Origin of the sequence: Roseofilum acuticapitatum BLCC-M154 (assembly GCF_030068475.1) — a bacterium.
GTDB classification, from domain to species: domain Bacteria; phylum Cyanobacteriota; class Cyanobacteriia; order Cyanobacteriales; family Desertifilaceae; genus Roseofilum; species Roseofilum acuticapitatum.
This window is the reverse complement of sequence record NZ_JAQOSP010000104.1, coordinates 1-57377: the sequence shown is the minus strand read 5'-3', so window position 1 is coordinate 57377 and position 57377 is coordinate 1. Positions and strand designations below refer to the sequence as shown.

The 57377-nt window shown below is 46.2% G+C and carries 57 protein-coding genes and 1 tRNA gene (1 of these 58 running past the window's edge); 19 read left to right on the top strand and 39 right to left on the bottom strand.

Translation table 11 applies throughout. The annotated features are described in order from the left end of the window. The 3 genes from pheT to PMG71_RS16110 all read right to left on the bottom strand — a co-directional run. Nucleotides 1–705, bottom strand: partial view of a phenylalanine--tRNA ligase subunit beta gene (gene pheT, locus PMG71_RS16120; RefSeq protein ID WP_283754728.1) — the 5' portion only. Its footprint begins 1887 nt before the window's first position; the window shows 705 of its 2592 coding nt (coding positions 1–705); it begins with the start codon at nt 703–705; its stop codon lies off the left edge, out of view. 326 nt (nt 706–1031) lie between these two features. Then, the gene (locus PMG71_RS16115) at nt 1032–1478 is read right to left on the bottom strand and encodes a type II toxin-antitoxin system VapC family toxin (RefSeq protein WP_283754727.1); all 447 of its coding nucleotides are present in this window, start codon (nt 1476–1478) and stop codon (nt 1032–1034) included. 5 nt (nt 1479–1483) lie between these two features. Continuing rightward, nucleotides 1484–1744 (bottom strand): hypothetical protein, encoded by a 261-nt coding sequence (locus PMG71_RS16110; RefSeq protein ID WP_283754726.1) that lies wholly within the window; start codon nt 1742–1744, stop codon nt 1484–1486. Between the two features lie 280 nt (nt 1745–2024). Between PMG71_RS16110 and PMG71_RS16105 the strand changes: the two genes are divergently transcribed. The 3 genes from PMG71_RS16105 (at nt 2025) to PMG71_RS16095 (ending at nt 5668) form a co-directional block, all read left to right on the top strand. Next, nucleotides 2025–3068 (top strand): CobW family GTP-binding protein, encoded by a 1044-nt coding sequence (locus PMG71_RS16105; RefSeq protein ID WP_283754725.1) that lies wholly within the window; start codon nt 2025–2027, stop codon nt 3066–3068. Between the two features lie 100 nt (nt 3069–3168). After that, the gene (folE, locus tag PMG71_RS16100) at nt 3169–3801 is read left to right on the top strand and encodes a GTP cyclohydrolase I FolE (RefSeq protein ID WP_347179308.1); all 633 of its coding nucleotides are present in this window, start codon (nt 3169–3171) and stop codon (nt 3799–3801) included. Nucleotides 3802–4078: 277 nt separating this feature from the next. Then, a complete protein-coding gene (locus PMG71_RS16095; protein WP_283754723.1) occupies nt 4079–5668 on the top strand; it encodes a serine/threonine-protein kinase in 1590 nt (529 codons plus the stop codon). Nucleotides 5669–5801: 133 nt separating this feature from the next. Here the strand turns inward: PMG71_RS16095 and psaD are convergent, their stop codons facing one another. From psaD to PMG71_RS16080, 3 genes are all read right to left on the bottom strand, one after another. After that, nucleotides 5802–6227, bottom strand: a complete 426-nt coding sequence (gene psaD / locus PMG71_RS16090) for a photosystem I reaction center subunit II PsaD (RefSeq protein ID WP_283754722.1) — start codon at nt 6225–6227, stop codon at nt 5802–5804. 118 nt (nt 6228–6345) lie between these two features. Further along, nucleotides 6346–8403, bottom strand: coding sequence for a DICT sensory domain-containing protein (locus tag PMG71_RS16085; protein WP_283754721.1), 2058 nt, complete (start codon nt 8401–8403; stop codon nt 6346–6348). 69 nt (nt 8404–8472) lie between these two features. Next, nucleotides 8473–8775 carry a hypothetical protein gene (locus tag PMG71_RS16080; protein WP_283754720.1) on the bottom strand — a complete coding sequence of 101 codons (303 nt, stop codon included), beginning with the start codon at nt 8773–8775 and terminating at the stop codon, nt 8473–8475. A gap of 124 nt (nt 8776–8899) precedes the next feature. Here PMG71_RS16080 and PMG71_RS16075 point away from each other — a divergent pair, with 124 nt between their 5' ends. Both PMG71_RS16075 and PMG71_RS16070 read left to right on the top strand, forming a co-directional pair. Beyond that, a complete protein-coding gene (locus tag PMG71_RS16075) occupies nt 8900–9874 on the top strand; it encodes a cysteine synthase A (protein WP_283754719.1) in 975 nt (324 codons plus the stop codon). A 117-nt stretch (nt 9875–9991) separates the two neighbouring features. Beyond that, the gene (locus PMG71_RS16070; protein WP_283754718.1) at nt 9992–10291 is read left to right on the top strand and encodes a (2Fe-2S) ferredoxin domain-containing protein; all 300 of its coding nucleotides are present in this window, start codon (nt 9992–9994) and stop codon (nt 10289–10291) included. A gap of 9 nt (nt 10292–10300) precedes the next feature. On the opposite strand, the gene PMG71_RS16065 is transcribed toward PMG71_RS16070, so the two are convergent. Both PMG71_RS16065 and PMG71_RS16060 read right to left on the bottom strand, forming a co-directional pair. Further along, the gene (locus PMG71_RS16065; RefSeq protein ID WP_283754717.1) at nt 10301–11146 is read right to left on the bottom strand and encodes an acyl-CoA desaturase; all 846 of its coding nucleotides are present in this window, start codon (nt 11144–11146) and stop codon (nt 10301–10303) included. A 74-nt stretch (nt 11147–11220) separates the two neighbouring features. Continuing rightward, a complete protein-coding gene (locus tag PMG71_RS16060) occupies nt 11221–12324 on the bottom strand; it encodes a cyclic nucleotide-binding domain-containing protein (RefSeq protein ID WP_283754716.1) in 1104 nt (367 codons plus the stop codon). 222 nt (nt 12325–12546) lie between these two features. On the opposite strand from PMG71_RS16060, the gene PMG71_RS16055 reads away from it, so the two are divergent. Beyond that, nucleotides 12547–13059 carry a sterol desaturase family protein gene (locus tag PMG71_RS16055; protein ID WP_283754715.1) on the top strand — a complete coding sequence of 171 codons (513 nt, stop codon included), beginning with the start codon at nt 12547–12549 and terminating at the stop codon, nt 13057–13059. A 124-nt stretch (nt 13060–13183) separates the two neighbouring features. On the opposite strand, the gene PMG71_RS16050 is transcribed toward PMG71_RS16055, so the two are convergent. From PMG71_RS16050 to lpxD, 8 genes are all read right to left on the bottom strand, one after another. Continuing rightward, nucleotides 13184–14041: an acyl-CoA desaturase gene (locus PMG71_RS16050; protein ID WP_283754714.1), complete on the bottom strand. Its 858-nt coding sequence runs from the start codon at nt 14039–14041 to the stop codon at nt 13184–13186. Nucleotides 14042–14124: 83 nt separating this feature from the next. After that, the gene (locus PMG71_RS16045; RefSeq protein WP_283754713.1) at nt 14125–15174 is read right to left on the bottom strand and encodes a fatty acid desaturase; all 1050 of its coding nucleotides are present in this window, start codon (nt 15172–15174) and stop codon (nt 14125–14127) included. Between the two features lie 96 nt (nt 15175–15270). Then, nucleotides 15271–16320, bottom strand: a complete 1050-nt coding sequence (locus PMG71_RS16040) for a fatty acid desaturase (RefSeq protein WP_283754712.1) — start codon at nt 16318–16320, stop codon at nt 15271–15273. 164 nt (nt 16321–16484) lie between these two features. Then, a complete protein-coding gene (gene hpsU / locus PMG71_RS16035; RefSeq protein ID WP_283754711.1) occupies nt 16485–17099 on the bottom strand; it encodes a hormogonium polysaccharide biosynthesis acetyltransferase HpsU in 615 nt (204 codons plus the stop codon). Further along, on the bottom strand, nt 17074–18027 hold the full coding sequence (locus PMG71_RS16030) for a glycosyltransferase family 2 protein (RefSeq protein ID WP_283754710.1): 954 nt from the start codon (nt 18025–18027) through the stop codon (nt 17074–17076). Before PMG71_RS16030 ends, hpsU begins: the two co-directional genes overlap by 26 nt. Nucleotides 18028–18165: 138 nt before the next feature. Further along, a complete protein-coding gene (locus PMG71_RS16025; protein ID WP_283754709.1) occupies nt 18166–19092 on the bottom strand; it encodes a glycosyltransferase family 2 protein in 927 nt (308 codons plus the stop codon). A gap of 91 nt (nt 19093–19183) precedes the next feature. After that, nucleotides 19184–19657: a hypothetical protein gene (locus PMG71_RS16020; protein WP_283754708.1), complete on the bottom strand. Its 474-nt coding sequence runs from the start codon at nt 19655–19657 to the stop codon at nt 19184–19186. A gap of 15 nt (nt 19658–19672) precedes the next feature. Then, nucleotides 19673–20713 carry a UDP-3-O-(3-hydroxymyristoyl)glucosamine N-acyltransferase gene (lpxD, locus tag PMG71_RS16015; RefSeq protein ID WP_283754707.1) on the bottom strand — a complete coding sequence of 347 codons (1041 nt, stop codon included), beginning with the start codon at nt 20711–20713 and terminating at the stop codon, nt 19673–19675. A 343-nt stretch (nt 20714–21056) separates the two neighbouring features. Between lpxD and hisG the strand changes: the two genes are divergently transcribed. Further along, nucleotides 21057–21701, top strand: a complete 645-nt coding sequence (hisG, locus tag PMG71_RS16010; protein WP_283754706.1) for an ATP phosphoribosyltransferase — start codon at nt 21057–21059, stop codon at nt 21699–21701. Between the two features lie 164 nt (nt 21702–21865). On the opposite strand, the gene PMG71_RS16005 is transcribed toward hisG, so the two are convergent. Together PMG71_RS16005 and PMG71_RS16000 are read right to left on the bottom strand one after the other, a co-directional pair. Beyond that, nucleotides 21866–23851, bottom strand: coding sequence for a methyl-accepting chemotaxis protein (locus PMG71_RS16005; protein ID WP_283754705.1), 1986 nt, complete (start codon nt 23849–23851; stop codon nt 21866–21868). A 127-nt stretch (nt 23852–23978) separates the two neighbouring features. Next, complete coding sequence (locus PMG71_RS16000) at nt 23979–25679, bottom strand: ATP-binding protein (protein WP_283754704.1); 1701 nt, start codon at nt 25677–25679, stop codon at nt 23979–23981. Between the two features lie 293 nt (nt 25680–25972). On the opposite strand from PMG71_RS16000, the gene PMG71_RS15995 reads away from it, so the two are divergent. Together PMG71_RS15995 and PMG71_RS15990 are read left to right on the top strand one after the other, a co-directional pair. Beyond that, nucleotides 25973–27028 (top strand): sensor histidine kinase, encoded by a 1056-nt coding sequence (locus PMG71_RS15995; RefSeq protein WP_283754703.1) that lies wholly within the window; start codon nt 25973–25975, stop codon nt 27026–27028. A 48-nt stretch (nt 27029–27076) separates the two neighbouring features. Then, on the top strand, nt 27077–28753 hold the full coding sequence (locus PMG71_RS15990) for an ABC1 kinase family protein (RefSeq protein WP_283754702.1): 1677 nt from the start codon (nt 27077–27079) through the stop codon (nt 28751–28753). Between the two features lie 70 nt (nt 28754–28823). Here PMG71_RS15990 and PMG71_RS15985 read toward each other — a convergent pair. From PMG71_RS15985 to PMG71_RS15960, 6 genes are all read right to left on the bottom strand, one after another. Beyond that, nucleotides 28824–28896: transfer RNA gene (locus PMG71_RS15985), tRNA-Glu, on the bottom strand. 159 nt (nt 28897–29055) lie between these two features. After that, on the bottom strand, nt 29056–30102 hold the full coding sequence (locus PMG71_RS15980; RefSeq protein ID WP_283754701.1) for a glucokinase: 1047 nt from the start codon (nt 30100–30102) through the stop codon (nt 29056–29058). A gap of 1 nt (nt 30103) precedes the next feature. After that, nucleotides 30104–30751 carry a histidine phosphatase family protein gene (locus PMG71_RS15975; protein ID WP_283754700.1) on the bottom strand — a complete coding sequence of 216 codons (648 nt, stop codon included), beginning with the start codon at nt 30749–30751 and terminating at the stop codon, nt 30104–30106. A gap of 98 nt (nt 30752–30849) precedes the next feature. Then, nucleotides 30850–31191, bottom strand: coding sequence for a ribulose bisphosphate carboxylase small subunit (locus PMG71_RS15970; protein ID WP_283754699.1), 342 nt, complete (start codon nt 31189–31191; stop codon nt 30850–30852). A 54-nt stretch (nt 31192–31245) separates the two neighbouring features. Continuing rightward, nucleotides 31246–31632, bottom strand: coding sequence for a RuBisCO chaperone RbcX (rcbX, locus tag PMG71_RS15965; protein ID WP_283754698.1), 387 nt, complete (start codon nt 31630–31632; stop codon nt 31246–31248). 125 nt (nt 31633–31757) lie between these two features. Beyond that, the gene (locus PMG71_RS15960) at nt 31758–33188 is read right to left on the bottom strand and encodes a form I ribulose bisphosphate carboxylase large subunit (RefSeq protein ID WP_283754697.1); all 1431 of its coding nucleotides are present in this window, start codon (nt 33186–33188) and stop codon (nt 31758–31760) included. A 482-nt stretch (nt 33189–33670) separates the two neighbouring features. Between PMG71_RS15960 and gcvT the strand changes: the two genes are divergently transcribed. After that, entirely contained in the window at nt 33671–34768 is a 1098-nt protein-coding gene (gene gcvT, locus PMG71_RS15955; protein ID WP_283754696.1) for a glycine cleavage system aminomethyltransferase GcvT, read from the top strand. 85 nt (nt 34769–34853) lie between these two features. On the opposite strand, the gene PMG71_RS15950 is transcribed toward gcvT, so the two are convergent. Further along, nucleotides 34854–36026, bottom strand: coding sequence for an RNA-guided endonuclease InsQ/TnpB family protein (locus PMG71_RS15950; RefSeq protein WP_283754695.1), 1173 nt, complete (start codon nt 36024–36026; stop codon nt 34854–34856). Nucleotides 36027–36134: 108 nt separating this feature from the next. Here PMG71_RS15950 and PMG71_RS15945 point away from each other — a divergent pair, with 108 nt between their 5' ends. Further along, entirely contained in the window at nt 36135–37553 is a 1419-nt protein-coding gene (locus PMG71_RS15945) for a GTP-binding protein (RefSeq protein ID WP_283754694.1), read from the top strand. 112 nt (nt 37554–37665) lie between these two features. Here the strand turns inward: PMG71_RS15945 and PMG71_RS15940 are convergent, their stop codons facing one another. The 4 genes from PMG71_RS15940 to PMG71_RS15925 form a co-directional block, all read right to left on the bottom strand. Further along, a complete protein-coding gene (locus tag PMG71_RS15940; RefSeq protein WP_283754693.1) occupies nt 37666–38160 on the bottom strand; it encodes a DUF4079 domain-containing protein in 495 nt (164 codons plus the stop codon). A gap of 57 nt (nt 38161–38217) precedes the next feature. After that, nucleotides 38218–38691 carry a hypothetical protein gene (locus PMG71_RS15935; protein WP_283754692.1) on the bottom strand — a complete coding sequence of 158 codons (474 nt, stop codon included), beginning with the start codon at nt 38689–38691 and terminating at the stop codon, nt 38218–38220. A gap of 55 nt (nt 38692–38746) precedes the next feature. Continuing rightward, nucleotides 38747–39727: a protein-methionine-sulfoxide reductase catalytic subunit MsrP gene (gene msrP, locus PMG71_RS15930; RefSeq protein ID WP_283754691.1), complete on the bottom strand. Its 981-nt coding sequence runs from the start codon at nt 39725–39727 to the stop codon at nt 38747–38749. Nucleotides 39728–39805: 78 nt separating this feature from the next. Next, a complete protein-coding gene (locus tag PMG71_RS15925) occupies nt 39806–40045 on the bottom strand; it encodes a hypothetical protein (RefSeq protein ID WP_283754690.1) in 240 nt (79 codons plus the stop codon). A gap of 155 nt (nt 40046–40200) precedes the next feature. On the opposite strand from PMG71_RS15925, the gene PMG71_RS15920 reads away from it, so the two are divergent. After that, complete coding sequence (locus PMG71_RS15920; RefSeq protein ID WP_283754689.1) at nt 40201–40770, top strand: pentapeptide repeat-containing protein; 570 nt, start codon at nt 40201–40203, stop codon at nt 40768–40770. 59 nt (nt 40771–40829) lie between these two features. Here PMG71_RS15920 and sbcD read toward each other — a convergent pair whose 3' ends face one another. The 5 genes from sbcD to PMG71_RS15895 all read right to left on the bottom strand — a co-directional run bounded on the left by sbcD (nt 40830) and on the right by PMG71_RS15895 (nt 45869). Next, nucleotides 40830–42059 (bottom strand): exonuclease subunit SbcD, encoded by a 1230-nt coding sequence (gene sbcD / locus PMG71_RS15915; RefSeq protein ID WP_347179306.1) that lies wholly within the window; start codon nt 42057–42059, stop codon nt 40830–40832. Nucleotides 42060–42180: 121 nt separating this feature from the next. Further along, complete coding sequence (locus PMG71_RS15910) at nt 42181–42429, bottom strand: hypothetical protein (RefSeq protein WP_283754687.1); 249 nt, start codon at nt 42427–42429, stop codon at nt 42181–42183. Nucleotides 42430–42507: 78 nt separating this feature from the next. Beyond that, entirely contained in the window at nt 42508–44328 is a 1821-nt protein-coding gene (locus PMG71_RS15905) for an FAD-dependent oxidoreductase (protein WP_283754686.1), read from the bottom strand. 117 nt (nt 44329–44445) lie between these two features. Then, on the bottom strand, nt 44446–45441 hold the full coding sequence (locus PMG71_RS15900; RefSeq protein ID WP_283754685.1) for an Rpn family recombination-promoting nuclease/putative transposase: 996 nt from the start codon (nt 45439–45441) through the stop codon (nt 44446–44448). Beyond that, entirely contained in the window at nt 45438–45869 is a 432-nt protein-coding gene (locus tag PMG71_RS15895) for a hypothetical protein (RefSeq protein WP_283754684.1), read from the bottom strand. The genes PMG71_RS15900 and PMG71_RS15895 overlap by 4 nt, the downstream gene beginning before the upstream one ends. Before the next feature lie 161 nt (nt 45870–46030). On the opposite strand from PMG71_RS15895, the gene PMG71_RS15890 reads away from it, so the two are divergent. The 6 genes from PMG71_RS15890 to PMG71_RS15865 all read left to right on the top strand — a co-directional run bounded on the left by PMG71_RS15890 (nt 46031) and on the right by PMG71_RS15865 (nt 52971). After that, nucleotides 46031–46378: a slr0373 family blue light stress response protein gene (locus PMG71_RS15890; protein ID WP_283754683.1), complete on the top strand. Its 348-nt coding sequence runs from the start codon at nt 46031–46033 to the stop codon at nt 46376–46378. A 144-nt stretch (nt 46379–46522) separates the two neighbouring features. Beyond that, on the top strand, nt 46523–48025 hold the full coding sequence (gene ycf46 / locus PMG71_RS15885) for a stress-responsive protein Ycf46 (RefSeq protein ID WP_347179305.1): 1503 nt from the start codon (nt 46523–46525) through the stop codon (nt 48023–48025). Between the two features lie 158 nt (nt 48026–48183). After that, entirely contained in the window at nt 48184–48537 is a 354-nt protein-coding gene (locus tag PMG71_RS15880) for a DUF1257 domain-containing protein (protein WP_271944967.1), read from the top strand. Between the two features lie 73 nt (nt 48538–48610). Beyond that, on the top strand, nt 48611–49465 hold the full coding sequence (locus PMG71_RS15875; protein WP_283754681.1) for a 3'(2'),5'-bisphosphate nucleotidase CysQ family protein: 855 nt from the start codon (nt 48611–48613) through the stop codon (nt 49463–49465). A 78-nt stretch (nt 49466–49543) separates the two neighbouring features. After that, the gene (locus PMG71_RS15870) at nt 49544–51034 is read left to right on the top strand and encodes an FAD-linked oxidase C-terminal domain-containing protein (protein WP_347179304.1); all 1491 of its coding nucleotides are present in this window, start codon (nt 49544–49546) and stop codon (nt 51032–51034) included. A 59-nt stretch (nt 51035–51093) separates the two neighbouring features. After that, a complete protein-coding gene (locus tag PMG71_RS15865) occupies nt 51094–52971 on the top strand; it encodes a sensor histidine kinase (protein WP_283754679.1) in 1878 nt (625 codons plus the stop codon). A gap of 438 nt (nt 52972–53409) precedes the next feature. Here the strand turns inward: PMG71_RS15865 and PMG71_RS15860 are convergent, their stop codons facing one another. From PMG71_RS15860 to lpdA, 5 genes are all read right to left on the bottom strand, one after another. Further along, the gene (locus tag PMG71_RS15860; RefSeq protein ID WP_283754678.1) at nt 53410–53640 is read right to left on the bottom strand and encodes a DUF7219 family protein; all 231 of its coding nucleotides are present in this window, start codon (nt 53638–53640) and stop codon (nt 53410–53412) included. 32 nt (nt 53641–53672) lie between these two features. Next, complete coding sequence (locus PMG71_RS15855) at nt 53673–53870, bottom strand: hypothetical protein (protein WP_283754677.1); 198 nt, start codon at nt 53868–53870, stop codon at nt 53673–53675. Nucleotides 53871–53997: 127 nt separating this feature from the next. Next, nucleotides 53998–54237 (bottom strand): DUF5340 domain-containing protein, encoded by a 240-nt coding sequence (locus PMG71_RS15850; RefSeq protein WP_283754676.1) that lies wholly within the window; start codon nt 54235–54237, stop codon nt 53998–54000. A gap of 62 nt (nt 54238–54299) precedes the next feature. Then, the gene (gene trpC, locus PMG71_RS15845) at nt 54300–55199 is read right to left on the bottom strand and encodes an indole-3-glycerol phosphate synthase TrpC (RefSeq protein ID WP_347179303.1); all 900 of its coding nucleotides are present in this window, start codon (nt 55197–55199) and stop codon (nt 54300–54302) included. A 188-nt stretch (nt 55200–55387) separates the two neighbouring features. Continuing rightward, nucleotides 55388–56812 (bottom strand): dihydrolipoyl dehydrogenase, encoded by a 1425-nt coding sequence (gene lpdA / locus PMG71_RS15840; protein WP_283754674.1) that lies wholly within the window; start codon nt 56810–56812, stop codon nt 55388–55390. 145 nt (nt 56813–56957) lie between these two features. On the opposite strand from lpdA, the gene PMG71_RS15835 reads away from it, so the two are divergent. Then, entirely contained in the window at nt 56958–57197 is a 240-nt protein-coding gene (locus PMG71_RS15835) for a hypothetical protein (RefSeq protein ID WP_283754673.1), read from the top strand. Nucleotides 57198–57377: the final 180 nt, after the last annotated feature.

The window sequence follows — 57377 nt, the reverse complement described above, 5'->3', positions numbered from 1 at the left end:
TCCTTCAATCACCGTACCGATATAAACTGGACAAGGATAAGGGCTATCATTCTTCGTCTTCCCGCGCTGTTCTTCGAGCTTCACCACCACCTTCCCATTCTGCCCAGGGGGATTAAACGGCTCCAGATTCGGCAATTTCAGCGCCGCTCCCGTGAGCGCCGCCACTTCCCTAGCAATACCCACCAAACTCAGAGCATCAGCGCGGTTCGCCGTCGAAGTCAGATCCAGAACCACATCATCTAAACCCAGCAAGGGACGCACATCAGCACCCAGAGTTAAGTCCTCTTGGCTAAAAATATGAATCCCTTCCGACTCTTTTTCCAGTCCCAATTCCGACAGAGAGCAAATCATGCCATGAGATTTCACTCCCCGCAGTTTCGCCGGTTTAATCTTCAAGTCAATTTGGCTCAGATAAGTCCCCACCACCGCCACCGGGACGCGAATACCCTGGCGAGCATTAGCCGCTCCACAGACAATATTCAGGGGTTCATCCGCGCCGACATTAACTTGACAGACTTGAAGCTTATTAGCGTTGGGGTGGGGTGCAGCTTCCACAATTTCGCCAACCACCACTCCCTCAGCCCAAGTGCGGCGGTCTTCAATGTCTTCCACTTCAAAGCCTGCCATGGTCAAAGTATGAGCGAGTTCATCAGCAGACAGGGTAATATCGACAAGTTCTTGCAGCCAGTTCAGTGAGATACGCATGGATGGGGGTTTGTTCTCTAAAAGTCTCTCTCAATCCTTTGTTTATTGTGCGCTCCTACGGGGCCCTTTGCCAAGATGGGCGCGTCAGGACAGGGGAATGGGTTCATCCTCAACTCAATAAAACCACCTAGAGCAGCAAATCATCGTAGGGTGGGCAGGATATGCTTGTAGAATTTGAATGATGTGGTTTATCCCCTACCCACCTTCAAAATCTGTAGGGGCGAACGGCCGTTCGCCCCTACATGCTATAGAGCAAAAGGAGTAAGTTGGGCTAGAAAAGAGGCCTTGCTCCAGCAAGGATCTGCTTGATATCGTTATCAGATAATTTAAATCCATGATTCCCAAAAGAAGGGTTCAACTTGATTAATTCTTTTAAAGTCACTATCAGCAGAAACTAAGATTAACCCGTGTTGGATGGCTGTGGAAACAATCCATAGGTCATGGTCAGTAAATCCTAAGTTAATTATACTGGTACGGCGACGCTTGTTTTTATCCTTTGGAGCAAAGCGATTAAAAATTGCGGATTTTATTCTGCTATAGATAACGGCTGTTTCTTTATCTATAAAATACAAGTCTATATAAGTTAAAAATGCTTCAATTGCTCGTTTGTTTTCTAAAGGCTTTTGGGATTTATCTGTCATGTATAGCAGTTCTGCATAAGTAATAATGCTAATTCCAACAGTATCACTTCCATGAGTATTTAATTGATTAATTACTTGACGATCGCCATTAATGATATAGCTACAGTGGTTAGTATCTAGAAGATAAGACATGGGAATTAAAACTGAGCGGGCGATCGGTTTTTATGGACAATGTTCAAGCATTCTTCGAGGTCATCACCTTGCCAGGTTGCCGCAAATATTACTAAATCTGCGGCAGTTTTACCTCTTTTAATCGGGGGCGATTTTTGTAAAGAAGATGGTTCGATGTTTTCTAAGGCTTGAATAGATTCAATAAAGTTACTTACTAAGGCCAGTCGTTCTGGGGAAAGTTGATTAAGCTGAGTTTCGATTTTTTGTCGTAAGTTTACTGAATTCATGATTTTTTATTTTTTGATTGTTTAACTTGATTTTAGTATAAAATCAGGAAACTTAGCAAATTCTTGGACATAGATAACCTCTGCCAAATTACTGAGTTGGTCATACCCTAGATTTCGTTCGGTGTTAGTGCTTTAGCGCTAAAGCGCCAACACCGAACCGCAGCTAATGCAATATTTTAGGCGAAACAATCCACGATTCCCCAAAGAAGGTTTGATCCTTGACTTGATTTTTGTGGTATCATCCTATTTGTGAGAATGATTATCATTTTATTTTCAATCTATGACCCTTACATCCAGCGACATCACTCCATCCTCACTTGAGATTCCCAAGCGAGGGATGCCAGTGACCATCATCACCGGTTTCTTGGGCAGTGGCAAAACTACCCTAGTCAATCAGATTCTCAGCAATCGTCAGGATTTGAAAGTAGCGGTATTGGTGAATGAATTTGGCGACATTGATATCGATAGTCAACTGCTGGTGTCTATCGATGAAGAGATGGTGCAACTGAGTAATGGCTGCATTTGCTGCACCATTAATGATGACTTGGTAGACGCAGTGTACAACGTCTTAGAAAACAGCGATCGCATTGACTATCTGGTGATTGAAACCACAGGCATCGCCGATCCCCTGCCCATCATGCTCACCTTTCTGGGTACTGAGTTACGAGATCTAACCCATCTTGACTCTGTAATTACCCTAGTGGATGCGTCTGAATTTACCCCAGAACATTTTGATAGCCAAGCAGCCCTGAAACAAATTGCCTATGGGGACATTATTCTGCTCAATAAAACCGACTTAGTTGCTGTTGAAAAAGTCGAGGAATTGGAAGGTCACATTCAGGCGATCAAAGAAAAGCCTCGCATGATGCGCTGCCAAAATGGGAAAGTGCCTCTGCCGGTCATTTTGGATGTGGGATATAACAACCAAGAATCCTACGCCGATCTCGTCCAAGAAGAGATTGAAAAAACCCAGCTCGATCGCCACGATCCCCATCATCACGATCACGAACATCATCACCATCACTCCGATCATTTGGATAACGATGGGTTTGTGTCCGTATCCTATCGCAGCGATCGCCCCTTCTCCCTACAGAAGTTTGAAGAATTTCTCGATACCTTACCCGCTAACATATTTCGGGCTAAGGGTTTGCTCTGGTTTACCCAAAGTCCTCACAAACACATCTTTCAGCTCTGTGGCAAACGCTTCACTCTAAGCGCTGAAGACTGGGACACTGCCACCCCTAGTAACCAACTCGTAGTCATTGGGCGGCACATTAACAGCGAAGAAATTCGTCACCAACTCGCCCTGTGTGAAGGATTCTAGTTCCTGATTCCTTAATTTTCTCCATCTAGGAGGGCGCAACCTCCACACCTCTCAACTCTGAACTGTCGTTATATTTCCCTAAAATGCCATGACTGCCCAAATGCCTCCTCATCACCTATCTGTCGATCAAACCATTTCTGCCCAACCTCAGCCACAGGTTTCCCAACCCGAGATGGAACAAGCCGTGCGAACCTTGTTATTGGGATTGGGAGAAGACCCCGATCGCGAAGGCTTGCGGGATACTCCTAAACGAGTCGTTAAAGCCCTCCAATTTCTCACCTCTGGTTATCACCAATCCCTGGATGAATTGCTCAATGGCGCTGTATTTCACGAAGATACCGATGAAATGGTGTTGGTCAGAGATATCGATCTCTTTAGTTCCTGCGAACATCATATTTTACCGATCCTAGGACGTGCCCACATCGCCTATATCCCCAACGGTAAAGTCATTGGTCTTTCCAAAATAGCCCGTATTTGTGAAATGTATGCCCGTCGTCTACAAGTTCAGGAACGGCTCACCCAACAAATTGCTCATGCTCTACAGGGTTTGCTCAAACCCCAAGGCGTAGCTGTCGTTATAGAATCCACCCATATGTGCATGGTGATGCGGGGGGTACAAAAGCCAGGTTCTTGGACAGTAACCAGTTCCATGCAGGGAGTTTTTGCCGAAGATGCCAAAACCCGCCAAGAGTTTATGAGCTTGATTCGCCACAGTCCCTCGTTTCACTCTTAAGGATAACTGAGGCTATTCTCAAGGTTAACGGTTAACTGTCAAGTTCCTAAAAGACAAGGTATGATGATAAGTAGGGATGCATAACTCGAAAGTCATACCTAGATTGTGATTCATGATTGGATCGCTCTGCCACTCCCTTGGTATAATTACTCTCAACTTCCAGAAAAAGGTAGCAATTAGAGCGACAATGACGATCCAATACATGCTTAACTGAGTCATAATCAATCTAGGATCGTCCTATCCTGGCAGTCAAACTTAAGAAGCGAGTAAGGCCTCAATGAGCTACTGCGTTAACCCAGTTTGTCCAAATCCAGAAAATTCTCCCAATGCTCAAGTTTGTGCTGCTTGTGGCTCGAAACTCTTGCTTCGAGAGCGTTATCATGTTTCTAAATTGTTGGGACAAGGTGGATTTGGGGCAACTTTTTTGGCTCAAAATATATCTCTTCCGGGAAATCCCTATTGTGTGATTAAACAATTGCGCCCGGCTTCTACCTCTCCTCAAACGCTGCAAATGGCTAGAGAGCTGTTTCGGCGAGAAGCGAAGACCTTGGGCAAGATTGGCAATCATCCCCAATTACCCGGTTTACTCGATTATTTTGAGACGGAACAAGAATTTTATTTAGTTCAGGAGTACATTAGCGGAGGGACCTTAAGCCGGGAGGTGAAGCGGGGAGGGCCATTTACGGAGGCAGGAATTAAGCAATTTCTTAGCGAGCTGTTGCCTGTAATCGAGTATATCCACTCCAATCAGGTGATTCATCGAGATATTAAACCGGCTAATTTGATTCGCCGCAATCAGGATAAGAAGTTGGTGTTGATTGATTTTGGGGCCGTTAAGGATCAGGTGAATCCCACGGCAGTAGATAATAGTTCAGATCAAACAGCTTTAACAGCTTTTGCCATTGGGACTCCAGGATATGCGCCCCCCGAACAGATGGCTCTGAGGCCGGTTTATGCCAGTGATATTTATGCAGTAGGGGTGACTTGTATTTATTTGCTCACGGGTAAGTCTCCGAAGGATTTGGGCTATGATCCAGCGACGGGAGAAATTCTTTGGGAACGACAGGTACAAATCAGCGAGCATTTAACCCGTGTGTTGAAGAAAATGTTGGAGGGGTCGGTTAAGCACCGTTACCAGTCGGCCCAGGATATTTTGAAGGCTTTGGAGTTGGAGCCTTATTTGGATAGTTTGGCCCAGGGGATGCTAACGGGGCCGGTGAAGCCGACAACGGAGAGTTATTCTAAGGGAACGGGAGGCCGAAATACGGGTAATTCTAGCTCTGGGGGTCATCTGTCTCGTTTCGGGGTGTCGATTCGCTCGCGCCAATCCAGGCTTCGAGGGGCTGGAAATACCGGGTTTTCTGATACTTCGCTTTCCACTCAAGCCAATTCGGACTCTTCGCCAGGGACGAGCGCAGGGGGGACTAAGCCCAAGATTCCCACTCGTTTGAAGGAACAAGAATTAATTACCTATTATGCTAAGGGCCGCCGAGATTTTGTGGATCATGATTTGAGTGCCCTTAATCTTCAGGAAATGATGTTTCCAGAGGCGAATTTCCGAGAATGTAAGTTTGTGAAGACCAATTTCACTCGTGCGAATTTGTTTCGCTCAGATTTTACGAAGGCGCGTTTGAAACAGACGATTTTGCGGGATGCCAATTTGAGTCGGGCTTATTTTAATTATGCGAATCTGGAGGGGGCGGATCTGCGGGGGGCGGATTTGAGCTATGCCTATTTGAGTAGTGCGAATTTGAATGGGGCGAATTTATGTGGGGCGAATTTAACGGGGGCTAAGGTGACGGAGCAGCAGTTAAAGCGAGCGCGAACCAATTGGCGGACGATTTTACCGAAAGGGCGTGGCAAGTAGGTTTAAGGGGGGAGCAATAAGAAGAAAAAAGGGCGATCGCAGCGATCGCCCTTTTTCCGGTCTTTTACCGTTGAAAAACTCCCTCTAGAGGAGCTTCTCGCTAGTTTTACTCAAGGAATATGAGTGGAGTGCCTTAAACCTCGTAGGGTTGTTTGCCACTAAACTTGAGAGTTGCTGGCTCAGGGTTACTGCCGATATTGCGGTCAATTTTACCAACAAACTCCCGGCCTTCGTTCACTTTTTCAGGGAACACGCCATCTGCGGGATGAAGATATTGAACTTCACCACTGGGATAAACCCGGTAAATTTTATAATCATTGATCTTAAATTTCGGCCGCAGTTGGCGATAGGCTAGGGCCAAGCATTGTTCCTTGCGAGCCAGATACAGAAGGTTTTCACCTTCTTGCATGGTGGCTGCACCGCCGGTGGGCATCTCAAAGACTTGAGCTTTGGGAGATGTCCAAGTAATGGCGTATTTCTCTTCTACTGCTGCTTTGGTCAGTAGTCCACCAGTGCTGCCACCAAATAGGGGCGCTTGTCCGGTCAGTGTCTCACTCATGGTTAAAGCTCTCTCCTCTAAACCAAGATTTTTATGGCATCCTATCACTGAGATGGGGGTAGACTAGAAGTTTTGTTAGGAACTGTTACAGTTGTTCATAATTGAGAGACCAAAAGCCTTACTTCTGTCGCCCAAGAGTGGAGGAGCGACGACGGGAAGCAGAAGAGCTACTCGCCCTTACTGAAGTGGGGGACAGGTTTTTATCTACAATGGGTAAGGTAAACCGGAATTGACTGCCCTGGTTTTTCCCTCCCGACTCAGCCCAAATTTGCCCTCCCCAGTTGCTCACAATTTGGCGGCAGATGGCTAAACCCAGTCCTGTGCCTCCGGTACTGCGACGTAGGGCCCCTTCTTCTTGATAGAAGCGATCGAAGACCGTTTCTAGGCGGTTCGGTTCGATTCCGCGGCCGCTATCTTCAACGGTCACCAAAATCATATCTTGGTGATTCTGGGGGCGTTTCTGGGGAGGAACGAGGGCTTCAAACTGCTTGCTTTGGGTACTAGAGATCGCTTGAATGGTCACCTGTCCTGGGGATGGGGTAAATTTACAGGCATTATCCAAGAGTTTAGATAAAACTTCCACTAACCATTCTCCATCTACATGAACCAGGGGTAAGCTCTTGGGCAGATGGGTAATAATTTGGGGTAGGTCTTGATGGGGTTGATGGCCACGAATACTGCTGATGGCCAGGTCAATACATTCTTCTAGAGGTAGGGGTTCGGGGTTCCAGTCTACGGAGCCACTTTCGAGGCGAGAAAGGGTCAGGAAGTCTTGGATCAGCTCTCGCAGGCGTTCGGCATCCTCTAGGGCAGTATTGAGCATCACCTGGCGCAAATCCTGGGGCATGTCTGGCTCGCTGGCTAAACTTTCTAGACAGACTTGGATGGTTGAGAGGGGGGTTCGGAGTTCGTGTCCGGTAATGGCGATCAGGTTGCGGGTGGTGAGATCGAGGGCTTCGAGTTGTTGATTGAGGTCTTCGAGGTTGGCGTAGGCTTGGGCTTGGATGAGGGCGACTCCAATTTGGGAGGCGATCGCCTGAACCAGTTCCAGTTGACTCGATGCCCAAGTATAGGAGCTATCCCCACAGTGGTGTATTTCAATCATGCCTAAGAGTTCCTCTTTGTAGAGTACGGGAACCATTAACCAGGAGTGAGTTTTGGCGGGGGTTACCTGGGCCGTCAGAGTAGGATGATTGAGGGCATCAGCGTTAACATTGCTCAGGTAAGCTTGATGATGTTGCTCAACCACCTGGGAGAAGAGGGGATGGTCTGTCAGAGGCCAAGTTTTCCCTTTCAGGGAAGAGAGCTTACGGGAGTTCATGTACTCATATTCAATCGTCACCTGTTTTTGGCTGGCTTTACAGGGATAAATCAGACAGCGACAGCTCTCCATCGCTTGGCCGAGTTCTTTGGCGGCAATCTGAAAAATTTCTTCGGGATCGAGGGAACGGCGAATGGCATCGGTAATGGAGTTAACGAGGCGCTCTTTTTTCTCTTGATTGGCGATCGCCGTATAAGCCTTCACCAGTTTATATTGACCCGCCTGTAAATAGGTCACCAGACGCTCGGCAAAGGGGGCCGGATCGACATGACTAATTTGACATACTGGCCCTTGAGTGATACGACTTTGGGCCTGTTCCACTTTAGCCGCCAATTCCGGACGATAGCCTAAAATGCGAGAGAGTAAAGCATCGGCTGCTTGTTCGCATACTTGGCGATCAAACGTCCAAATCCCCTCAAAGCGTCGGGCTTGATCCATCGTCATCAAGGGGGTTTCCGGCATCCCGATCCCCGATGGATCTCGTTCTCGACAAATCAGACAAGTAGCATATTGCTGGCCAATAATCACCAAATGCCATTCCTGCTTGAGTTCATCCTGCATATCAAAAGCAATGGTTTCATACTCTTGGGACGCGCTCTTAAATTCCGTTTCTGGAGCCGCCAAAATATAAACCTGATCCGTTTTCTGGGCAATGCGGCGATACCGATGAGACTCTTGGCGATAAAACCGTTCTCGCTGGAAATTAGCGATCACCAGGGGCCGATCCCCTCCAGCCAATACCTGATCTTCCATGGCATGGGAAAGGGCGGTCAAAGACGGCTTAAAATAGATTTGCGATCGCAATTGGGGTAACCTTTTTAAAAGGTCAGCCAACACGGAAGTGTAATTACTCATTAACGCTGCTTCGCCCAGTCAGGACAACTCCACACTTAACTTAAAGTTTAGTTCGTCTAAGTTTTCATTCTATCGACTTCCTGGGCCCTTTGATTGATGCGGTTTGTAGTCCCGGCAATCGATCGCCCGTTCAGAATTAGCATAGTGGGGATGTACCGTACATTTAAGCCGGTGGTCATTGGTAAAAAATTGACAGTAAGCACAGGGAATCTGATGCATTTGTTTAGCCTGGGCTAGAGTATCTCCCATCGCCCTCCCTAATGTCCAGGCTACTCCCGCGATGAAAACCCAAGCACTGATAAAGCAAATCGGCACAAGGAACGGTTGTATCGCTTCCCGAAGGCGAAATAACAGATCAATCATCGTCAGCATAACAGCATCCTTCAAGTCTATGATTGGCAATTTTACGATCCTTTATAGCAGGAGACTGAATGAATTCATGCATAGCGGCCTATAGGATAAAAGTAGAATAGCTGAAAGTTCGGTAAGCAAACGGATGGATATCAAAGCAGGATTTATAGCCACAGTGGGCAACACGCCCCTGATTCGATTAAACAGTTTTTGCGAAGAAACTGGGTGCGAAATTCTCGGTAAAGCAGAATTCCTCAATCCAGGGGGTTCCGTCAAAGACCGCGCCGCCCTCTATATGATTGAAGATGCGGAAAAACAAGGACTCCTCAAACCCGGTGGTACAGTAGTGGAAGGAACGGCAGGCAATACGGGCATTGGTTTAGCCCATATTTGTAATGCTAAAGGCTATCGCTGTAAAATCATTATCCCCGACACCCAATCCCAGGAAAAAATAGAGGCCCTACGAACTCTAGGGGCAGATGTGCAAACGGTTCCGGCTGTACCCTATCGAGACCCCAATAATTATGTGAAATTATCAGGGCGAGTTGCGGCTGAACTCGATAACGCCATTTGGGCCAATCAATTTGATAATTTAGCCAATCGCCAAGCCCATTATGAAACCACCGGGCCAGAACTCTGGCAACAGACCGACGGTAAAATTGATGGTTGGGTAGCTGCCACGGGAACCGGGGGAACCTATGCGGGAGTGGCTCTTTTCTTGAAGGAGAAAAACCCCAATATTCAGGTGGTGGTTGCCGATCCCATAGGCAGTGGTTTATATTCCTATGTGAAAACTGGAGAAATGAAGCCAGAAGGCAGTTCAATCACTGAAGGAATTGGGAATTCTCGGATTACCAAAAACATGGAAGGCGTGCCCATCGATGATGCCATTCAAGTCGATGATGCTGAATGTATCCGAGTCATCTATCAGTTATTACGCCGGGATGGTTTATTTATGGGCGGTTCTGTCGGTATTAATGTCGGTGCTGCCGTAGCCTTAGCCAAACACATGGGGCCAGGACATACCATTGTCACGGTCTTATGCGATGGGGGCGCTCGCTATCAGTCAAAACTGTATAATCGGGAGTGGTTAGCCTCCAAGAATTTGCTACCGGATTAAAAACATGGAAGCGGGCAAGATGCCCGCACTCCTGAAATCCCTTGATATTACTAGAGTGGGAGCCTCTCGCTCCCTAGATTTTTAATTATGGTTTTTAACCAGACTTGAAATCACGATATGAATGAAACCAAACCAACCAAACAGGTGCGAGTGTGTCAGCATCAAAGCTGTCGTAAGTTAGGCGCAACTCAGGTATTGGAGGCCTTTGAACTTTATCCCGTCGAGGGTGTAGAAGTGATAGCAGTTCATTGCTTAGGACAATGTGGCAATGGGCCGATGGTCTTGGTTTTACCGGAAGAGGTTTGGTATTGTCGGGTTTCTCCCCAGGAAGTGCCTGCGGTGGTGGAGCGGCATTTGATAGGGGGAAACCCGGTGAAGGGGATGCTATACCGGAAGTTTCATCCCTCTAAGCGTTAGTTCAACAGACTAGGATTGATTGGGAAGCCGAACTTTGGTCACTAAGCCAACACGATGTAACAGGCTAATGACTCCCCAACTCGGATCGATTTCCCACCACTTTAAGCCGCAACGAGCAGAATGGGGAAAGGCGTGATGGTTATTATGCCAGCAACTCCCGTAGCTTATGGGAAATAACCACCAAACATTAGTAGAGAGATCATTCGTATCAAAATTACGATAGCCAAGACGGTGAGCTAGACTATTAATGATCCAAACACTATGCCACAGAGTCACCAGACGAAAGAAGATTCCCCACATCACCCAAGACCAACCCCCAAGAGCAAATAAGATGGCGGCTAACGCTAATTGAAGAGCAAGCAAATATTTGTGACAAAATTGGTAAAAGGGATCGTCTTGTAAATCATGGGTCACTTCAGGAATTTTCGTTTCTAAGCCAGGTTTATGATAGAAAATCCACAGGACATGGCTCCACCAAAATCCCCGTGCTGCATTATGATAATCCCCATCGCGATCGGAATGGGCATGATGAAGGCGATGAGTTCCGACCCAACTAATTGGGCTAGACATGGCACTGAGTGTTCCACAAAAGACCAAAAAATATTCAACCCATTGGGGACAACTAAAACTTCGATGACTCCCTAAACGATGCCATCCAATTTCAACGCCTAAACTTCCGGTAATCCAGTGCAAGAGAACACAAACCAGGACACCAGACCAACTAAAAAACTGGGGTAATAAGGCGAAAATCGCCCCTAAATGGATTATAGTAATCCAACATAGGATAATCGGATTTAATTTTAGAGAAGGTGGGTTTTCGGTATGAATGGCTTGAGAAGAGGTGGATTCTATCATATTTTTTACATTAAGTTAGTTACTCGCTATGGCTTCTTTCAGATACAGTACGTTAGTTGAGTAATTTGCCTGACTTAAAATCCTAGGAGAGTTTTGAACACGACAAAACCCATGATAAAGTGAAATATACTGACACCGAGTAAGTTGTAGGTACGAATATAGATAAACCCGAAAAGGATACTAGAGAATAAAGTGACCGCAATGGCAACTATACCAAAGTGCATATGGCACATGCTAAAGGTTAAAGCCGTGATACAGATGGCTGAGATCTCTTTTCTGTAAACTAAAAATTTTTGTAAAGAAATTTGGATAATGGCTCGTAAGGCTTCTTGTATATAGCTATGAACGAAGTAGGTCAAAGAAGATAGAGGTAAAGTCATATTACGGAAATTTTGCACGAGATGGGAACCGGGAATGATGGCATCAACAACGACGCAAATGAGCAAAACCAGAAAGATTCCTATACTGGTCAATAAAATACCATCCATAGTGGATCGTTTGAGATTTTTGGTTGTGAAACCAATTTCTTGGGGAGAGAGTTTGGTTTTCCAGGAGGCTAAGACTAAAGGGATGCCAAAGCCAATGATGAGAAAAGACCAACTAAATAATTTGGTTTTGAGGACTGACTCAGAAAAGAATTGGTGAATGGCTGAATTGACAATTGCTGTAATAAAGAGGACGATTAGTAGAAATACTAGGAAGTTGGCAAAATTAGTTCTTTCCTGGAGTTCATTGATTTGCTCTTGTAGGGTGGAAACGTGGCGATCGCTCAAATATCGTAAGTAGCTATTAACTTGGCGAGTAATCGTTAATCCAAATGTACTGATAATTTCACTGACTTCTGATGCTGTATCAATTAATTTATGCCGATCCAGAATATATACTTCACTATCTTCAGCAGCAATAATCGAACAACTGCGAGGAGAACCATCAATAAAGGACATTTCACCAAAGCTTTCTCCTGGAAACATCTCTTTAAACTTAAGGTTATTCTGAGTTCCTAGCTCTATTTTACACAATTCAACCTTACCCGACAGGAGAAAGTAAATTTCATCTGTTGTGTCATTTTCCTGGAACAGAATATCACCTTTTGCATAAAAACGGCGATCGCAAGCCTTTTCAACTTGTTGGCGCTGTGATTCTGTTAACTCTGAGAGTAAGGTAAACTTTTCTAGCATCTTATTTAAGAAGATTGAAAATTTATAAACTAATTTATCCTGAAGCTTTCAAAAAGATAACACCCAAAGAGCCATATCGCAACTCAAGTTAAAAGGAAGTTAAATAGATTTGTATACAATAAACAGTTTACGAGGAGGATACATGGCCCTATAATGTTAGCGCCTAGGGAGTAGTTCCTCAAATTACGATCAACAGTCAACTGATATGGAGAGAAGTAAACAGTGATTATTTTAGCGATCGTCTTGAAAGCAATCATAGTTTCGATTGTGGGACTCATCTTAGGAGATTTCCTATCTACATTTATATACCACGTCCCAGAACATGCTTTTGGTAAGTTTCATGTCACAGTTCACCATAGTAAAAACAAGGATTTCTATCATTATGCTGTTCTGAGTCCACAATGGAAGGTTTTACTCGATGGAGTATTGGGAATTGCGCCTTACTTCCTTCTTTTACCTATTTTTTTACCCATTTCAGTTTCGGGCTGTATTTTATGTTATTTATGCGGTCAGGGTCATGTCATTTGGAGACATACAACTGCCCTAAGTTGGCAAACGCCTGAAAAGATCAGCAAAGTTTGTCAATATTTGGGTATTGTTACCCCTGAATTCCATTGGCAACACCATAAAAATGCTCATGAAGCATTTGGAGATATTTTTGTTTTTTATGATAAGCCAGCAAGAGCATGGCTTAAGTTCCTGTTGAACCTAAAACGTAGGGTTCCTATCTTCTAGATTGTAATATCAAATCCGCTTAAACAGTTGTCATCGCGATCGCAGAGAATCCATCTCCAACACTATCGAGAGGCTGGAGATGGATTCATTTCACTGCGTTATATTCGCCATGACTAGGCGTTATTTAGGATTGATTGGGAAGTCGGACTTTGGTCACTAAGCCGACTCGATGTAACAGGCTAATGACTCCCCAACTGGGATCGATTTCCCACCATTTTAAGCCACAACGAGCAGAGTAGGGAAAGGCATGATGGTTGTTGTGCCAACCTTGTCCGTAAGTCAAGGGGACTAACCACCAAAGGTTGGTGGATTTATCATCGGTGTCATAGGTTCGATAGCCGAAAGCGTGGGCAAAACTGTTGACACCCCAAGCACCATGCCAAAGGAGAACGACGCGGACAACGCTTCCCCACATTACCCAAGGTAAGCCTCCCAGGGCAAAGAGGATGGCAGCGAGACCGAAGTGCAAGACGAGGAGATAGCGATCGCAGAATTGATAGAATGGATCGTCTTTAATATCTTTAGTGACTTTGGCAACTTGGTCATCTATGTCCGGTTTATGATAGAGAATCCAGATAAAATGGCTCCACCAGAATCCCTTATTAATATTGTGATAATCCCCCTCCTTATCGGAATGGGCATGATGGATGCGATGGGTTCCCGCCCAATCAATGGGGCTAGACAAACCACTAAAGGTTCCACAGAAGACAAAAAAATATTCAACCCATTTCGGACAAGTAAAGCTACGGTGGCTCGCTAAACGATGCCAGCCAATTTCCACTCCTGAACCGGTGATAATGTGCAGAACCAGAAAAACGCCCACAGCCGACCAACTAAAAAATGGGGGGAAAAAGGCTAAAACGGCCCCGATATGCATGGCAATCATCACAGCTATGATGATCCAGTTTAATTGGGGAGGGGATGCAGTTTCAGGAATAGCGGTTTCAGGAATAGTTGTTTCTGAACTAACTTGTTTGATCATCAAACGTTACCTTGGATAAATCGGTTAAGTCTTTGAACACAAGAGGGGTTCGCCAATTCAAACCCACTCGGTGCGAATTGGGATTACCCTTGCTGGGTAAAGGGTTGATAGCATTTGTCCTCATCGTATAAGTGACAAACGCTAGTAATTTTCCAGAGGGAAGAGAAGGAAAATTCATTAGTGGTCATGTATTCTCCCCAATTTTCTTCTAGACTGGCATGAGCCTGACGGAGATTGTACCAGGGGATAGCAGTAGAGATGTGATGGGGAACATGAACATTAATATCATGGGCCATCCATTCAAACCATCGGGGATATTGACAATGGGCTGTTCCCATCAGTTGGGCTTCGGCTTCATTCCATTCCGATTGGGGTTTAAAGGGAATATCGGCTTTGGTGTGGTGCAGGAGGGTGATGGTACTCATCCAGAAATGGAAGACGAGCCAAGGCATTAGCCAATAGTTAACCAAGCCCCACCATCCCGTGGTGGCAATGAGTAAGGGGAATCCGATCGCCATTTGAGCCAGGACAAAGAGGACGGAAAAGCGCACTTGTTCGACTTGTTTGCCTTCAAAAGTCCACCATTGGAAGTGAAGTTTTGCCCAATGAACGGCGGAGGCTAACCACCAAAATTTACCTCGCAGATGGCGATAGGCCCATTTTTCGATCGCAGGGAAACTGTCGTATTCTTCGCGAGAATAGGCTTTCCAAGCGTTATCGATTTCTAGGCAGTTGGTGTATTTATGATGGATGTTATGTTGAATGCGCCAAGCGTGAAAGGGATAAATGCAAGGAATGAGAACGAGATGGCCGACGAGGTTATTCACCCATTTACGATTGGAGAAAGACCGGTGTCCGCAGTCATGGGCGATAACGAATAGGCCGGTGAAGGCGCTACCGGTGAAGAGCCAGAGAAGGGGCAGTAAGTACCAAGGGGCGTTAGCGGTTCCCCACCATCCTAAACCGACGAGGATGATATTGGTGATTACCCCTGTCCAGGCTTTCAAGGGATGTTTGACAAACACTTCTTTGGGAAGGGTGTCTAAAATATCTCTAAGGCGAATATTGGGATCGAGTCCGATCTTTGCGTCTGCTTGCAGGCGTTCAGACGGTTGTGCGATCGCTGTTTTCATGCGAAATTTTCCTGTTGTATTGTTTCTAGATTTGGGGTGGAGACCATCCACTGGGATATCTGGGAGTGGGAGCGTCTCGCTCCCTAGTTCCTTAATTTAGGATTCGGAGAAGGTACGATACCCCTTTTCTTCGTCATACAAGTGACAAACATCAGTGATTTGCCACAGCAGACGGAAAGAAAAGCGATTTCTGGTGATATATTCTCCCCAATTTTCTTCAATGCTGGCATGTGCTTTACGCAGGTTATACCAAGGAATGGCAGTGGTTAAATGATGGGGAACATGAACGTTAATATCATGGCAAATCCACTCAAACCACCAAGGATATTTACAATCCGTGCTACCGACGAGTTGGGCGGTGACTTCATGCCATTTTCCGTCGGGTTCAAATCTGAGATCGGGCAAAGTGTGGTGCAGGAGAGTAACGGTACTCAGCCAAAAATGGAAGACCAACCAAGGCATACACCAGAGGGAAAACCAGCCCCACCATCCGGTAGTGGCAATCAGGAGGGGAAAACCGATCGCCATTTCTGCGATTACGAATAGGGCAGAAAATCGGAATTGTTCCCGTTTTTTTCCTGGCTCAATTGTCCACCATTGAAAGTGGAGTTGAAACCAATGGACAATGGAACCTAACCACCAGAATTTGCCATGGAGGGAGCGATAAACCGTTTTTTCAAAGCCATTCAGGGCTTCATACTGTTCCACGTAGAAGGGATTCCAGGTGTTATCGCGATCGATATGATTGGTATGTTTATGATGAATGTTATGTTGAATCCGCCAGGGATGGAAGGGATAAATGCAGGGGGTTAGGGCAATATGACCGACGAGATTATTCACCCATTTCTTGTTCGCAAAGGAACGATGGCCGCAGTCATGGGCAATCACAAATAAGCCGAAAAAACAGGTTCCGGTAAAGAGCCAGAGTAGGGGCAGTAAGTACCAGGGGGCGATCGCGATTCCCCACCATCCTAAACTGACGAGAACGACGTTGGAGAGAAAACCAAACCAAGCTTTGAATTTATTTTTGACAAAAACATCTTTAGGTAAGGTTTTTAAGACATCTTTTAAGCGCAAATTGCGATCGAGCTGCGGTCGTCCCGTTGATCTAAGCTCCGCCGAGGGATTGGCGATCGCTGTTTCCATGCTAAAAGTTCCTCAGTTAACAATTGCATCATTATACCCCCTACTTCCGCAATTTTCATGAATTTTAGAAAAGGGAATTTTTAGGATCGATTCAGCCATTCTAAATCCATAAAAAGAGCATATTTTCAACCGTATAAATACTTATTTTTTCTGCAAGAAAACTTTTATTTGGACTTCAAGGGAGGACGGGGAGTATGGGCCTTAGCGGGTGTACCCCAACAAATGTAGGCTTCGGGTAAAGAGCGAAACACACTGCTACGGGCCCCAACCACCGTATTGGCTCCAATTTCTACCCCTGGAGAGACAAAACAATCGGTCGCAATCCATACCCCATTCCCTATCCGAATCGGGGCAGTTACGAGGCGAAAATGGGGGTCTGTCACATCATGGGAACCCGTACACAGATAGTTTTTTTGGGAAATCACACAATGTTGGCCAATTTCAATCTCATCTAAGCTATAGAACACCACATCATCACCAATCCAACTGTAATCGCCAATGCTGACTTTCCAGGGATAGGTAAAGCGAGCTGTAGGCCGAATCACCACTCCTTGACCAATTTTGGCCCCAAACCAGCGCAACAGCATCACCCGAATACCATGCCAATTATGGAGGGTTAAGGGAAAAGTAACCGCTTGTACAAACCACCAAAGAATAATCACCCAAGTGGGACGACCGCGATCGAAATTGGACTGATCGTAGTGGCGTAAATCGATCCAGGAAGGGGCATCTAAGCGATAGGATAAAGAGGGTTCAGGACTTAAGGGAGGGGTTGACATGGGTAGGGGAAGATTGAGTTCCAGAAATTTGCGCTTTCTTGGGATTAATATGGCCTCCAAATTGGCGGAGTTCAAATAATTTTACACCAATATTATATTCATATTGACTGAGAAGACGGGCATAAATATATCCGGCTCGACCGTCTAAAAATCCCAGTTGCAGAATATAATGCAAGATAAAGCGAATGGTGGGCTTAAAGGGGAGGCGCACCCAGATTTTTTTCAGCCAGCGCTTGCGCTGCACTGCATCACCAAATAAGTTCGCACCAATGGTATTGCCTTCATCCATGCCTTCGATAAGATTGTAATAGACTCTCGCTTCCCAATTAGAATAGCGGTTATGGCGAGCTAACCAAGCATAGATATCGCGAAAGTCTTCATGGAGCATGTCTTCTTTGAGGTAACCGACATTCCCTTCAAGGATCACATGCTCGTGAACTTCGTTATCTCCGGCATTTCTGACATCTTCCACGTTCAGGTTTTCGTAGCGTCCTTTTTGGTGTTTGAATAGGCGTAAGTTCCAATCGGGATAGCGTCCCCCATGGCGAATCCAAGAGCCTAGAAAAATGACTCGGCGATTGAGATAATACCCATTCATATTGCTGTCTTGAATCCCTTGTTTGATTTCTTCCCATAGGGGTGGGGTGATGCGTTCATCGCAATCGACAATTAAGATCCATTCATTGCGAAAAGGAAGATTTTCTAAAGACCAATTTTTCTTTTTTGGCCATGACCCATTAAACTTAAATTGGACGACTGTGGCCCCTAAGCTTTCGGCAATTTCTGCGGTGCGATCGCCACTTTGGGAATCGACGACAAAGATTTCATCAGCCGGTTGCAAACTCTCTAGGCAAGCGGCAATATTATCTTCTTCATCTTTCGCGGGGATAATAATCGAGACCGGGACTTTAACAGCTTCAGAGGTCATAAGGGCATGGGGGGGATGAGACAACGTTTAGGATATCAGATCGATCTCAAAATTTGAATTTTCGGATCTGCATTTTTCTCTTTCAGTTATAACAGTTTTGGTCTAGTGGCCAAGTTCAAGGGAGTAGAGATTGATTGACTAGGATGGAGATGGTTTAGACCATAGGCCTTCGATCGCCGTCTTGAGATAACCGATTTGACCATAGGCATAGACTAGGTTATCAAAACGGAGGGCCGGATCGCCGATGTATTTGACAGATTTATAGAGTCCCCGAATCATGCGCTCTCCTCCCCGCGAAAATTGGTGCATTCCTGCTCGGTTGGAGAGTTGTTCGCGGTAGCATTCACTCACCCCTTGCCACCAGCCTCGACGCAGAAACCAAGAGCGGTTGACGCGCTCTGGGGCGACATTATGGGCGACTAAGGCTTGGGGAATATAGCTGACTTGCCATCCCGATTGTAAGGCCAACTCGGTCATCACCAGTTCTTCGTTAGAGAGCAATTTTTTGCCGACTCGTCCTAAATTGGGGTCAAAGCCACCTATTTTTTCGAGGAAACTGCGGCGGATGGAGTAGTTTAAGCCTCTGGGGGTGTGGTTAGGTTGGGTGATAAACAGGGGGTCATCGCCTAAATCATAGGCTCCGAGATTACCCGCTAAACCCTCTGAGAGCCATGGGGGAGGGATGATGTCGGGGGGCCAAATGAGGGTGACTTTACCGCCGGCGATCGCCAATTTAGGGTTCTCTGCGTAGGCGTTTGAGAGGGTGCTTAACCAGGTGGGGGTGGCGATCGCATCGTCATCTAGGTAGGCTAAAATTTCTCCACTGGCGGTTTTAGCTCCAGTGTTGCGAGCCACAGATAAGCCGGTGACGGGTTCATAAACGGATTTTAAGCGGGGATGGGGTTGCAAGGATTCGATGACTTCTGGGGTGCGATCGCTGGAGGCATTATCAACGACAATGACTTCAAAATCCGGGTGATCTTGGTTGAGTAAGCTTTCTATGGCTCCACCAAGATATCGATCTCGGTTGTGAGTACAGATAATAGCTGAGATTTGGACACTCATGGGGAAATGGGGGAGCGGGGGAATGGGGACTGTCTTGGATTGATAGATGCCATCTCTGTTTTACTCAATTTTCCAATTTTGTCCAACCCCCCTATCCCCCCATCTCCCCATCTCCTAATTGACTATGCAAGCTGTTTAAAGATTGGGCGAGTTGGAATAGACGCTCTTCTAGGATATGCTTTTGGTTGAGAAACTGCCGTAGTTGTTGATAGCGATGAAGGGCTAAACTAATCGATGCCACTTCTTCGGGGAGACAGGGACGACTCGAAACTTCTCCATTTTCATTGAGTTTACAGAGTCGGTAAGTCGTGCGAGCGCTGGCATGAGCAGAGTTAGGGGTTAAATTAGGGGTAGATTCGAGCCATCCTTCAACGATCGGCCCCTGGTTATAGAGCTGGGTAATTTGATGATGAATCTTATCTAACTCATCTTGCCATTGGCGGGCGATCGCCTCAATATTATGAAGCAAATGGATGGCTCGATCGGGATAATCTTGGTTTTGATGGCGGCTCAAGCGGGGGGGTTTATGCTTGGGAAAATGGGGCCGTTCAATAGGGCTATGCATCTGATCGGTGCAGAGTTAGCGAGATTCTAAGTTACTCAGTCGCTGTTGCAACTGTTTTAAGGACTGATATAAATCGGGCAGACGCTTATAGATGGCAGATGCTTTGAGGTAAATGGGATGATTGACGGCTGGGTTGCCAGACACGACCGACCCAGGGGGAATGGTTCCATGGACTCCGGCTTTAGCGGAGGCGATTACATTATCGCCAATAATGGTATTGTTGGCAATTCCCACTTGTCCGGCGAGGAGGACATTATTACCGACTTTTGTGCCGCCTGCCATGCCTGCTTGACCGGCGATCGCACAATTGGAGCCGATCTGAGAACCATGGCCAATTTGGACGAGGTTATCGATTTTGGTGTAGCGACCGATGCGGGTTTCACCGACGGCTGGACGGTCTATGGCGCTATTACAGCCGACTTCTACGCCGTCTTCTAATACGGTGATCCCAGATTGTTGCATCTTGTACAAACCTTTGGGAGTGGGAACGAATCCAAACCCTTCTGCGCCGATAACTGCACCGCTATGAATGACGCAATCTTTACCAATTTTTGATCGTTCGTGGATGGTACAGTTGCCATGGAGAAGGGTGCGATCGCCGATTTCCACTTGGGGATAGATCGCCACATTGGCATGGATACGGACTCCATCACCAATTTTAACTCCGGAGGCGATCGCCACATGGGGGCCGATATAGACTCCTTCTCCCAACTCTACATCCTCGGCAATCACGGCAGTGGGATGAATTTGGGGTTCGGGATCGAAAGGTTGATAAAACAGGTTAATCGCTTGGGCGAATAAGAGGCGCGGTTCCCTAGTCGCGATCCAGGCAATGCCCCGCTCTGTGGCGGCTGGGGCTAAATTGGGGGGGATAATCAGGGCGATCGCCTCTGTGGTATCGATCTGACTGGCAAACTTCGCACCCTCAATGAAACTCAGACTCTGGGGTGTCGCTTGGTCTACTGGAGCCACTCCTACAACTTCTGGATCGAGATCCGGTAAAGAATTTTCTCCAGCCACCTGACCCAACTTTTCAATCATTTCACTGAGTTTCATAGAGAGTATCACCCAACTCTAAAGGCATCTCTGCATAGTTTACCGAAAAAGGGTTGAAGGATGTCCCTTATCCTCCTGCCCCCTAGGATTCAAAAGGAAACGGCGGCTCTGTTGTCTTTAGCTCCCAATAACAAGGATGGGTTAGCCATTGCTTAATATCTTCATGTTCCGAGAAGCGGGGTTTCTGGCAGAAGCCCCGCTTTTGGTTGGTGTCTCCTAGATAGTAAAGTATGGAGAGACCAAGGAAAGGGGCGGGTTTACAACATGGGCTGGTGAGTCTTCTAGTTATGGGTTAAACCCGCCCCTAAAAATCCATTGTTAATTGTTCATTAATTACCATACCATGCTCACTGTTGCTCTCCCCAAAGGGGCTTTACTTAAAGAAACCATTCAACTGCTCCAGGAAGTGGGTCTTGATTTTAGTGCCTTTCTAGACTCCAGTAACCGTCAACTGCAAATTGTCGATCCGACGGGAACGATGAAAGGGTTGTTGGTTCGCGCTCAAGATGTGCCGGTTTATGTGGAATATGGACAAGCCCAATTGGGGGTTGTGGGCTATGATGTGCTGCGAGAAAAGAAGCCGAATGTTGCCCAAATTGCGGATCTCGGTTTTGGGTATTGCCGCATGTCGGTGGCGGTGAAGGAGTCGAGTCCGTATCAAGATGTGTTGGATTTACCTGCCCATTGTCGAGTGGCTTCTAAGTCGGTGAACTGTGCTAAGGATTATTTCTATGGTTTGGATTTACCGGTGGAGATTATCCCGTTGTATGGTTCTGTAGAGTTAGGGCCGATTACGGATATGTCGGAGGCGATCGTCGATTTGGTTTCTACGGGTAAAACCTTGAAGGAAAATGGGTTAGTAGAAATTAAGAAGTTATTTGATAGTACCGCTTATTTGATTGCCCATCCTTTAAGTTATCGCTTGAATGTGGAGGGGATTGATGATTGGATTACTCAGTTGCGCGGGGAGTCCCTGAAGAGGGGTTAAGTTGGGGGTTGGAGGGTTGTAGGGCGATCGCCGAGTCTCCATACAATTTATGGTTGATTACTCCAAATTACTCCAAATACAGCAGTTTTCTCTGCTATGCAGAACACTTTGATCCCCCTAAATCCCCCTTTTTAAGCCGGGGGGTTAGGGGGGATCTTTTACGACTACACCTCATTACCGCGCAAGGTGCTGTAAGGGGTCGTAGACTGATTCAACTCGTTCATAGCATTTAAAACTTGTTCAATCGCCATCGCTTGCTGATTCGCATTCAAGGACAATTGTTCAGAATTAATCACAATATGATTCACAGAGTCAATCATCGTATTAAAAGAATTTTTACTTGACTCAGTAATATCAACGGTAGAATTCATCGCCTTTTGAATATTGATCGCTAAATTATTAATCGCCTCTGCTGAAGCTCGACTTTGATCCGCCAATTTGCGAATCTCTGTCGCAATAACGCTAAACCCTTGACCATTTTCTCCTGCTCGTACTGCCTCAACTGCTGCATTCAAGGCTAACATATTGGTTTGATTAGCCAAATCACTAACCACTCCCGAAATCATCCCAATTTTACCAATTTGTTCACTTAAGTGAGAAATTTCTTTAGCTAACTTTTCAATTTTATCCTTTAAATTAGAATAGCCATCTGTGGATAATCTTTCATGCTTTCCTTCTAGTAAATCTAAGATTTCTTGGGCACTAATCGCCGCTTCTGAGGCTTGGTTTGCTGAAACCTGAGCCGATGCATTTAGCTCATCCATGGTTGTCGTTACTTGCTGTACAGAGCTGGCTTGCCTTTCCAGGGTATTAGTAACTTTATCCGCTAAGTTTTTTTCTTTTTGAAGAGCTGTTTCTATTGCTTTCTGCCGATGTAAAAGCTCTGTTGCCATTAAATTAAATGAGTGGGCCAGCATTCCCAATTCATCTTGAGAATATTCAGGAATAGAGATATGATAATCTCCTTGAGCAATTTTCTGGGTAGCATCGATCAATCGCTTTAAGGGCTTTGTGACTTGGGTATTCAGAATAATAATAATAAATCCTACAATGGTCACCAGTAATGCTAAACCCATTTCTACATTAGATAAAGCAAAACCGACAGCTCTTTGAGCGAGAATATTTTTAGGGAAAACAGTAACAAAATACAATTCAGGGCCGTTGATTTTCTGGACAGCTAAATATTGATTGTCTTGAGTGTTCTCAATTACTATTTTGTTGGTATCGGCTTGGGTAACTAATTCAAATATATGAATTAAGTTTTGATTTCCAGACTCTTGAATAAGAAAAGGCTGATTTCTATCTTGCAATTGATTCATTAATTCGGGATGGACAATCAGATGACCATCCCCTCGAAAAATTAAGTTATAACCTCCTTCCACTGTACTATTTACAGTGCGATCGACTAAATCATTGAGAATAACATCATGGCCAATGGATATAATTTGCTGACCATTGATATCAACAGGCGTAACCGCAGTTACTAACCATAATTGACTCACGTCTTCACGGTAGGGAGCTGTCCAAGCGGTTGTTCTGAGGGGATTATTTTGAACCACAGCCACTTGATATTCTTCTTGTTCTGGCATATAAAAATTGGCATCGGCTTCATAAACATAATTGGGGACTTCTGGCCAGTAGACAATGGTAATATTATCGGGGGTCATTAAGAAGGTACTTTGAAAACGATTATGCCAGGCTCTGCCATAGGTTTCTGATAAGGTTTTCCACTCTGGAATCTGACGGCGAAGGGTTGGGGTAAGGGAGGCTGATTTACCAATATAAACACCGGATTCTTCTGTGCCGTTAAAGAGTTCTGGACGATTGCGAATCACTCCATCTGTATAGCGGACAAATAAGCGATCGAAATTTTGTTGGATCTGTTGGGAATTGGGTGATTGCTCTGAATTCAGAATGGCTTCTTTGAGGATGGCATGATTATCGGCGGCAAGATCGAAAATTTCTTGTTCTCTGGCTACTCTCTCGATTACATATTCTTTGAGTTGCTCTTGTTTTTGGCTCTTGAGGCTCGATAGGAGTTGCCAGTAGTTGAGAGCAGTGGAACCGGTAATAATGAGGGTGACACTAAGACTGATCTGAAGAAGTGTTTTTTGAGTGATGGAACCTTGATTTTTGAAAAATTTAGACATGATCTTGACCATTCATAAATTGGCTAAACGCTATAGCCCTCACCCCCTATCTTTTTCTTCCACGGGAGAGGGGGTATCAGTTTCTATTTTATCTGTTGGAGAATCCCGATAAAGCGATCGCGAAACATTAATCAATACTACGTCCATTGAAGACTTGGGGCGCTTCTCGTTTGGCGGGTGGGGCACTGCTGGCTTGCCGTTGTTGCTGTTGGTCTTTTTGGAAGTAATGTTGCCAGAGTTCGGGGGCGTTGAGGGTGTCGCCTCCATGACGGGTGAGCCGTTGGCGGATGCGACAGAGGACGGGGGTATTGACACAAGCACCGGAAATGATGGCTTGACCTTTGGTGAGGGCGGGGAGTTCGTTGAGCAAGTCCCGTCCGGCTGCTTCGACCCCATGTTTGAGGCTGTCTTGGTCTACGGGGTTGATGATGCGGAGTAGAAATTGGCTCATGCATTGGGAGAGTACGTCGGAGTCGAGTTTACCGGGGCGCTGGGTGATCAGTCCGACTCCGAGGCCAAATTTACGCCCTTCGCTGAGGATGGTTCGCAACATGGCTTTACACCGGGAGGGTTCGTGAGCGGGGGCGAAGCGATGGGCTTCTTCGAGGAGGATGAAGACGGGGAAGGGAAGATAGTTATCATCGTCGGGGAGGAGCTTTTGTTTTTGGGTGTTCATCCGCGCTTGATAGCTTTGGCGCAAAAGGGCGGCACAGATGACTTGTTGTTCTTCTTGGGGGATTTCGTTCATTTGCAGAACGGTGACTTGGCCGGGTTCAAAGAGGTTTTGGGGGGTGAGGTGTTTGTAGGCGTGGAAATGGGGCGATCGCTCTAACCGTTCGAGTTTCCATTCCAGAGCAGGGGCTGAGGTTCCTACTTTTTCGTTCCCTTCGTCGTCGGTTTGGCGATCGGCTTCATAAACGGCGGCGATCAGGTCTTGTACATCCCAGCGATATTCGGAGTTTTTGTGTCTTTTGAGGATGCTGAAGGCTTGGTGGAGGATGGACTGTTGGCGATCGCTCATGGTCGGCAACAGCATCAAAATATCATAGTAGTCCAAGGACGACAGCCGGATATGCACGTCTTCTGGCAGCAGAATTTTCACCTGGGGACTATAGCCATCTTCACCGCGAAAAGCCGCATGGCCTTGTAAGTCGGCTAGGGTTCCATACTCTCCGTGGGGGTCGAAAATTAAGACCGGGGCGCGGTTGTGGGGGGCGAGAAACTCTTCAATCAGTACCCCAGCCGTGTAGGATTTTCCGGAACCCGTGCCCGCAAGAATAGCTAGGTGGGTACTGACTAATTCTTTTACATCTAAAACTACGGGCACATTGCCACCCGGACGCAGGAGAATCGATCCCATGTGGGCGCTACCGACTTCTCCGGCTTGTTTGCGGTTGATTACGGACTGCAAGAGGCGATCGCTCGCCAACATCACCTTCGCTCCCGGATCGGGGGACTGGCGAGGGTTAAGAAATCCTAAATTCGGGTGAAAATACCCAATTACTTCTACGCCAACCTCATACAATTCCGGGTTTTTATCCGTAAATCCCACTAAAGCGGCGATCGCCTCTGGACTCGTTTCTGGATCGGCAAAGATGCGATCGGGCAAGTGATCGATTAGACTTATACTTGATATCTTACCGAGAATTTGCTGATTTTTATCCTCTGAAATCAACGAATAATAAACCAATTCGCCGATTTTGACTTGGCGATTATTCGTTGTAATAAATACATATTGATTGCCCGTTTCACCTGGGCCTTTGACCGTGCCAATAATCTCAGCCGAAGCCTTGGATTGGGATGATACGGATGATTGTCTACCGATCATAGTCTACCCTGAATTAATTAATTAAGAAAACATAAAAAAAACAACTAGATTGGCAGATTATTGCTAGTAAGTTGCTTGTCGTTTGGAGAAAGTTTGTGGAATTTTCGGATCTCTTTAGGGAGGACATTATTGTACCCTGTAGTTGGGGTTGATGAATAAGTAACTCAACCCAATGCATCAGAAGAGTGAAGTGAGTTTCAAGCTGTGAATATTAACAATTTGGGCATCTCCTTCAAGCTAAAGACTTTTAGTTTTTTGAATCAATGATTAATCAATGTGGGGGTACAAAAAGTATGTCATTTAAGGGACTTAGTAGTGGTAAAAATACGGATATAAATTGTACCCAAACCCTCGATCGAGCTAATTATAGCCTACCCTACACTCTAGAATCTGGTGATACTTGTACTCCAGCATGGAATTCTACTATGGAAAATTTGAATTTAGACCGGGGACTTTCATTACCAGACAGTGCCTGTGTTGGGGTGAGTGCTGTTCCGGGGTCTGTCTCCCCAACTCCCCAAACCCTGCGCCAATTCCAAGTCTTAGTGGCCGAGCGCACGGCCCAATTAGAATTGAGCTTGAAAGTGCAAGCCAAACTCTATGAACAAACCCGCCGTCAGGTGGAAGAGCTACGCCATCTGAATGAACTTAAGGATGAATTCTTAAGTACCATTAGCCATGAACTGCGGACTCCTCTAACCAGTATGTGCTTGGCGATCCGGATGTTACGCCAACCGGGAATTTCAGCCGATCGCCAACAAAAATATCTGGAAATTTTGGACAGTCAATGCCAACAGGAAATTCATCTGATTAATGACTTACTCGCTCTGCAAGAATTGGAAGAGCAGACGGTAGAGACTGACCATCAAGCGTTAGATCTGCAAGAGTTGATGGAGCAAGTCACCGCTAGTTTTGAGAACCAATGGAGCCATAAGCATTTGACTCTGAACCTAGAGATTGCTCCAGAAGCTACAAGCCTAGAAACTGAACCAGAGAGTGTCAAGCGCATTCTAGCAGAGTTGCTCGCCAATGCGGGCAAATTCTCCGATGCCCAGAGTCAGGTTAAGATCCTGGTGCAACCCTATCAGGCAGAAGGGATAAAAGGAGTACAAGTGGCGATCGCCAATCAAGGTATGGGAATTCAGGCAGAGGAATTAGGCGAAGTTTTCCAGAAATTCCGTCGCGGAACTGGAGTCACCGAGCGGGCGATCGCCGGAACCGGTTTAGGCCTAGCCCTGGTGAAGGCTTTAGTGGAACAATTAGGAGGAACCATCACCGTCCACAGTCAACCCCTTAACTCTGGCTCATCCTGGGAAACCTGTTTTACCCTAATCCTTCCCCAGAGTTAATGCTAGGCTGTGATAGCGGTTGTGAATGTTAACGGGTCAGCCCCCAGAATGCTCAAAATTACTCAACCTTCCTCCCTACGACGTTGGCAAAAACTCACCTATTCTCCAGTCATTCGCCAAATTCAAATTTTTTTGGCGGCTTTTCGCTTCATCACCCTATTACTGTGGGATCGCTGGCGTGGAGGCCCCTCTTCTGCCCTCAAACGCAAACGGGCTAGGGGTTTAGTACAAACGTTACTGAAGCTGGGCCCGACATTTATTAAAATTGGTCAGTCTCTCTCCACTAGGGCCGATCTCTTACCCGTCGAATATGTAGAAGCCCTGGAACAACTGCAAGATCAAGTTCCTGCCTTTGAAGTCCAAACGGCGATCGCCATTATCGAGCTAGAACTAGGCGCATCCGTAGGGGCGATCTTCCGCGACTTCGATCCCCTGCCCCTCGCTGCTGCCAGTTTAGGCCAAGTCCATCGCGCCACCCTCCACACCCAAGAAGAAGTGGTGATCAAAGTCCAACGTCCCGGACTCAAAGCCCTATTCGATGTCGATGCTAAAGCCATCTATCGAGCCATCCAAGTCACCGAATTTATGTTTGCTTGGACGCGCAAATATGAACTGCGAACCATCTATAGTGAATTCTTCCGCATTCTCTATCAAGAAATTGACTACAAACAAGAAGGCTTAAATGCAGACCGCTTCCGGCAAAACTTTGCCAAAGACCCTAAAATTATCGTCCCTCGGATTTATTGGCGCTACACCACCCACAAAGTCTTAACCATTGAATATTTACCGGGCATTAAAGTCGATAACCGCGCCGCTCTGATCGCCTGCGGTCTCGATCCTCAGAAAATCAACCAAATTGGCATTTGTTGCTATCTCAAGCAACTCCTCTTAGATGGCTTTTTCCAAGCCGATCCCCATCCCGGTAATTTAGCCGTTACCTCTAAAGGACAACTGATTTTCTATGATTTTGGCATGATGGGAGAAATTCAATCTTTGGCCAAAGACCAAATGATCCGCAATTTTTTTGCGGTCTTACGCAAGGATACCGACGAAGTTGTAGAGACCTTGATCAATATGGGTTTAATTGAACCCATGGCGGATATGACTCCTGTGCGTCGCTTGATTGCATTTTTGTTGGATCGATTTACAGAACGACCGGTGAATTTTCGCGAGTTTACTTTAATTAAAGATGAACTCTATGCCATGTTTGAGCAGCAACCCTTTCGTTTACCCGCAGAGATGACGTTTGTGTTAAAGGCTCTCACGACTTTAGATGGTATTGCTCGTATTTTAGACCCAGAATATAATTTCGCTGCCTCTTCTCAACCCTTTATTCGGGAAGTGACTGCGGGGAAAGGGACGGGATATTTAGTCGGCGAAACTCTAAGACAGGTGAAGTTGTGGGTACAGTCCCCCTTTGAAAAGTCCAAGGTTACGGATGAATTCTTGGAGCAGTTAGGGAAACGAATGGATGGGGGAGACTTGATGTTTTCGGTGAGAGCGAAAGAGAGCGATCGCCTGTTGGAGTCTCTCAGCTTAGGACTACAAAGCCTACTCTATCTCTGTGGCGCTGGCTTTACGTTGATTTCCAGCACCATTTTGTTTGTGGGCCAATTTTCTGCATGGGCGATCGCCCTTTTGTGTGGATCGGGGTTGTTTACTGTGTTCTGTCTGCGATCGCTCTTTCGCCTCTCCCTACGCAACCGCCTCAACCGTATTTCTTAGCTAAGGTTCTTTAAAAACACTGTAGGGGCGGAAAAGTTTCTACCCCTACAATACTATATTCTGTTTTATATACCCCCAAGGGAATTCGAATCCCTGTCGCCTCCGTGAAAGGGAGGTGTCCTAGGCCTCTAGACGATGGGGGCTTGTTTTATTCACCTTAATCATCATAACTAAGGTTTTTTAAGCTGTCAACCCTCAGTGGGAAATTTTTTTTGAGAGTCGGGGGATGGGGAGATGGGGGGATGGGGGGATGGGGGGATGGGGAGATGGGGAGGAATGAGCTACTCATTACTCATTACCCATTACTCATTCTTGGCCGCACAGAGGGCAGCACCGATCAAGCCTACTTCTTGATTGGTGATGATGTAAATCGGAATTTTTTGGAGGAGTCTAGACATACGACCCTTATTCAGGAAAGCCTGTAAAAAGCGTCCATCAGTCATCAGAGACAGGTTTTTGGCCGCCACACCTCCAGCAATATAGAGTCCGCCATAGGGGAGTAACTTCAGGGCTAGATTGCCCGCTTCCGCGCCATAGGTCTCCATAAAGATATTCATGGTTTCTTCACTGAGGCGATCGCTCTTTTGTTGAGCCGATCGCGAAATCACAGCAGCCGGATCGACAGTGGTCTCGTTATTTTCGCGACCGATCTGGGACTTCCAGGTTTTAAACACCTGTATTAATTCTGGAGATTCTTCAGCCCATTGGCGATCGCGCAAAAACTCGTAAATGGCCACAATTCCCATACCCGAAACCACCCGCTCCACCGAAACCCGATCCCACTGATATTTATCTCGCAAATAGTGCAATAAATCGGATTCTAGGAGCGTGCGAGGGGCAAAATCTACATGGCCCCCTTCCGATGAAAATACCTGATACTCTCCCTGAGCATCTGGAAGCAAAAAGCCTTGTCCTAAACCCGTTCCTGCACCAATGACGGCGATCGGCGCTTGGGGTTGAGCTTCGGCTTCCTGTAAACAATACAGATCCTGCTGGCCGAGTCCCAAAATCCCATAACCCACGGCGGCAAAGTCATTAATCAAACTCACCTGTTGTAGATGTAGCTCCTCTTCCAGGCGATCGCCCTGGAGATGCCAAATGAGATTGGTTAATTTTGCTTCATTCTGCTCCACCGGGCCGGCGATCGCAAAACAAGCCCGTTCTGGATATCCCCAATCTTGCCCTTCTTCCTGCAAAAACTGATGGACAATGGGAACGAGATCCCCAAACTCCTGACTTGGATAGCTTTGCTGGGCCAAAACCCTCAACGGTTCCCCTGAAGAGCTTTGTTCCACCAGTCTGAGGATCGTTTTCGTCCCCCCAATATCCCCTGCTAATAATACCGTCATCTTAATTAAACCGAATTCGACTTTCACGAGAACTTAAATGGGAAGTATCCCCATTTAACTCCATAATGAAGCGATCGCCATTTCTGACCACCTTCACCAAAGCGCACAAAGACGCATTCACATCCGCTCCCGTCACCCCATCCACCAGTCCCATCGCCATCCCCAAAACGGACGCACCATGGCCCACCAACAGCAAATCCTCATCCGGAAACCGATTGACTAAAGTGCGGATAGTTTCTCCAGCACGAGCAAAACATTGGGCCTCAGTTTCAGGATAACCCGGTTCTCCCTCAATAGGAACCTCTGGATCGAGATGGGGAAACTCAGCCGCCAATTCTGACCATGACCGAATTTCAGGCATTTGGGTCATCCACTCTGGATTTAACCACTCTCCCAAGCCCCAATGCAAGCGCAGGGGTAAATTGAGGACTTCCGCCACCCCATGGGCCGTTTGCACCGTTCGCAGAAAAGGAGAAGCAAAAATTCGGCTAATTCCTTCTGATTTTAGGCGATCGGCCAACTCCTGCACCTGCACCAAACCATCATCAGACAAAGGCGGATCGTAACGGCGATCGGCCGTATTAAACCACTCCGGATTCACAAAATCCAAGCGGTTAGCATGTCGTGCAATCCAAATTGTTTGAGCCATAGAGCCAGATTCAATCCTGAGTCAACTGCAAAAAATAACCAAAGGAGGGGTAAGCAACTTACCCCTCCTCAAACCCGACTAATTTACCAATTTACAACTTAGTAACGACGGAGGTTCGCATTCGGTTTGTGAACAATGAAGCTCAGAACTTGACACTGTTTAATATTGTCAAATCCCATCACCCGAACATAGCTTTCGCGATATTCAGCACGACAAGCATCAATTTCAGCCATCACTTCATTGACGGTTCTAGCATGGAAAAGGGGCAGTTTCCACAGCGTCCAGTAGTGCATTTCCGGGCTGGAATCTTCACTAAATTCCACACCAGCAATATAGCCTTGATCCAAAATATATTGGATTTGCATCTTGATCTGAGCATCAGTCAGAGGAGGCAGATAGGAAAGCGTTTCGTAACGGCGCTCTTTAGGTAAAGTTTGCATGGTTTTTTAAGCAGTTGTGTCTAGAATATTGGACTCAAAGTAATCCAGCAATCCTCAATCTGAATCGGCTGGGGATTGGGTATCGGAAGAAGAATCAGGGATATTAAGTTGCGTTACCCGTTCAAGATATTGACGGCGATGTTCCATATTGCTTTGTTGAATATTACTGCGAACCATTTCAGGTAAGAATTCAGTAACTTCTTGGGCCAAATGTTCTCGTACCGTCATCACCCGGAAGGCCATCTCTGGTTTAGCTTGGAAAAGTTCATCAAGATAGGCTTCCCCATCCTGAATTTTCCCCGTTGAGGAAAATCCACTCAGCCAAACCGCTTCACCGGGATTGGTTTCTCTTAACTGGTTCGTGACTACTTTCACCGCTTGATAAGTGAGATAACTCGCCATTACACGGCTAGTCGCTTTGGCAACGTTTTTAATATCCATGTCCTAATCTCGGCCGCTAAGATGAAAGAATCTCCGATTTTAGAGGGAGACTAGGGGCAAGATTGTGATGAACAACACTCTTGCCTCTTCTTCCTCTTAACGGATGCTCTAACTCTGGACAGAGATTAGAGGGTATCCATGGCCTCGAACTCGAACTTGATTTCTTTCCACAGTTCGCAAGCAACGGCCAATTCAGGAGACCATTTACAAGCTTCGCGGATGACATCTCCACCTTCGCGGAAGAGGTTACGACCTTCGTTACGAGCTTGGATACAAGCTTCCAGAGCCACACGGTTGGCGGTTGCACCCGGAGCATTACCCCAGGGGTGACCCAAGGTTCCACCACCGAACTGTAAGCAGGAATCGTCACCGAAGATTTCTACTAGAGCAGGCATGTGCCATACGTGAATACCACCAGAAGCAACGGGCATTACACCAGGCATGGAAGCCCAATCTTGGGTGAAGTAGATCCCGCGTTGACGGTCTTGTTCAATATGGTCTTCGCGCATGAGGTCAACGAAGCCCATGGTGATGCCTTTTTCACCTTCGAGTTTACCCACAACGGTTCCAGAGTGCAGGTGGTCACCACCGGACATCCGTAAGCATTTGGCGAGAACGCGGAAGTGAATTCCGTGGGCTTTCTGACGGTCGATAACAGCGTGCATCGCACGGTGAATGTGCAGCAGTACGCCATTGTCACGACACCATCTGGCAAGAGTGGTGTTCGCGGTGAATCCTCCGGTGAGGTAGTCATGCATGATGATGGGAGTGCCGATTTCTTTGGCGAATTCGGCCCGTTGCATCATTTGTTCTACGGTGGGGGCGGTTACGTTGAGGTAGTGACCTTTAATTTCACCGGTTTCCGCTTGGGCTTTTTCAATAGCTTCTTGAACGAACAGGAAGCGGTCTCTCCAGCGCATGAAGGGCTGAGAGTTGATGTTTTCGTCGTCTTTGGTGAAGTCTAGACCACCACGCAGACATTCGTATACGGCACGACCGTAGTTTTTAGCGGATAAACCGAGTTTGGGTTTGATGGTACAACCGAGCAGGGGACGACCATATTTGTTGAGTTTGTCCCGTTCTACGGTGATTCCGTGGGGAGGGCCTTGGAAGGTTTTCAGATAAGCGATGGGAATCCGCATATCTTCTAAACGCAGGGCACGCAGGGCTTTGAAACCAAATACGTTACCTACAATGGAGGTCAACATATTGGTTACGGAGCCTTCTTCAAACAGATCTAGAGGATAAGCTACATAACAAATGTATTGGTTATCTTCTCCAGGAACCGCTTCAATATCGTAGCAACGACCTTTGTAGCGATCGAGATCGGTTAATAGGTCAGTCCATACCGTTGTCCAGGTTCCGGTGGAGGATTCCGCAGCTACCGCAGCGCCTGCTTCTTCAGGAGGAACGCCCGGTTGCGGGGTCATCCGGAATGCAGCTAGTACGTCGGTATCTTTCGGTGTGTAGTCTGGTGTGTAGTAGGTTAACTTATAATCCTTTACACCAGCTTGATACCCAGATTTAGACTGGGCTTGAGTTTGAGCGTAAGACATGAAATCCCTTCCTAAAAACTAGCACTTAATACGTTTTGTGCCGATTGGCTAGATGTTTAAGAATATATCAAGATTCGGGCCTTTTTTTGTTCACTTCTACTTGTTTTGCAAATAATCCTTACTTATGTTTACAGGAATCATTAAGCTTTATCACAATGATCTTGACAAAAGTCTACATTTATTAAGAAAATGTTAAGCCTGATTTTTCAGGGTTGGTTTGGAGATCGCCAATAAACCGAACCTTTCCAGGATTGATGAGTAAATATCCTTGTTTTTTCTCCTCACATAACGCAATATAACGTTATCTTGTTGAAGAGGAATACTAGAGAAGAATGTTACGATCTGGACATCATTTTTGACAAAAGATAACTTTTATGGTGGGTTTTGCGATCGCCCCCTGTACTTAGCCAAGACTGTGGCAGAGCTTCTAGCATGGGGGCATCCTTTGCTATAGTGCCTGTAGGATCATTACGACAATCACTATGGCTTTACTTCATACTCCACTGTTTGACTCGTGTGTAAAACTCAAGGCAAAGATGACGGAATTTTCCGGTTGGGAAATGCCGGTGCAATTTTCGGGAATCAAACAAGAACATGAAGCGGTTAGAACCCAAGTCGGGATGTTTGACATCTCCCATATGGGCAAATTCTTCCTCAGCGGCCCATCGGTCATTGCCAGTTTACAAGGGCTTGTCCCCTCTGATCTAGCTCGTCTAAAACCAGGTGAAGCCCAGTATACGGTGCTGCTGAATCCAGAAGGCGGCATAATTGACGATATTATTGTCTATCTGCAAAGCCAAGAGGCCAATGGAGAGGAAAAAGTGGCCATTATTGTCAATGCTGCTACTTGTGAAGGCGATCGCCAATGGATCGAAAAACACCTCGATCGCGATAAAATCCAATTTAGCGATCGCACCCTCACTCAAGCTCTAATCGCGGTGCAAGGCCCCAGAGCCATAGAAACCCTACAACCTCTAGTCGAAACAGACCTCTCATCCATTCCCCGCTTCGGTCACGCCACCCTGTCTCTCCTCGGTAGTCCCGCCTTCCTCGCTCGCACCGGCTACACCGGCGAAGATGGAGTAGAAATAATGCTCAACCCAGACACAGCCCTACAACTTTGGGACACCCTCCTCAAGTCCGGCGTTACTCCCTGCGGTTTAGGAGCCAGAGATACCCTACGCCTAGAAGCAGCCTTAGCCCTCTACGGTCAAGATATTGACTCAACCACCACCCCCCTAGAAGCCGGATTAAAATGGTTAGTCCACCTCAAAACCAAAGGTGATTTTATCGGTCGCTCCGTCTTAGAAGAGCAGCAAGCCAATGGAGTCTCCAAACGGTTAGTCGGACTACAAGGAGAAGGTCGCCATATTGCTCGTCATGGTTATCCCCTTTTGGCTGCTGGAGAAGTAATTTCTGAAGTTGCCAGTGGAACCCTTTCCCCCACCCTCGGTTATCCCATTGCCATGGCTTACTTACCCAAAAAATGGGCTAAAATTGGTCAAGAAGTAGAAGTAGAAATTCGCGGCAAACGCTATCCGATGAAAGTGGTGAAAAAACCCTTTTATCGGGCTGAGTAAATTCAATGACACCGTTATCATTGCCCATCCTCTTAACCCATCCTTGACATCCTCACCGGGCTGAAGCCACCGTGATTCCTAAATCTCACGATTTAGGTTTCTGTTTCTTCGCAGTTGCCTTCACAGATTTACTCTGCTCTGGTCTTACACTCGCTCCACAGACTGACACCGCAAGTCCTGCGGCCAAGATATTACAACTGGCATTGATATCGCGATCATGCCGGGTTTGGCATTTAGGGCATTCCCATTGCCGAATATTTAACGGCATTTTTTCAACCACATGCCCGCAATTACTACAACGCTTAGAACTAGGAAACCACCTATCTATCTCAATATAGTTTCTGCCATACCATCGGCATTTGTATTCCAATTGTCGAGTCAGTTCTCCCCAACTTGCGTCTGATATTGCTTGTGCCAGCTTTCTATTTTTAACCATATTCTTAACAGCTAAGTCCTCAACCACTATCGTTTGGTTTTCGCGCACCAGTTGAGTGGTTAGCTTATGTAAATGGTCAGTTCTAGTATCGACTATTTTTTGGTGAACTCTAGCCAGTTTTACTCTGGACTTATATCTATTGTTAGAGCCTTTCTGTTTTCTTGATAAGCTTTTTTGAAGTCTCCTTAATTTACGGTAGTGTTTCTTTAAGGGTTTGGGGTTAGCTACCTGGTTTCCATCACTGGTAGTTAATAGGCTGCTAATTCCTAAATCAATACCTACCGCTTTATCGTTAGCAGGTAAAGGTTTAATGGTGGGGTCATCAAATCTAATGGAAATATGCCAACGTCCTGACGGATGGAGTTTTACGGTTACAGAACTTGGGAGACAACCGGATGGGATCTGACGAGACCAACGAATGGCTAAGGGTTCTTTACATTTGGCTAAATAGATTTGACCTTCTTTGAACTTGAATGCAGATTTAGTAAATTCCGCACTACCTCCTTGGTGTTTTTTCTTGAAATTGGGATACTTAGCACGCTTGGCAAAAAAGTTGGTAAATGCGGTTTGTAGGTGTCTTAATCCTTGTTGTAAGGGGACACAACTTACCTCATTTAAGAAATCTAACTCTTCTTGTTTTTTCCAGTTGGTCAACATTGAAGAGGTTTGAGCGTAATCGATTCTTTCTTGTGGTTGATACCAAGCCTGAGTTCTTTCATGGAGCGCTTTGTTGTAAACTAATCTTACACAACCCAAAGTTCGCCGCAATAGCGACTCTTGCTCTAAGGTTGGGTAAAATCGGTAGTTAAATGCTCTTTCCATGTGTGAGTCAAAGGATTTTTCACAGGGTAGCACCTAAGATGTAATTGTGGTAGCCTATGGTTAGTAAAGCCGCCCTGGAAGGGCGGGGTTTCAGACCCAATTTTTCTGATGAGTGACGCAGATTTTGAGCAACAGCTCGAACAAACTCTCCTTAGCTTTGCTGATATTCAAGCAGAATTAAACTATAAGCAGGCTACGGAGTCGTTGCAGTCCTTGGTCAGGAATTTGGATTTGAGTGACTCAGAACGGTCGGGACTAGAAGCAGAAATTGAAGATTTAGAAGGAATGCTCGATAAGTTAGAACAAAGTCGAGTACAAATTGCCGTGTTTGGTTTGGTGGGACGGGGAAAATCTTCGGTTCTGAATGCGTTGTTGGGAAATCCCGTGTTTGAAACGGGCCCTACCCATGGGGTCACTCGTGCTATTCATGGAGCGTCCTGGGAAGTGGCTTATCAAGAGGAGTCGGAGTTAGTCCGGGTGACTATTGGCAGGCAAGGACAGGCCCAGATTCAGTTGATGGATACGCCAGGAATTGATGAGGTGAATGGCCAGCAGCGAGCGCAGTTGGCTCACCAGGTGGCGAAACAGTCGGACTTAATTTTGTTTGTGATTGCTGGGGATATGACCCAGGTGGAATATGAGGCTTTGTCTCTGTTGCGTGCGGAGAGTAAGCCGATTTTGTTGGTGTTTAATAAGATCGATCAGTATCCGGATACGGATCGGATGATGATTTATGAAAAAATTCGTGATGAACGGGTGAAGGAGTTGTTATCTCCGGATGAGATTGTGATGGCGGCTGCTTGTCCGTTGGTTCCGGAAGGGGTGCGTCGGTCGGATGGCAGTTTGGGGGTGAGGTTGGTGCGGGGAGAACCGCAAGTGGAGGATTTGAAGCTGAAAATCTTGGATCTGCTCGATCGCGAAGGTAAATCTTTAGTGGCTTTAAATACGATGCTTTACGCGGATACAGTCAATGAGCGTTTAGTGAAGCGCAAGATGGAGATTCGCGAGGGGAAGGGGAATCAAATTATCTGGAATTTTGTCAAAGTCAAGGGATTGGCGATCGCCCTGAATCCGGTGACGGCGATCGATTTACTCAGTGCAGCCGTGATTGATCTGGTCATGATCCTGAAGTTATCCCAACTCTATGGTATTCCCATGACCCAACAAGGGGCACTGAATTTACTACAAAAAATTGCGATCGCCATGGGAGGAATCAGCGCCGGAGAATTATTCGCCAATCTCGGACTCAGTAGCCTAAAGGGTTTGCTCGGTTTAGCCACTCCTATAACCGCAGGTGCGGCGATCGGCCCCTATCTCTCTGTCGCCATCAGTCAAGCAGCAATTTCCGCCCTATCCTCCTATGGCATTGGCCAAGTCACCAAAGAATACTTAGCCAATGGCGCATCCTGGGGGCCCGACGGGCCAAAAGCCGTAGTTAGCCGCATTTTATCGGGTTTAGATGAGACTTCCATCTTAAATCGGATTAAAGACGAATTATTGACAAAATTGCAGGGCCATCAAGCTTGATATAGGGTTTTAGACCATCTCCCCCATCAATCTTCTATCGTAATCAAACAATTAGAGAAGGGCAGAGGAGCAACAAACCCTCCCCCCTACCCTCTCTACCCAAAATTACAGCTTAAATCGATAAGCCTAAGTTCAGACCTAAAAAGGCATGAATAAACAACAACGCCAAGGCTGCCGTACCCAAATAAGCATGAAGGGTACGCAAGGAGGGTTTATTATCTCCCCCAAACTTGGTAATCGAAATTGCCCCATTAAGACCCAGCATCACTAAGACAATGGAACCCGTCCAAAAATGGGGGCTTTCCAGAATCGGTTGCCCTTGCATCACCAGAGATAACACCCCTCCGGTATATCCAAGTCCTAAGAATAAGGTCAAAAACGGGGCCAGCTTGCGGTGATTAAGCATATTTTGAGTTTTCACCTCTTCATCGGTAGCATTACGTCCGCGCCATCCGACAAAGCCCACAAAACTGCCCAACACAAAAACAACAATACCCATCATCAGGGGATGCCCCCAATGGGTGATGGGTTCAGGAATACCCAAACCGGCGAAATAATCGGCAATAGGGTTAACAATCGGTTGCAGAAGGTCTCTAATGGTGTCCATGGAGTAATCCGAGTAATGATTTAAGTCAAGTGGTTTGCTATTTCCAGACTTTGGAATCTAAAAGTCTGTGGGGTTGTTCCTGAAGCCTTGATAAGACTCCAACACTTTATTAGTGTAAACAGCTATGTCCCCTTGATCATACAAATTTGCATCACCCGATACCCACCAAGCGGCTGTTCTGCGGATGGCAAGGTCTTCATTTTCAGCAGTCCGGTCATATTCTTCGGCTAGAACTTCGCCAACGATACAAACTAAAACGGCTCTGGTCTGACTGAGATTAGCAGCAAACGCTTCCGGATCTACGGATTCTCCCAGACACCATTTAGACCATCGGGTAATGTTATTGGGCCGAATTTTCCATGGGCCATACAGGGGTTCGGCGGTTTGCCCTTGGGGGGCGGACTCTCGCAGAGCTTCGACGAGCGCTATGATCTGATAGCGCTGTAGCTCTGCCCAAGCAGGAAACACACACAGGACTAGACTGGCGATGATGGCCCCTAGTCCTGCTAATCTCCAATATTTAGTTTTCACTCCTCATCACCTTTTAACGGTTAGGTTTGATGCTCACACTCTTTAAAGCATAGGCTTAACCATATAAATGAGCCACCCATTCCCCATAACCGTTATAGGGTAAGGTGGGTTGCCTCGGCCAAGTGAACGGCGCTCCTTCACTAATCACCCGTTCCGTGGCTTGAGACCATCGGGGATGGGGCTTATCTGGGTTCACATTGGCTTCAAAATCATATTCATTGGCATCGATGGTATTCCAAAAGGTGGCCGGTTGAGTGTCGAGAAAGTCAATTTTGACAATAGATTTTGCTCCCTTAAATCCATATTTCCAAGGAATAACTTGGCGGATGGGTGCGCCATGCTGTTTGGGTAAATCTTTGCCATAAATTCCCGTGGCAAAAAAGGCGAGTTCATTGGCCATTTCCTCAATTCGCAAGCCTTCGGTATAGGGCCAGGGAATGTTGGAAAAGGGACTCCAGGAGGGGCCGGTACTAATCTCTTTATCGTACCAGGAGGTAAACCGGACAAATTTCGCCTCGGAGGTAGGTTCGACTGCTTCTATGAGTTTACGCATCGGGAAACCTAACCAGGGCACAACCATGGCCCAAGCTTCCACACAGCGAAATCGATACACTCGCTCTTCTAGGTCAAAAGTTTTGCGTAAATCATCGATGTCATAGGTTTGGGGATTTTTGACTAATCCTCCTACCTCAACTTTCCAGTTTTCCGTGGGTAAAGCTTGGGCGGCTTGTTGAATGGATTTGGTCGTGCCAAACTCGTAAAAGTTATTATATTGGGAAGAAAGGGATTGGGGTGTAATTTGCAAATCTCCCTGGGGAAATTCTGGATTTTGAATAATGGACTCTGGGGTTTGATAAGGAGAGAGGGTAGAATTGGATTCACCGGTTGTACGACAAGCGGTTAAGGGGAGTAGACTGGCGGTAATTCCCGCTCCCATCAACCCCTTGAGCAATTTCCGACGATTCATGAAGACGGACTCTGGAGTGATTTGGCGATCGGGTATATCCCAGATTTGGGAAACTTTGATTAAGGTCATGACAATTGGTAAATACTCAAAGCGGCAATCAAAATCATTTTCTGTTCTATTGTAATCTGTTTTTTTGATTTTGACGCTTTAGATTAACCATAATAGGGGGATTAAAAGCAAACTGAGTAGGGCGGAAACAATTAGCGCTTTTTCGATTTTTTTATTGATTATACCCGTAATAACGATCAGAGTGACAATTAATAAAAAGACACCAATATAAACAATGATTTGGCCATTCTCTGAGACCAGATCTACCGGTTCTGGCAAAGGTTCAGGACTCGGAGACAGGGTAGGGTTTTGTACGACAAAGGGTTGTGGATGATACATATATTCTTTGCTTCTGATTACAGGCCAAATGATTCTATCATTAAATCCGAGAAAATTAATGTTTTTTTAAGTTGAGAATCTCAATTAAGAATGTATAATCATCATCAACAATACTCAATTTCTTTATTGTGCTTTCTTCAAGGATTTCAGTAACTATGATCAAGCTCAAAAAAAGTTTAGGAATGGCGATCGGACTGAGTATCGGATTGACAACTGTGGCGATCGCTGCTAACCCCGATCACGTTTCCCAACTGCTTAACGGAGGTCGCACCTGTCAAGGATGCGATCTTACGGATGCAGATTTAAGTAACATTACGGGCAGAACGGTTAAAGGCTCGCAACTTCGGCAATCTCGCCTTATGAATGCCAACTTAAGTAACAGTAACTTTGAAGGATCTTACTTCACTTGTGCCGATTTGAGCAATGCCGATCTGCAAGGTGGAAACTTTAGATGGTCTAACTTTGTGGATGCTAATCTGCAAGGGGTCGATCTTCGGGGTGCAGATTTAAGAAATACGGACTTAACCGGAGCTGATTTTACCGGATCGATCGTCGATAATAACATTAAACTCAATGGTGCTAAAATGCCGGATGGAGCGACAATTTATCAAGGCGATCCGGAAACTCCAGAGCAGATGCGAGAACCTGTCGATTTGAATACGTTAGACTTTCAAACCGCAAGAGAAGAACGGGCACAGCGTCGCTATTGTGAATCTACACAATAAGCCATAATATCCTTTCCGAGAAATCGGGTTTCTTGAATAAACCCGGTTTCTGACTCTTTCTAAGAATCTAAAAAATTGCCCGCACTCAATAACTCTTGGGCTGCTTCTAACATCTGTGGAACTAACTCTTGTAAATCTTCGCGATTGTCTAAATAAGCTTGTAGAGCGGATAGGGGATCGATTTCTTGTCCTTTCCCTAATTCGGGCAGTCGGGTGCGGGAAACTGGACTGACTAATTCGGGTTGAATTGTATAACTATGGGCGAGTTCTAGACGTTCATGAAGGTGCTGGGAATCAATCGAGTCTAATTGCTCGGATCGAATTTGATAAATTAAGCGAACAACCGCATCTTCAATGGATGATTTTTCTAAGGTATGGATGAGTTGTGCTTGGGGGTTTTCTGCTTGGGTTAAATTGACTTTAATCGTCTTAAATACCCGCACAGATAAGGGACAAAACTCGACCTTAGCCTGTCCTTTTTCTACTTCGACCAGCACATAACCCTTCTGTTCTTTCTCTTCACTAAAATCTACCCGTTCAATACTGCCGGGATAGACTACAGGAGGATCGTCACATAAAATTTGATGTTTGTGAACATGGCCAAGAGCCACATAATCAAAACAGGGACGGGCTAGGATAGACAAGGGAATGGTAAACCCTTTACCAACGGCTAAAAATCGTTCTGCGCCATAGTGGGCATTATCGACCATCACATGGGCTAAAAGAAGGGTAGGAATATTGGGATTTAGGCGACGAATTTGGGCTTCGAGGGCAGTTCGCAACCGGTCAATTAATTGATGATTAATGTCTGAAAGGGATAATTCTTGGGTTTCTGGACGAGTAAATAAACTCGAACGGGTTAACCAGGGGAGGGTAATCACTTGTATGGGGCCGTGGGCAGTGGTAATCTGATGCAAGGCTAGGCGATCGCCCACAATAAACCCTGGAACCCCTAATGTTTGGTAAATCGATAAACTCGCTCCCCCCTTCCCTTGGGCATGTTGATCGTGATTTCCCACCAAGAGTATCGTAGGAATATTCGCCTCCACCAAACGGTAAAACTGCCGCGCAAACCCTTGACTGACATAGGGAGGAGGAGTCGCATCCGGGAATGCATCGCCCCCAAATAAGACTAAATCGACCGGTTCGGCGATCGCGCGATCGATACATTTCGACAAACTCCTGATAAAATCCTCCAAGCGGGTATTCAAACCCGTTTCCCCATTCACCCGTCCATGACTCAACCCACTCCCCAAATGAATATCCGATAAATGTAAAACCTTAATCATCCTGCCCTCCACAGCCATAAAAATACCCCCATAACGATTATGGGGGATTTATAGAAATTAACGCCGATCATCATGATATTAAAGGTGCAGGACTAGAAAACACTCTCTCCTGACTATCCCCTTACGTGGATTGACTAGAATCAATCCGTCCACTGCCTCGACGAGCAACTTCTGTGTTATCAAAGGATTGGGATGAAGGGCAACCATTCTCACAGCGTCCGCTACCGCGATGATCTTCAGCATAAGTACCCGATAGACTAGACTGGGAAGCAACACTGGCACTCGTTTGTAGGTTAACCCAACCTATTGAACCAATCACCAAGGACAAAAACAGAAAACGATTAATTTTAATGGAGTTGTTGGTACGCATGGGAAACATCTGTCTCGAAGTAACTGTTCTACTTCTCATCGGTTTCCCTGGTTCATCCGGATAAACTGTAGAAGTTTATCAACTGAAAACGTCCGTAATTTCTTCCACAACTATCCAACCACCGGCTAAGTTCATACGTCCCCACAGACGAATCAGTTTTTGATTATCCAGGTTCTGTAAAGCCTCATTCACTAGAGGTTCAGTCGTAATCAGTCGCCAACTGCTTCCCCCCCATTCGTCAGGGCTGTTGACTTGCAACTGATAGCTTTGTTCCTCCAAGCGCTTAAAAAGTCCTGATACTTCTAACCCATCAGTACAAGTTTTTCCTAAGTCAGCTAGGGACAAGGGAGCATTGCCATTTTTGGGATACTCCTCTCCATCATCTAAATAATGAAATTGCCATTTTTGCCAATCTGGGGAGCCATGGGTGAGATTAAAACAGGGAATAACGGCTGCTGGGGCGCTTATATCAGTTAATAAGGCCGATTGTAAGACTTGCACCGGTAAATCCTGGGGGTCTTCCTGGCGCTGAATACAGAGCGCGGCTGCCATTCCTGCGGCTTGACCGATATTCATCACCACCGGTTGTAAGCGGGTAGCTCCATTAGCAAGATGGGAGACAGAAATATTCTTTTCGCAAACAAGAAATCCAGTAATTTCCTCTGGAACTAAACAGCCATAGGGAATAGTAAAAGGCGTTCCCGTCCATCGTCCCCCCCAGCACACAGCTTTGGGAGCAAGGGAAAAGGAGACTTCTGGATAATGATGGTCGTTGGGATAGTTGCCAATAACAATACTATTAATCTTTCCCGTTTTGTCTCTGGGTAATTGGGCCACATTTCCCTCCGATTGGGGCAAAATATCCTGTTCTGTCAGGGTAACTTTACCTTTGAGTCTGCGACTTTCCCGAAAATAGGGGTAAAGAGCGACTCCTTGTTGAAATTGAGGTAGGAGTGCAGAGCGGGGGGAGGTGGTGGAGTCGAGGACAGGAAATTGATTAACTGCTAACCCATAGCGTTGTCCGAGTTGGCTTTGAATCGTGCGCCCAAAGTTAAGGCTATGTTCTAGGGCTTCTTGTAAGAGGATAAAGTGGTTTTGAGGCGACTCAATCAGGCGATTTAGATTTACTCCATAGTCATTGCCCTTAATCGGCCAATTGATCATCATTGTGCCACCGGGCAAACGGCCATAGCTCAAGAATTTCTCTACACCATGATTTTCCCATGCTCCCGCAAAGGCTGATTCATCAACAGAACCAGGAATTTCTGGAGCATTAATTCCTTCTCCATAATCTTGCAGATGAATCACCCAAGTCGGCGCTTGCACCGGATAGCGTTCTGTAAGTTCATTGGCTTCTTTTGGAGCGCTCGGTTCTCCCCATTCCCCTTGCAGTTCCCATCCCCAACGATGGGGAATATCGGCTAAGGCGAGTAAATCTCCCAGTTCAGTTCCATCTAGGGTAAGCGTGGCGTTAACCCGCAAGTTTTGAAACCGAACACCGGTTACCCGGTTACCCTTTCGATACACTTCTAAGGGCTTTTGTCCCCAAATCCAGTCTAGGTTAGGCAGTGCGTCTACCCAGTCCTGGAAAATTTGCGCTCCTATTTGGGGACTAAAGCCAAATAAACTCACCCAATTATGGTCTAATCCTCCCGGTTGTTTCTGCCCTAATTCCCGCACAAATGCCCCCCACATTCCCGTTTGAAAGGCGGCCAACTCGCTACCATCGGGTGCAGAGACTCCGGCTGCGGTTAACATGCCCCCTAACCAGGGAAATTCACTAACGAGGAGGGTTTGAGCGCCCCTGCGAGCGGCTTGGATGGCGGCACAAGTGCCCCCCGTTCCCCCACCGACAACGAGGATTTCTGCGGTGCGTTCTTCTATTTGTATGTGGTTCATGTCTTGCCTCAGAGTTGGATACTCTGGGCATTATGGCAATAAAGGGCTTCGCTTTGGTCGAGGATGTGGGGGCAAACGGCCGTTCGCCCCTACAAGATTTTGGGTTTGATTAAGTTATCACTCCATCGATCGCCTCTGACTCAACCAAGGGGATAAATCTTCTAAACTCGTCCAATCTACAATAGCGATTCCTAACTCATCCAAATCATCTAAAGACAATTGTTGCATCTGGACTATGGTAGCTTCAGGAACTTCTCCAAACCGTCGCTGAAGTTGACGCAAAATTAACCCTAATGCTGCTTCCAATTGCCCTTGGGCACGTCCCTGTTGAAGTCCTTCTTCACGTCCTTCTTCACGTCCTTCTTCGCGTCCTTCTTCGCGTCCTTCTTCTAACCCTTCTGTCCTTGCTTGTATGACATAACCCTGTTGGTCAAGTATCCACCGTTCTTTTCGCTCTAACTCTTCGGCTTCCTTGGCACTTAAATTAGCTCGATTGGCGATTCCCAATGCTTTGCCGATTTCTGGTACTTCTTCGAGAGAACTGGGAATCATCTCTAGATTGGGCGCTTCTTTCATAAAGTAAATCCATTTTTCCGTGAGCGTTTCTAAGTCTTCCAAGGATTTATTGAATTTTCGCAGCTCTACAAAGATTAGTTCGATTTGTTCGTCAGGATAGTCCAATGATGATAGGCTTTTCTCTTTTAAACTAAAGTGGGTAATAATGGGTTCTACGTCGGGAAATAAGGGAAAGTCAACAATGGTCAGAGCAATGACTGGTTGTAGCCCCACATAGGGTTTGCCGATGCTCAGTTGATTGCTATAGGTTTTTGCCCAGTTGTACAACACTCGCTTTTTGAATGCGGGGACATTTAGGACTTGCATCTCAATCAGGACGGTTGTACCGTTACCTAGGAGGGCTTTGACATCGAGATAGCTATCTTTTAGTCCACTACTCTCGCCTTGATTATAGGGATCGATGATCTCTAGCTCGGTGATTTTGGGATCGCCTGCATAAATGAGGGCATTTAAGAAGCTAATTAGGATATCTTTGCTTTCTTGGGAGCCAAAGATGCGCTTAAAGGCGAAATCGGTTTTGGGACTGATAAATTTCATGATTTTTTATCCTTGATTTGACGAACGGGAATGGTATATTCCCTGGCGATCTGTTCAAAGAGGGGGTAATATTGGGCGAACTCGGAACTGGGCGATCGCCCCTCCCAAACATAATAGACTTGATGGCTATAGATTCTCAGGGTTAACCGGCTGGTGGCGATCTCCACGGTGGGGGTTAATACGCCCTTTATTCCCTGGTTGGTGACGAAGTTCGTTCCACTCTGTAAACTCTCCCCTGGAATGGCAAACCCTTGGATCTGAATCTCTGGGCGATCGGGATGAGTGAAAATTTGCCCGTCTTGATTTTCTGGTGGCGGTTGCGCTTGCCATTGGTGGGGGTAGGGAAAGGTAAATCCATAGCGGGGATTTTGATAAATTTTCCAGTTGCTGGATGGAGGAGTGGCAGAGCAAGCAGAGACTGAAACCAAGACACACAAAAGGATTAGCGCTTTTAACGCCTTCCTCCATAACTGCTGTTTTGTAAACAAATGTAACAATATTGCTGTCATACAGTCTTTACGGCTTGACAGCTAATGATAGAATCGATAAGGTAATAAGGCATAGCCGGATAGGACGACTCCAGAGCTATATGCAAGACAAGCAAAAAGTTACGCTGTACATTCCCCCAGAACTCCATCGTCGGCTAAAAATACAAGCGGCGGTCGATTTAGAACCGATGTCAGCCATTGTAGAACGAGCAGTTTCATTCTACCTGGAACACCCAGAGGTTGTGGAAAATATGAACGATTCCCACGGGAAGACATATCAAATCCATACCTGTCCAGAATGTAAAAGTTCAGTCGTTATCAATGATGGAGAACTGGTCACTCTTAAGAATCAGCCCACTGTGCTGTCTGAAGAGGAACTGCCCATTGAGAGAGTGTCAAATATTAACCGCACTTCTCAATCAGGCGAGGAAGAATTAGTTCCGTGCTAAACATTGTTGGATCGTATCCGACAGGAACGGCCGGACTAATCCGATTTTAAGCTAAATATCCAAACCTTGGTTTGTGAGTTTAGTCTCGGTCAGGTTAGTCTAGCCGCAACCGGTATTCCCACTGTTGCAAGTAGGTCGATGGCTATGCGAGAGCAGCTTAGTATTCTGATTAAAGCTCAATATCCCTTAATCTACCTCGTAACTTCTGAGGAAGAGAGGGCAGAGCAATCGATAGCAAATCTTGCTCAAGGCAAGTCTCCCAAACGACTCTACGTTTGGACAGTGACGCGAGGAATGGTTGAGTACGGAGAGCCTCGCAGCGTAACCCAGCACAATACGTTGTCACCGGAAGCGGCGATCGAATGGGTGATTCGCCAACCTCCGAAAGAAGGCGCGATCTTTATCTTTAAGGACTTGCACTCCTTCTATACCCCAACAATCGTGCGGTGGTTACGCGATGCGATCGCCAATTTTAAGGGAACTCAGAAGACCATTATCTTAATGTCTCCTGTACAAGAAATTCCCATCGAACTGGAAAAAGAAGTGATTGTCCTTGACTTTGCCCTCCCCGATTTGGAGGCGCTCAATGAAGTCTTATCTACCCAACTCGGTTCCAATCGGATCAAGACTAATGTGCGAGAAAAACTGCTGAAAGCTGCCCTAGGCTTAACCCTAGATGAAGCGGAAAAGGTTTATCGCAAAGCTCAAGTGACAGCCGGTCGATTAACAGAATCTGAGGTAGAAATTGTTCTATCTGAGAAAAAACAACTGATTCGCCGTAACGGCATTTTAGAATATATTGAAGAAGACGAAACCCTTGATGCAGTGGGTGGCTTAGAGGAACTCAAAGCATGGCTCAAACAGCGCTCTAATGCTTTCACTGAGCGAGCCAGACAATATGGATTACCCCAACCCAAAGGAATGCTCATTCTAGGGGTTCCCGGCTGCGGAAAATCCTTAATTGCCAAAACCACCTCTCGCCTGTGGGGACTCCCCCTACTGCGCCTAGATATGGGTCGAGTCTACGATGGTTCTATGGTCGGTCGTTCAGAAGCCAACCTCCGAAATGCCCTAAAAACGGCTGAATCCATTTCCCCCGCTATCTTGTTCATTGATGAACTCGACAAAGCCTTTGCAGGAGGAACCGGTTCTGCTGATTCTGATGGCGGAACCTCTAGCCGGATCTTCGGTTCGTTCCTCACCTGGATGCAAGAAAAAACCTCTCCAGTATTTGTGATGGCAACGGCTAACCGTGTAGAACGCTTACCGGGCGAATTCTTGCGTAAAGGTCGGTTTGATGAAATCTTCTTCGTTGACTTACCCAATGAACAAGAGCGTAAAGATATTTTCACCATTCATCTAGAAAAACGCCGTCGAGATATTTCCCGCTTCGATATCGAGCAACTCTCGAAGGTCTGCGATGGTTTTTCTGGAGCTGAAATTGAGCAGGCCCTGATTGCAGCAATGTATGAAGCTTTTGCCCAGGATCGGGAGTTTACCCAACTGGATATCATTGCTACCGTCAAAGCCACGTTGCCCCTGTCTAAGACGATGCAGGAACAGGTAACGGCCCTAAGAGATTGGGCTAGACAACGGGCTAGACCTGCGGCTGCTTCGGTTGCTGAGTATCAGCGACTGGAGTTCTAACAGACTTTCTCTCCTGCTCCCAACAGGAGGAAAGACTAGCGTATCCCTAACGCTAGTTTCATCCAACGCCGGCGATCGCCATCAACGATCGAAGGCATAGTTTCAATCCATAAGTTGTCGTTTCTCTCAAACACCGTTTTCTTAGGAGGAAATCTCAAATGTCTCACTTTAGCACCTTGCGTACCAAAATCACCGACGCTGAAATCCTGAAGTCTTCCTTACGTGACCTGGGTATCTCCGTTAAGAGTGAAGCTAATGTTCGCGGATACAACGGCCAACAGGTTCGTGCTGATATCGTTGCTGTTCTCGAAGGTGAGTATGACCTCGGCTGGTCTCGCAATGCGGATGGTTCTTTCGACCTGATTGCTGACCTCTGGGGTGTGGCTAAGAAGCACAACCAGACCGAGTTGATCAACTCCATCAACCAAAAGTATGCAGTCAACAAGACCCTAAGCGAAGTTAAGCGTCCTGGTCTGCAAAACGCGAACGTGAAATTGGTCGTACAAAAGTAATTTCTCTAGCGCGTTTCCAAGTTAACGGGTTAACCTAATGCTGGTTACCCCGTTTTTTTATGTTGAGAGCGCTATGGATCGGATTGCATCTGAGTTTAATCCCAAAATCACTCAGGTCTTACAAGAGTGTGGTCAACAAATTGAGTTACTGAGCCAGTCTTTTGAGGTGGATCAAAAAGGGCCGGGCGATTATGTAACGAATGTCGATCGCTATTTAGACCGGAAGCTGTCTCAGGTTTTTGGGGGCATGTTTCCCCAAGATGGCATTATTACGGAGGAAAATGAGCAATCTAGGGGTTTATTCCATCAAGGATATGAACAGTTATGGTGTATTGACCCCTTAGATGGTACAGAAAGCTTAGTTAATGGCCGTCAAGATTATGCCGTCATGGTGGGACTGCTGCGGGATTATCAACCGATCGCCGGTTGGATTTATTCCCCCGCACGGGCTAGATTATATTATGGCGGCCAGGATTGGGGGTTGTTTGAAATCCGAGGTCAAGAACTGCCCAAAGCCATCATTCCGCAAATGCCTGCCCCTCCTTCTGGGTCATTCTGTCCCGTGCAAATTGGCTATCAAGACCGCAAAACCTATGGCCAAGCCCTAACTCAGTTTATTCCCCAAATTCAGTTTAATTCTTTAGGGAGTTTTGGTTTAAAGGTGTTAGAAGTAATTTTTGGCCGGGTCGGTTTGTATTTCTATTTTAATCGTCGGGTGAAACTCTGGGATACCGTCGGCCCGATCGCCTTAGCCCAGAAAGCCGGATTAATGTGTTGCGATCTTGATGGCCAACCTCTGGAGTTTAGCCCCAATGCCATTCATCCGGATACCCTAGCCCACGAGCAAATGATCGTTATTGGTTGGCCAGACTATATTGACGCACTCTTACCTGGATTACAGAAAGCCGTGTATTCCATTCAAAGTTAATCCCTGGACTCTCGATCTTGGCCAATGATGGAGATCTTGCGTAAAGTAGAAAGAGTCACCCCTTTTTACCCGATCGCCATGCTCAGTTCTCCGCCCCAAACCGACCGCACGACCTCCGATTGGAAACGTATTATTCGAGACTTTGAACAAGTCCTTGGCCGGAAAGGGGTTATCCAGCGCAAGGAAGAACTACTCACCTATGAATGTGATGGCTTGACCAGTTATCGGGTGCGGCCCAAATTGGTGTTACTGCCGCGCAATACCCAAGAAGTGGCAGAAACCGTCAAATTATGCGATCGCTATCAACTGCCCTGGGTAGCGCGGGGTGCAGGAACAGGACTCTCTGGTGGCGCTCTCCCCGTCGAAAATGGGGTCTTAATTTCCACCGCTTTTATGCGTCAGATCCTCGATATTGACCTAGACAATCAACAGGTCATTGTCCAACCGGCTGTCATTAATAACTGGGTCACCCAAGCCGTAAGCGGTGCAGGGTTCTATTATGCCCCCGATCCCTCCAGTCAAATTATTTGCTCCATTGGTGGTAATGTAGCAGAAAACTCAGGCGGCGTTCATTGCTTTAAGTATGGAGTTACCACCAACCATGTTCTCGGCTTAAAACTCGTTCTTCCCGATGGCTCAATTGTCGATGTGGGGGGAGAAGTCCCGGAAATGCCCGGATATGACCTGACCGGATTATTTGTGGGTTCAGAAGGAACCCTAGGGATTGCCACAGAAATTCGATTGCGGATTATTAAACAAGCCGAAGCCATTCAAGTCCTACTAGCTGATTTTACCAGTATTGAAGCCGCCGGTGCTGCGGTTTCCGATATCGTGAGTGCGGGGATTGTGCCGGCCGGTATGGAAATGATGGACAATTTTAGTATTAACGCCGTTGAAGATGTAGTCGCCACCAATTGTTATCCTAGAGATGCGGTCGCCATTCTTTTAGTCGAAGTGGATGGACTAGAGGTAGAAGTAGCGGAAAATGCCCAGCGCATTGCCCAAATTTGTCGCCAAAATGGAGCCAGAGATATCACGACTGCCACCGATCCAGAAGAACGTTTACGATTATGGAAAGGTCGTAAAGCAGCGTTTGCGGCTGTGGGCAAGATTAAACCCGATTATTATGTCCAAGATGGGGTGATTCCCCGGACTCAACTGCCCTATGTATTAGGAGAAATTGAGAAACTGAGCGAAAAATATGGCTATCCCGTTGCAAATGTGTTTCATGCAGGCGATGGGAATCTTCATCCCTTATTGCTCTATGATAATTCTATTCCCGGAGCTTTAGAAATGGTGGAGGAATTAGGGGGAGAAATTCTGAAAATCTGTGTAAAAGTCGGGGGCAGTATTTCAGGAGAGCATGGGATTGGAGCGGATAAACTCTGTTATATGGATCGGATGTTTACCCCTATAGATTTGGAAACAATGCAATGGGTTAGATCGGTGTTCAATCCCCAAGGGTTAGCTAATCCCGGTAAGTTGTTTCCCACGCCTAAGAGTTGTGGAGAAGCCGCTCAAGTGAAAGCCAAATTAGTGAATGAGAATACAGGAGTAGATTTATTTTAAGTCTAAAATAGATTTATTGACACTCCTCCCTTAACCCTTTATGGCTGGCGATGATCGCTATGTGGCAACTGATCCGCTCTAATATGCAATTATCTGCATTGAGTAAACATCGTATTTTTATTTCGGCGATCGTCGGTATGACCCTAGTGAGTTCCGGCATTATTGGTTATTATACTTATCAAAAAGCCTATAATGCTCTGCTCAACAAACTTCAGAATAACGCCCTACAAGATGTAAGAGATGGGGTGCAAGCGGTCGATGAATGGATTGGCAAGCGCAAGACAGAAGTGGAAACGATCGCCAATAGTCCTACGGCTCGCTCCTTAGACTTGAAACAGATTCAGCCTTATTTAATCCAAGAAGCTCAAAGAATTGAGCCGTTTAATATTGTCGTCTTTTTTGATACTGAAGGAAAGTTTTATACCAGTGAAGGTAAGAGTGGTGATGCCAAAGATCGCCTGTACTGGCAGCGAGCGATGCAAGGACGGGTGAATGTGTCCGATCCTCTGGTTTCACGCTCTACAGGCTTATTACAGATTGTGATTGCTGCTCCCATTACTCCGGATGCCCCCTTAGATAATCAGCCCAAAGGGGCGATCGCCGCTCCAGTACCCCTGAAACGTTTAGTCCAAGTCATCGAGAAGTTATCCTATGGGCCGGGAAGCTATGGATTTATGCTCGATTCCCAGGGCGTTCCCCTTGTGCCTCGCGATCTAGAAATATTTCAAGTTGAATCCGATGAACCGACCTCATTACTCAACAGTAAAGATCCCGTTTTAAGGCAGTTAGCCCAACAGATGATTAACGGCCAACAGGGACTCAATTTAGTCCGTTGGTTCGGTCAAGATTACTATCTGGCCTATGTTCCCCTCGAAGAAGCGGATTTTTCTATTGCTTTAGTCATCCCTCGCCAGAATATTGACCAAGATCTGCGACCTTTACACATTCTGGCATTAATGATCATCTGTTTAGTTCTGCTCATGCTCTTTGTCGTTTGGAGAGCGCAAGACTGGGAACAAAATTATCTGCGTCAAGCCAAAGAAAAGTCGGATCAAACCGCTCGCGAGTTAACGGAAGCATTAGGAGAACTCCAACGCACCCAAGCGCAATTAGTCCAAACGGAAAAAATGTCTTCTTTGGGTCAGTTAGTCGCTGGAGTTGCCCACGAATTTAATAATCCTGTCAATTTCATTCATGGCAATTTAGTTTACGCCCGTCAATATTTTAATGACTTAACCGAGTTGATTAAAGCCTATCAAGATCATGTGCCTAATCCCCCTGAAGAAATTACCCAAAAGTTAGAGGAAACGGATTGGGAATTTGTAGAATCCGATCTGCACAAACTCTTCAATTCTATGCAGTCAGGTACTGAGCGAGTGCGACAATTAGTCAAAGGATTACGGACATTTTCAAGTTTGGATGAAGAAGGTTGTAAATCGATTAATCTGAATGAGCATTTAGACTTGACTCTGAGCATTCTGGCTAGTCGATTATATTTAAAGTCGAATTCTCAAGAAATTAAAGTTATTCGTGATTATGGGAAATTGCCTTTAGTACAATGCTATCCTGGTCTTTTAAATCAAGTTTTTCTTAATATTTTGAGTAATGCTATTGACGCTATAGATGAAGCATCTCAAAAGGGTAAATGGTCGGATCAAAGTCTAGAAAAACCTCAAATTGAGATCGTCACTCATGTTTTAAAGTCATCATTTATTGAAGTGGTTATTAAAGATAATGGAACCGGTATTCCTGAGACCATTCGAGATCGAATTTTTGACCCATTTTTCACCACTAAGGTGGTTGGGAAAGGTACAGGACTAGGTTTGGCTACCAGTTATCAAATTGTGGTGAATAAACATAAAGGGGTTTTGGATTATCATTCGACTTTAAATCAAGGCAGTGAGTTTTATCTTCAGTTACCTTATGGTGAGATATAGCAATTTTAGGGATCGGATGATATGAAGTCTCAATGGGTTAAGAAGTGGGCAAGATGCCCGCACTCCTGGAATCTTTATGATATGATATCAAGTCCAGTTAATTTGTTAAGAAGCGGGCAAGATGCCCGCACTCCTCGAATTCTTTGATATGACTGGAGTGGGAGCATCTTGCTCCCTGGATTTTTAATTAGGGTATTTAAGCGAACTTGATATGATATGATATCAAGTCCAGTTAAATACTTGTCATTGCGACCGCAGGGAAGCAATCGCTACAATTTCCAAAATTGGGGAGATTGCTTCATTCCGCTCCGCTCCATTCGCAATGACATACTATATGAGAAAACCGGATATGCGGTAGATATCCGGTTCCCATTATACCAGTATTTCATGGGTTAACCAATCCTGTTTTAGGGTTGATGAGAAACAGCAGACGTAGATTTAAGCTGAATCTTGAATATCTAATCCTTGACGGGTATGGTGGAATTCTTCCCACAAGTTTTTGACGCGGTGATAGGATTCAAGAGGCGTGATTTTCCCATTGGTTTCTAAGGCGCTGATGATGCTTACTTTTTGGGCAAATTCTTGTAAATTGGCATTAAAAAGCAGACGATCCGGGGTGAGTTTACCATGGTAGGGATTCCGGGGATATAAAAATTGTTCTTTCATCATTAGACTCCTTTAGGGATATGAATCAATGTTTTTTATGGAGGTTGGGGATCGATCACTTCAAATTCTGATTCTTCCAAAGATAACAGTAGAGGTTCATTGGGGTCTTCTATGGGATTTTGAATCAGTTGCACAATCCACCGTCCTTTGTCTTCTTCGGCTTTGAGATATCCTAATGCACCGGCTGCATAATCTGGATAGAGAACCTGCACTAAAGTTCCTGGTTTTAACATGGGTGGACGGTTGAGTTTGACAATGATTGACCCCTTAACCTCATTTTAACCTAATCACTGATAAGAAGGCCGATCCGGATCACAAGAGGTCAGAAGTAAGTGATTACCCATTATTGATGACCAGGGTTTAACGCTCTTTTGGGCTATCCTCATTTAAAGACCAACGATACTCTACGGGTAAGTTAGAGCGTTGGCAACTTTGTTCGAGTTGACGCTGTTGAGCTAGGGCTTTACGCAGGGTGGCAATGAGTTGATGAACTTGTTCTCGCTGAACAGATTGGCCTTCAACGGCTATCCAAGTTTGACGCTCTAGGAGTTGGAGGAGAAGTTCATAGTGAACATGAGAGGGAACCGGGATAGGCTGCATAGTTGAATTGATTGAGGGAAAAAGAGCTGTATGCAATGGGATGGATATCGGGGACTTTTTGGTTATTGTAGTTGATGTTGGTCTGAAAAGAGGGCGGCTATTGCTTGTCCAGGGTTGTCTTGTTTGACTAATGATTCTCCTATGAGGACGGCTTGAGCGCCTACGGAGGCGACAAATTGCAGGTCGTCAGGGGTATGAAGCCCAGATTCACTCACGAGCAGAATGTCCCGATTTTGGAGCGGTTCGCGGCGAGTATTATAGAGGGTTTCTGTAGTTTTGAGGTCTACGGTAAAATCTTCTAGGTTGCGGTTATTAACGCCAATCAATGTTACGGAATCTAAGGCTAATACTCGGTCAAGTTCTTCCAGGGAATGAACTTCTATTAAGGCGGTCATGCCTAGGGCGCGAACAATTTTGCTAAAGTATTTTAGGTCTTGGTCAGAGAGGATGGCGGCAATGAGGAGAACGGCATCGGCTCCATGTACTCGCGCTTGATAGATTTGGTAGGGATATATAATAAATTCTTTGCACAATAGGGGTAAATCAACGGCAGCGCGAACTTTGGCTAAATTTTCAAAGCTGCCTTGGAAAAATTTCTGATCGGTTAATACGGATAAACAACTGGCTCCTCCTTGCTGGTAGGATTGGGCGATCGCCACTGGATCGAAGTTTTCCCGGATGACTCCTTTTGATGGCGATGCTTTTTTGACCTCTGCAATCACCGCCGGTTGGGTTTTCCCTTTACGCAGTGCAGCGAGAAAATCTTGAGCTGGAGCCACCGCTTCGATGCGTCGTTTCAAGTCGCTTAAGGATACCTTTTCCCGTTGGGCTTGTACTTCCGTTTCCTTGTGCCAGACAATTTTTTCCAGAATATTGCGGGGTTCGCTACCGGGTACGCTCACTTGATATTGCAGGTGGCTGATGGAAAAGGTGGGACTGGGGGGACGACGACGAATTTGCATGGAGGATTCAGGAAAAGACCATAAGCTCATAGTGTTGCACAAACTCTGGGAGCCTTGTCAAGGGGAGTCAGAAGAGAGCATTTTAAGGCAACTATTTTTTACCTAAATATTAATGCCAGATCCCAGAGCCAATTCGGGTCAGGCTAGAATCAACTAACCTAACCCTTGAACTAAACTATCGGTAAACTTTAACCGATCGCCCGTTTGTAGGCTTCATCCAGAACTTCCGAGAGAGTAGGATGGGTATGGACTAAATGGGCGAGGGTGTGGACAGATTCCCGTTTGGCGATCGCCGCCGATGCCTCATGAATCAAATCGGCTGCATGGGGGCCGATAATATGAACGCCGAGAACTTCCCCATTATCCTTACGGTAGATCACTTTCGCCATGCCTTCGGTGTCTCCTTCGGCGATCGCCTTAGAATTCCCCTTAAAATAAGACCGTACCGTAGCCACTTCAAAACCTTCCGCCTCACCTAATTCCTTCGCTTGCGGTTCGCTCAACCCCACATAACTAATTTCTGGATGGGTAAACGCCGCCGCCGGAATCGAGCGATAATCCATAGTACGCGGACGACCGCACATATTTTCCACCGCCACAATCCCTTGAGCCGAAGCAGCATGGGCCAACATCATCTTACCCGTCGCATCGCCGATCGCCCAAAGATGGGGAACCTTCTGCCCATCCGACAACACCGCCATCGTATCATCCACCGGAATAAAGCCACGCCGATCCAACTCTACCCCCACCGACTCTAAGCCCATATTCTTCGCCGTAGGAATGCGTCCCGTCGCCACCAAACAAGCATCAACCTCTAAAACCTCTTTAACTTCCTTCGTTTTCGCATCCGCCAACTCAATCACCACCGGAGATCCCGGCGTAATTTTCATCGCCAACATTCCCACACGGGTTTCAATATCACGAGGCGCAATCAAAACCCGTTGCGCTTGTTTAGCAATATCCGGATCGAATGTCGGCATCAACTTATCCAACGCCTCAATCAGCGTCACCTCGCAACCCAACGCCGTATACACATCCGTAAACTCTAAGCCAATATAGCCGCTACCGATCACCGCAATCCAGGGGGGCAAAGACTCCAAACGCACCGAATGATCGCTCGTAAAGACAGTTTTCCCATCAATTTGAATCCCTGGAGGCACAAAGGGAACCGAACCCGGAGCCACAATAATATCCTTAGCCGTAAACGTCTTTAAGTCTCCATCATTTTCCACCGTCACCTTCTGGGGAGCAGCCACCTTACCCCAACCGCGCAGAATATCCACTTTCAGCCGTTTCAGACTATTGGTCAGGTCAGATTGAATTTTATCGACTAAATTATTAGCATGATCGGCGATCGCCTGGCGATCGAAATTCACACCACCCACTTGAATCCCCAAATCCTTCAAGTGATCCGCATCCTGTAACTCCCGCACCCGTCCCGAAGCAGCCAACAGAGCCTTAGAAGGAATACATCCTCGGTTGACACAGGTTCCCCCCATCTCTGCGGCTTCCACAATCGCCGTTTTCAGTCCACAACTGACTGCATGGAGAGCTGCCCCATGTCCCCCGACTCCAGCACCAATAATGATCAAATCGTAATCAAACTCGCTCATATTTTGCTCCGGCTTCTGTAATTCACTAACTCGTTTGCCCTTGATTTTACAACGCTTCGGGGTTCAGACGATGGAGTGAGTTATAACAGAAGAAAGACTTAAGTTTGGTAGCATCAACGGAACCTGGCGTATCCTTTTTACTCTTATGAATCAACATCCACAAGACCCCCACACCCATGCCGAACAAGAATTTCAGCACTCCCTCCATCAACTAGGAGAAACTCTGAAAACCGGTAAAATTCCCCAATCTTCTACCCAGAAGTCAGACCCCTTCAGTTCCCATCAATTTCAAGAACCGGAAACAATTGATGAAGCCGCTCTAGATGAGGCAGCAGCAGACATTGAGGAATTTATGAACCAATTATCTTCAGACGATCGAGAGTAAACTTATCCCTTAAATCCCCAGTTAACCATGAACCCCACTTCCCTAAAAAGTCCCATTATCTACCCCGAACCCGATGGAGCGCCCATGGCTGAAAGTGACCCCGCTCGCGATTATCTTGTTTATGGCGTAGAATCTCTCAAATGTTACTTCCAAGATCGTTCGGATGTTTACGTTTCTGGT

Excerpts from the sequence above, each read along its gene's own strand:
- PMG71_RS16115 (WP_283754727.1), bottom strand. The coding sequence starts at position 1,478 with ATGTCTTATCTTCTAGATACTAACCACTGTAGCTATATCATTAATGGC.
- PMG71_RS16110 (WP_283754726.1), bottom strand. The coding sequence starts at position 1,744 with ATGAATTCAGTAAACTTACGACAAAAAATCGAAACTCAGCTTAATCAA.
- PMG71_RS16105 (WP_283754725.1), top strand. The coding sequence starts at position 2,025 with ATGACCCTTACATCCAGCGACATCACTCCATCCTCACTTGAGATTCCC.
- folE (WP_347179308.1), top strand. The coding sequence starts at position 3,169 with ATGCCTCCTCATCACCTATCTGTCGATCAAACCATTTCTGCCCAACCT.
- PMG71_RS16095 (WP_283754723.1), top strand. The coding sequence starts at position 4,079 with ATGAGCTACTGCGTTAACCCAGTTTGTCCAAATCCAGAAAATTCTCCC.
- psaD (WP_283754722.1), bottom strand. The coding sequence starts at position 6,227 with ATGAGTGAGACACTGACCGGACAAGCGCCCCTATTTGGTGGCAGCACT.
- PMG71_RS16085 (WP_283754721.1), bottom strand. The coding sequence starts at position 8,403 with ATGAGTAATTACACTTCCGTGTTGGCTGACCTTTTAAAAAGGTTACCC.
- PMG71_RS16080 (WP_283754720.1), bottom strand. The coding sequence starts at position 8,775 with ATGCTGACGATGATTGATCTGTTATTTCGCCTTCGGGAAGCGATACAA.
- PMG71_RS16075 (WP_283754719.1), top strand. The coding sequence starts at position 8,900 with ATGGATATCAAAGCAGGATTTATAGCCACAGTGGGCAACACGCCCCTG.
- PMG71_RS16070 (WP_283754718.1), top strand. The coding sequence starts at position 9,992 with ATGAATGAAACCAAACCAACCAAACAGGTGCGAGTGTGTCAGCATCAA.
- PMG71_RS16065 (WP_283754717.1), bottom strand. The coding sequence starts at position 11,146 with ATGATAGAATCCACCTCTTCTCAAGCCATTCATACCGAAAACCCACCT.
- PMG71_RS16060 (WP_283754716.1), bottom strand. The coding sequence starts at position 12,324 with ATGCTAGAAAAGTTTACCTTACTCTCAGAGTTAACAGAATCACAGCGC.
- PMG71_RS16050 (WP_283754714.1), bottom strand. The coding sequence starts at position 14,041 with ATGATCAAACAAGTTAGTTCAGAAACAACTATTCCTGAAACCGCTATT.
- PMG71_RS16045 (WP_283754713.1), bottom strand. The coding sequence starts at position 15,174 with ATGAAAACAGCGATCGCACAACCGTCTGAACGCCTGCAAGCAGACGCA.
- PMG71_RS16040 (WP_283754712.1), bottom strand. The coding sequence starts at position 16,320 with ATGGAAACAGCGATCGCCAATCCCTCGGCGGAGCTTAGATCAACGGGA.
- hpsU (WP_283754711.1), bottom strand. The coding sequence starts at position 17,099 with ATGTCAACCCCTCCCTTAAGTCCTGAACCCTCTTTATCCTATCGCTTA.
- PMG71_RS16030 (WP_283754710.1), bottom strand. The coding sequence starts at position 18,027 with ATGACCTCTGAAGCTGTTAAAGTCCCGGTCTCGATTATTATCCCCGCG.
- PMG71_RS16025 (WP_283754709.1), bottom strand. The coding sequence starts at position 19,092 with ATGAGTGTCCAAATCTCAGCTATTATCTGTACTCACAACCGAGATCGA.
- PMG71_RS16020 (WP_283754708.1), bottom strand. The coding sequence starts at position 19,657 with ATGCATAGCCCTATTGAACGGCCCCATTTTCCCAAGCATAAACCCCCC.
- lpxD (WP_283754707.1), bottom strand. The coding sequence starts at position 20,713 with ATGAAACTCAGTGAAATGATTGAAAAGTTGGGTCAGGTGGCTGGAGAA.
- hisG (WP_283754706.1), top strand. The coding sequence starts at position 21,057 with ATGCTCACTGTTGCTCTCCCCAAAGGGGCTTTACTTAAAGAAACCATT.
- PMG71_RS16005 (WP_283754705.1), bottom strand. The coding sequence starts at position 23,851 with ATGTCTAAATTTTTCAAAAATCAAGGTTCCATCACTCAAAAAACACTT.
- PMG71_RS16000 (WP_283754704.1), bottom strand. The coding sequence starts at position 25,679 with ATGATCGGTAGACAATCATCCGTATCATCCCAATCCAAGGCTTCGGCT.
- PMG71_RS15995 (WP_283754703.1), top strand. The coding sequence starts at position 25,973 with ATGTCATTTAAGGGACTTAGTAGTGGTAAAAATACGGATATAAATTGT.
- PMG71_RS15990 (WP_283754702.1), top strand. The coding sequence starts at position 27,077 with ATGCTCAAAATTACTCAACCTTCCTCCCTACGACGTTGGCAAAAACTC.
- PMG71_RS15980 (WP_283754701.1), bottom strand. The coding sequence starts at position 30,102 with ATGACGGTATTATTAGCAGGGGATATTGGGGGGACGAAAACGATCCTC.
- PMG71_RS15975 (WP_283754700.1), bottom strand. The coding sequence starts at position 30,751 with ATGGCTCAAACAATTTGGATTGCACGACATGCTAACCGCTTGGATTTT.
- PMG71_RS15970 (WP_283754699.1), bottom strand. The coding sequence starts at position 31,191 with ATGCAAACTTTACCTAAAGAGCGCCGTTACGAAACGCTTTCCTATCTG.
- rcbX (WP_283754698.1), bottom strand. The coding sequence starts at position 31,632 with ATGGATATTAAAAACGTTGCCAAAGCGACTAGCCGTGTAATGGCGAGT.
- PMG71_RS15960 (WP_283754697.1), bottom strand. The coding sequence starts at position 33,188 with ATGTCTTACGCTCAAACTCAAGCCCAGTCTAAATCTGGGTATCAAGCT.
- gcvT (WP_283754696.1), top strand. The coding sequence starts at position 33,671 with ATGGCTTTACTTCATACTCCACTGTTTGACTCGTGTGTAAAACTCAAG.
- PMG71_RS15950 (WP_283754695.1), bottom strand. The coding sequence starts at position 36,026 with ATGGAAAGAGCATTTAACTACCGATTTTACCCAACCTTAGAGCAAGAG.
- PMG71_RS15945 (WP_283754694.1), top strand. The coding sequence starts at position 36,135 with ATGAGTGACGCAGATTTTGAGCAACAGCTCGAACAAACTCTCCTTAGC.
- PMG71_RS15940 (WP_283754693.1), bottom strand. The coding sequence starts at position 38,160 with ATGGACACCATTAGAGACCTTCTGCAACCGATTGTTAACCCTATTGCC.
- msrP (WP_283754691.1), bottom strand. The coding sequence starts at position 39,727 with ATGACCTTAATCAAAGTTTCCCAAATCTGGGATATACCCGATCGCCAA.
- PMG71_RS15925 (WP_283754690.1), bottom strand. The coding sequence starts at position 40,045 with ATGTATCATCCACAACCCTTTGTCGTACAAAACCCTACCCTGTCTCCG.
- PMG71_RS15920 (WP_283754689.1), top strand. The coding sequence starts at position 40,201 with ATGATCAAGCTCAAAAAAAGTTTAGGAATGGCGATCGGACTGAGTATC.
- sbcD (WP_347179306.1), bottom strand. The coding sequence starts at position 42,059 with ATGATTAAGGTTTTACATTTATCGGATATTCATTTGGGGAGTGGGTTG.
- PMG71_RS15910 (WP_283754687.1), bottom strand. The coding sequence starts at position 42,429 with ATGCGTACCAACAACTCCATTAAAATTAATCGTTTTCTGTTTTTGTCC.
- PMG71_RS15905 (WP_283754686.1), bottom strand. The coding sequence starts at position 44,328 with ATGAACCACATACAAATAGAAGAACGCACCGCAGAAATCCTCGTTGTC.
- PMG71_RS15900 (WP_283754685.1), bottom strand. The coding sequence starts at position 45,441 with ATGAAATTTATCAGTCCCAAAACCGATTTCGCCTTTAAGCGCATCTTT.
- PMG71_RS15890 (WP_283754683.1), top strand. The coding sequence starts at position 46,031 with ATGCAAGACAAGCAAAAAGTTACGCTGTACATTCCCCCAGAACTCCAT.
- ycf46 (WP_347179305.1), top strand. The coding sequence starts at position 46,523 with ATGCGAGAGCAGCTTAGTATTCTGATTAAAGCTCAATATCCCTTAATC.
- PMG71_RS15880 (WP_271944967.1), top strand. The coding sequence starts at position 48,184 with ATGTCTCACTTTAGCACCTTGCGTACCAAAATCACCGACGCTGAAATC.
- PMG71_RS15875 (WP_283754681.1), top strand. The coding sequence starts at position 48,611 with ATGGATCGGATTGCATCTGAGTTTAATCCCAAAATCACTCAGGTCTTA.
- PMG71_RS15870 (WP_347179304.1), top strand. The coding sequence starts at position 49,544 with ATGCTCAGTTCTCCGCCCCAAACCGACCGCACGACCTCCGATTGGAAA.
- PMG71_RS15865 (WP_283754679.1), top strand. The coding sequence starts at position 51,094 with ATGTGGCAACTGATCCGCTCTAATATGCAATTATCTGCATTGAGTAAA.
- PMG71_RS15860 (WP_283754678.1), bottom strand. The coding sequence starts at position 53,640 with ATGATGAAAGAACAATTTTTATATCCCCGGAATCCCTACCATGGTAAA.
- PMG71_RS15855 (WP_283754677.1), bottom strand. The coding sequence starts at position 53,870 with ATGTTAAAACCAGGAACTTTAGTGCAGGTTCTCTATCCAGATTATGCA.
- PMG71_RS15850 (WP_283754676.1), bottom strand. The coding sequence starts at position 54,237 with ATGCAGCCTATCCCGGTTCCCTCTCATGTTCACTATGAACTTCTCCTC.
- trpC (WP_347179303.1), bottom strand. The coding sequence starts at position 55,199 with ATGCAAATTCGTCGTCGTCCCCCCAGTCCCACCTTTTCCATCAGCCAC.
- lpdA (WP_283754674.1), bottom strand. The coding sequence starts at position 56,812 with ATGAGCGAGTTTGATTACGATTTGATCATTATTGGTGCTGGAGTCGGG.
- PMG71_RS15835 (WP_283754673.1), top strand. The coding sequence starts at position 56,958 with ATGAATCAACATCCACAAGACCCCCACACCCATGCCGAACAAGAATTT.